This window comes from Streptomyces sp. NPDC002309 (assembly GCF_053593375.1).
This window is the reverse complement of sequence record NZ_JBSFCI010000046.1, coordinates 1-48,120: the sequence shown is the minus strand read 5'-3', so window position 1 is coordinate 48,120 and position 48,120 is coordinate 1. Positions and strand designations below refer to the sequence as shown.

General features: G+C 75.0%; 43 protein-coding genes and 1 pseudogene. 12 read left to right on the top strand and 32 right to left on the bottom strand.

The features are described from left to right. Positions 1–12 precede the first annotated feature (12 nt). The gene (locus ACWCPM_RS29700) at positions 13–153 is read left to right on the top strand and encodes an FG-GAP repeat domain-containing protein (RefSeq protein WP_450979344.1); all 141 of its coding nucleotides are present in this window, start codon (positions 13–15) and stop codon (positions 151–153) included. A gap of 236 nt (positions 154–389) precedes the next feature. Here the strand turns inward: ACWCPM_RS29700 and ACWCPM_RS29695 are convergent, their stop codons facing one another. Next, the gene (locus ACWCPM_RS29695) at positions 390–683 is read right to left on the bottom strand and encodes a hypothetical protein (protein WP_450979341.1); all 294 of its coding nucleotides are present in this window, start codon (positions 681–683) and stop codon (positions 390–392) included. Between the two features lie 73 nt (positions 684–756). Beyond that, positions 757–1,260 carry a hypothetical protein gene (locus tag ACWCPM_RS29690; RefSeq protein WP_450979340.1) on the bottom strand — a complete coding sequence of 168 codons (504 nt, stop codon included), beginning with the start codon at positions 1,258–1,260 and terminating at the stop codon, positions 757–759. A gap of 596 nt (positions 1,261–1,856) precedes the next feature. Here ACWCPM_RS29690 and ACWCPM_RS29685 point away from each other — a divergent pair. After that, positions 1,857–3,422, top strand: coding sequence for an adenosine deaminase family protein (locus tag ACWCPM_RS29685; protein ID WP_450979339.1), 1,566 nt, complete (start codon positions 1,857–1,859; stop codon positions 3,420–3,422). Here ACWCPM_RS29685 and ACWCPM_RS29680 read toward each other — a convergent pair. The 4 genes from ACWCPM_RS29680 to ACWCPM_RS29665 all read right to left on the bottom strand — a co-directional run bounded on the left by ACWCPM_RS29680 (position 3,419) and on the right by ACWCPM_RS29665 (position 8,710). Beyond that, positions 3,419–4,132, bottom strand: coding sequence for an ANTAR domain-containing protein (locus ACWCPM_RS29680; protein WP_450979343.1), 714 nt, complete (start codon positions 4,130–4,132; stop codon positions 3,419–3,421). The genes ACWCPM_RS29685 and ACWCPM_RS29680 overlap by 4 nt on opposite strands. A 521-nt stretch (positions 4,133–4,653) precedes the next feature. Then, complete coding sequence (locus ACWCPM_RS29675; protein WP_450979338.1) at positions 4,654–5,691, bottom strand: rod shape-determining protein; 1,038 nt, start codon at positions 5,689–5,691, stop codon at positions 4,654–4,656. Between the two features lie 249 nt (positions 5,692–5,940). Then, positions 5,941–7,269, bottom strand: a complete 1,329-nt coding sequence (locus tag ACWCPM_RS29670) for a carboxyl transferase domain-containing protein (RefSeq protein WP_450979337.1) — start codon at positions 7,267–7,269, stop codon at positions 5,941–5,943. Beyond that, positions 7,262–8,710 carry an acyl-CoA synthetase gene (locus tag ACWCPM_RS29665; RefSeq protein ID WP_450979336.1) on the bottom strand — a complete coding sequence of 483 codons (1,449 nt, stop codon included), beginning with the start codon at positions 8,708–8,710 and terminating at the stop codon, positions 7,262–7,264. Before ACWCPM_RS29665 ends, ACWCPM_RS29670 begins: the two co-directional genes overlap by 8 nt. Positions 8,711–9,024: 314 nt before the next feature. On the opposite strand from ACWCPM_RS29665, the gene ACWCPM_RS29660 reads away from it, so the two are divergent. Continuing rightward, a complete protein-coding gene (locus tag ACWCPM_RS29660; protein WP_450979335.1) occupies positions 9,025–9,897 on the top strand; it encodes an ATP-grasp domain-containing protein in 873 nt (290 codons plus the stop codon). Between the two features lie 51 nt (positions 9,898–9,948). On the opposite strand, the gene ACWCPM_RS29655 is transcribed toward ACWCPM_RS29660, so the two are convergent. The 9 genes from ACWCPM_RS29655 to ACWCPM_RS29615 form a co-directional block, all read right to left on the bottom strand. Next, entirely contained in the window at positions 9,949–10,563 is a 615-nt protein-coding gene (locus tag ACWCPM_RS29655; RefSeq protein WP_450979334.1) for a hypothetical protein, read from the bottom strand. Beyond that, the gene (locus tag ACWCPM_RS29650; protein ID WP_450979333.1) at positions 10,526–11,350 is read right to left on the bottom strand and encodes an FkbM family methyltransferase; all 825 of its coding nucleotides are present in this window, start codon (positions 11,348–11,350) and stop codon (positions 10,526–10,528) included. Before ACWCPM_RS29650 ends, ACWCPM_RS29655 begins: the two co-directional genes overlap by 38 nt. 56 nt (positions 11,351–11,406) lie before the next feature. Further along, complete coding sequence (locus tag ACWCPM_RS29645) at positions 11,407–11,646, bottom strand: Trm112 family protein (protein WP_450979332.1); 240 nt, start codon at positions 11,644–11,646, stop codon at positions 11,407–11,409. Further along, positions 11,643–12,548 carry a hypothetical protein gene (locus ACWCPM_RS29640; RefSeq protein WP_450979342.1) on the bottom strand — a complete coding sequence of 302 codons (906 nt, stop codon included), beginning with the start codon at positions 12,546–12,548 and terminating at the stop codon, positions 11,643–11,645. Before ACWCPM_RS29640 ends, ACWCPM_RS29645 begins: the two co-directional genes overlap by 4 nt. A gap of 15 nt (positions 12,549–12,563) precedes the next feature. After that, entirely contained in the window at positions 12,564–13,292 is a 729-nt protein-coding gene (locus ACWCPM_RS29635) for a class I SAM-dependent methyltransferase (RefSeq protein WP_450979331.1), read from the bottom strand. Continuing rightward, entirely contained in the window at positions 13,289–14,620 is a 1,332-nt protein-coding gene (locus ACWCPM_RS29630) for a condensation protein (protein ID WP_450979330.1), read from the bottom strand. Before ACWCPM_RS29630 ends, ACWCPM_RS29635 begins: the two co-directional genes overlap by 4 nt. Continuing rightward, positions 14,617–18,900, bottom strand: a complete 4,284-nt coding sequence (locus ACWCPM_RS29625; protein ID WP_450979329.1) for an alpha-(1->3)-arabinofuranosyltransferase domain-containing protein — start codon at positions 18,898–18,900, stop codon at positions 14,617–14,619. The genes ACWCPM_RS29630 and ACWCPM_RS29625 overlap by 4 nt, the downstream gene beginning before the upstream one ends. Then, complete coding sequence (locus ACWCPM_RS29620) at positions 18,897–19,607, bottom strand: class I SAM-dependent methyltransferase (RefSeq protein WP_450979328.1); 711 nt, start codon at positions 19,605–19,607, stop codon at positions 18,897–18,899. The genes ACWCPM_RS29625 and ACWCPM_RS29620 overlap by 4 nt, the downstream gene beginning before the upstream one ends. A 143-nt stretch (positions 19,608–19,750) precedes the next feature. Next, complete coding sequence (locus tag ACWCPM_RS29615) at positions 19,751–20,890, bottom strand: glycosyltransferase family 4 protein (protein WP_450979327.1); 1,140 nt, start codon at positions 20,888–20,890, stop codon at positions 19,751–19,753. 355 nt (positions 20,891–21,245) lie between these two features. Between ACWCPM_RS29615 and ACWCPM_RS29610 the strand changes: the two genes are divergently transcribed. The 4 genes from ACWCPM_RS29610 to ACWCPM_RS29595 all read left to right on the top strand — a co-directional run bounded on the left by ACWCPM_RS29610 (position 21,246) and on the right by ACWCPM_RS29595 (position 24,522). Further along, positions 21,246–21,398: a hypothetical protein gene (locus tag ACWCPM_RS29610; protein WP_450979326.1), complete on the top strand. Its 153-nt coding sequence runs from the start codon at positions 21,246–21,248 to the stop codon at positions 21,396–21,398. Positions 21,399–21,401: 3 nt separating this feature from the next. Next, complete coding sequence (locus tag ACWCPM_RS29605; RefSeq protein ID WP_450979325.1) at positions 21,402–22,730, top strand: PucR family transcriptional regulator; 1,329 nt, start codon at positions 21,402–21,404, stop codon at positions 22,728–22,730. 176 nt (positions 22,731–22,906) lie between these two features. Continuing rightward, complete coding sequence (locus tag ACWCPM_RS29600) at positions 22,907–23,680, top strand: IclR family transcriptional regulator (protein WP_450979324.1); 774 nt, start codon at positions 22,907–22,909, stop codon at positions 23,678–23,680. Further along, positions 23,677–24,522, top strand: coding sequence for an SMP-30/gluconolactonase/LRE family protein (locus tag ACWCPM_RS29595; protein WP_450979323.1), 846 nt, complete (start codon positions 23,677–23,679; stop codon positions 24,520–24,522). Before ACWCPM_RS29600 ends, ACWCPM_RS29595 begins: the two co-directional genes overlap by 4 nt. A gap of 178 nt (positions 24,523–24,700) precedes the next feature. On the opposite strand, the gene ACWCPM_RS29590 is transcribed toward ACWCPM_RS29595, so the two are convergent. From ACWCPM_RS29590 to ACWCPM_RS29580, 3 genes are read right to left on the bottom strand one after another with little or no spacing between them, the layout of a single operon-like run. Further along, positions 24,701–26,107, bottom strand: a complete 1,407-nt coding sequence (locus ACWCPM_RS29590; RefSeq protein ID WP_450979322.1) for an NAD(P)/FAD-dependent oxidoreductase — start codon at positions 26,105–26,107, stop codon at positions 24,701–24,703. Beyond that, on the bottom strand, positions 26,100–27,371 hold the full coding sequence (locus tag ACWCPM_RS29585) for an MAB_1171c family putative transporter (protein ID WP_450979321.1): 1,272 nt from the start codon (positions 27,369–27,371) through the stop codon (positions 26,100–26,102). Before ACWCPM_RS29585 ends, ACWCPM_RS29590 begins: the two co-directional genes overlap by 8 nt. Continuing rightward, positions 27,368–27,943, bottom strand: coding sequence for a toxin-antitoxin system, toxin component family protein (locus tag ACWCPM_RS29580; protein WP_450979320.1), 576 nt, complete (start codon positions 27,941–27,943; stop codon positions 27,368–27,370). The genes ACWCPM_RS29585 and ACWCPM_RS29580 overlap by 4 nt, the downstream gene beginning before the upstream one ends. 154 nt (positions 27,944–28,097) lie before the next feature. Here ACWCPM_RS29580 and ACWCPM_RS29575 point away from each other — a divergent pair, with 154 nt between their 5' ends. Continuing rightward, positions 28,098–28,559: an RrF2 family transcriptional regulator gene (locus tag ACWCPM_RS29575; protein ID WP_450979319.1), complete on the top strand. Its 462-nt coding sequence runs from the start codon at positions 28,098–28,100 to the stop codon at positions 28,557–28,559. Between the two features lie 42 nt (positions 28,560–28,601). Here the strand turns inward: ACWCPM_RS29575 and ACWCPM_RS29570 are convergent, their stop codons facing one another. From ACWCPM_RS29570 to ACWCPM_RS29540, 7 genes are all read right to left on the bottom strand, one after another. Further along, on the bottom strand, positions 28,602–29,612 hold the full coding sequence (locus ACWCPM_RS29570; protein ID WP_450979318.1) for a MerR family transcriptional regulator: 1,011 nt from the start codon (positions 29,610–29,612) through the stop codon (positions 28,602–28,604). Between the two features lie 28 nt (positions 29,613–29,640). Further along, the gene (locus tag ACWCPM_RS29565) at positions 29,641–30,651 is read right to left on the bottom strand and encodes a DUF5914 domain-containing protein (RefSeq protein ID WP_450979317.1); all 1,011 of its coding nucleotides are present in this window, start codon (positions 30,649–30,651) and stop codon (positions 29,641–29,643) included. Further along, complete coding sequence (locus ACWCPM_RS29560; protein ID WP_450979316.1) at positions 30,648–31,649, bottom strand: phytoene/squalene synthase family protein; 1,002 nt, start codon at positions 31,647–31,649, stop codon at positions 30,648–30,650. The genes ACWCPM_RS29565 and ACWCPM_RS29560 overlap by 4 nt, the downstream gene beginning before the upstream one ends. Continuing rightward, positions 31,646–33,196, bottom strand: a complete 1,551-nt coding sequence (locus ACWCPM_RS29555; protein WP_450979315.1) for a phytoene desaturase — start codon at positions 33,194–33,196, stop codon at positions 31,646–31,648. Before ACWCPM_RS29555 ends, ACWCPM_RS29560 begins: the two co-directional genes overlap by 4 nt. Further along, complete coding sequence (locus ACWCPM_RS29550; protein WP_450979314.1) at positions 33,193–34,506, bottom strand: polyprenyl synthetase family protein; 1,314 nt, start codon at positions 34,504–34,506, stop codon at positions 33,193–33,195. Before ACWCPM_RS29550 ends, ACWCPM_RS29555 begins: the two co-directional genes overlap by 4 nt. Before the next feature lie 144 nt (positions 34,507–34,650). Beyond that, entirely contained in the window at positions 34,651–36,024 is a 1,374-nt protein-coding gene (locus tag ACWCPM_RS29545; RefSeq protein ID WP_450979313.1) for a cryptochrome/photolyase family protein, read from the bottom strand. A gap of 55 nt (positions 36,025–36,079) precedes the next feature. After that, positions 36,080–37,636: an SDR family oxidoreductase gene (locus tag ACWCPM_RS29540; RefSeq protein WP_450979312.1), complete on the bottom strand. Its 1,557-nt coding sequence runs from the start codon at positions 37,634–37,636 to the stop codon at positions 36,080–36,082. Positions 37,637–37,723: 87 nt separating this feature from the next. Here ACWCPM_RS29540 and ACWCPM_RS29535 point away from each other — a divergent pair, with 87 nt between their 5' ends. Continuing rightward, complete coding sequence (locus ACWCPM_RS29535; protein ID WP_450979311.1) at positions 37,724–38,239, top strand: MarR family winged helix-turn-helix transcriptional regulator; 516 nt, start codon at positions 37,724–37,726, stop codon at positions 38,237–38,239. Positions 38,240–38,382: 143 nt separating this feature from the next. After that, positions 38,383–40,452: an MMPL family transporter gene (locus ACWCPM_RS29530; RefSeq protein WP_450979310.1), complete on the top strand. Its 2,070-nt coding sequence runs from the start codon at positions 38,383–38,385 to the stop codon at positions 40,450–40,452. A 104-nt stretch (positions 40,453–40,556) separates the two neighbouring features. Here the strand turns inward: ACWCPM_RS29530 and ACWCPM_RS29525 are convergent, their stop codons facing one another. The 4 genes from ACWCPM_RS29525 to ACWCPM_RS29510 all read right to left on the bottom strand — a co-directional run bounded on the left by ACWCPM_RS29525 (position 40,557) and on the right by ACWCPM_RS29510 (position 44,826). Then, complete coding sequence (locus tag ACWCPM_RS29525) at positions 40,557–42,131, bottom strand: FAD-dependent oxidoreductase (RefSeq protein ID WP_450979309.1); 1,575 nt, start codon at positions 42,129–42,131, stop codon at positions 40,557–40,559. Beyond that, positions 42,128–42,865: a class I SAM-dependent methyltransferase gene (locus ACWCPM_RS29520; protein WP_450979308.1), complete on the bottom strand. Its 738-nt coding sequence runs from the start codon at positions 42,863–42,865 to the stop codon at positions 42,128–42,130. Before ACWCPM_RS29520 ends, ACWCPM_RS29525 begins: the two co-directional genes overlap by 4 nt. 58 nt (positions 42,866–42,923) lie before the next feature. Beyond that, positions 42,924–44,147 (bottom strand): lycopene cyclase family protein, encoded by a 1,224-nt coding sequence (locus ACWCPM_RS29515; protein ID WP_450979307.1) that lies wholly within the window; start codon positions 44,145–44,147, stop codon positions 42,924–42,926. Positions 44,148–44,256: 109 nt separating this feature from the next. Continuing rightward, entirely contained in the window at positions 44,257–44,826 is a 570-nt protein-coding gene (locus ACWCPM_RS29510; RefSeq protein ID WP_450979306.1) for a sigma-70 family RNA polymerase sigma factor, read from the bottom strand. Between the two features lie 148 nt (positions 44,827–44,974). Between ACWCPM_RS29510 and ACWCPM_RS29505 the strand changes: the two genes are divergently transcribed. Further along, positions 44,975–45,400 carry an ankyrin repeat domain-containing protein gene (locus ACWCPM_RS29505; RefSeq protein ID WP_450979305.1) on the top strand — a complete coding sequence of 142 codons (426 nt, stop codon included), beginning with the start codon at positions 44,975–44,977 and terminating at the stop codon, positions 45,398–45,400. 201 nt (positions 45,401–45,601) lie between these two features. Here the strand turns inward: ACWCPM_RS29505 and ACWCPM_RS29500 are convergent, their stop codons facing one another. From ACWCPM_RS29500 to ACWCPM_RS29490, 3 genes and pseudogenes are all read right to left on the bottom strand, one after another. Then, positions 45,602–46,048: a hypothetical protein gene (locus ACWCPM_RS29500; RefSeq protein WP_450979304.1), complete on the bottom strand. Its 447-nt coding sequence runs from the start codon at positions 46,046–46,048 to the stop codon at positions 45,602–45,604. Positions 46,049–46,305: 257 nt separating this feature from the next. Continuing rightward, complete coding sequence (locus ACWCPM_RS29495) at positions 46,306–46,542, bottom strand: DUF397 domain-containing protein (protein WP_450979303.1); 237 nt, start codon at positions 46,540–46,542, stop codon at positions 46,306–46,308. Next, positions 46,539–47,380 (bottom strand): annotated as a pseudogene (locus ACWCPM_RS29490) (helix-turn-helix domain-containing protein). Before ACWCPM_RS29490 ends, ACWCPM_RS29495 begins: the two are co-directional and overlap by 4 nt. A gap of 128 nt (positions 47,381–47,508) precedes the next feature. On the opposite strand from ACWCPM_RS29490, the gene ACWCPM_RS29485 reads away from it, so the two are divergent. Continuing rightward, positions 47,509–47,979 (top strand): ATP-binding protein, encoded by a 471-nt coding sequence (locus ACWCPM_RS29485; RefSeq protein WP_450979302.1) that lies wholly within the window; start codon positions 47,509–47,511, stop codon positions 47,977–47,979. The last annotated feature ends 141 nt before the right edge of the window (positions 47,980–48,120 follow it).

The following is a 48,120-nucleotide window of genomic DNA, read 5'->3' as shown; positions in this document are numbered from 1 at the left end:
GGCGTCGGTGACATCACCGGGGACGGGAAGGCGGACATCGTCTCCCGTGACACCTCCGGAAACGTGTGGCGCAACAACGGCAACGGAAAGGGATCTTTCGGCGGCCGTACGAAGATCGCCACCGGCTGGCGGGGTTACAAGGGCATGTTCTGAGTCGGCCTCCGCCGCTGCCCGCTGCCCGCTGCCCGCTGCCCGCGGGCCCGGACGACATGGTGCGTCCGGGCCCGTTCCATGCCGAACGCCCCCGAACACCCCGTACCGGCCACAGAAGACCACGCTGCGGGGCGGCCGGAGCCGGCCGCCCCCAGTATCTGCCGGAGGAGGTGTTCGACCGGTTCCAGCAGTGCTGGGGCAGACGAGCCGACTACTGCGAGCGGCGTCCGGTCGCGTCAGGCTTCGGTCGTTGCCTCGTCGACCACGGTGAAGCCCAGTTGGCGAAGCAGCGAGACCGCGTGGCCCTCGCCTCCGGAGAACTCACCGGACTCCAGTTCGTCCTGTCCGGCCAGATAGCCGTGGGCGACGCCCACGATCGCCTTGGAGTCGTAGAACCTGCCGTCGTGCTGCAGGAGATAGCGACGAGCGCGCCCGAAGCCGTGCTTCTCGAGGAAGGCGTCGCGTCCCCGTCTGTCGCATTCCTCGATGGCCTGTATGACGGCTGAAGCGGTGATGTCCGTGAGTGCCATGAGGCGAACCATAGGTCACACCAGTGGCCACGCAGGCGGCCGTTGGCGGAATGCGGGGAGGTTGCTGAACTGCTCAGCGGGACCGTAGTGACGCCCCATGGCCGTCACTCTGGCGAAGCACCGTCACCGCTGCGGTGGGTGCCGGCCACGCTTGGACGAGGTACCACTCGGTCACCTCATCGGGAGCAAGGTCGACTGCGATGTCACGGCCAAGGGCGTGAACACGCAGTCGGTAGTCGCCGGGGCCGGTGAAGGACAGGACGGGGAGTTCTTCGTCCAGGTCGTCCATCAGGCCGCGGACCATGAGATCGCCCGACGCGGAGCGCGCCGAGATCTCCACGACCTCCTGCCAGTCTCCGCCGTCCGGCGCGGGTTCGGTCTCGTGGAGCGTGACACCGACTTTCACGTCGCCGGTGTGGATGCCGGTCAGGACGATGATGACGCCGTCCATGACCTGCACGAGTCCATTGTGTTTGTAGCTCAGTTCGGGGCCGGTCGGGTTGTCCTCGTCGCTGATGTGGAACTGGTGGTACTGGACCGGGACCGGCCTGCCGCTCCGTTCGACCTCATCGCTCATCTCGCGTTCCTCCGCCCGGTGGTGTGTCCTTACCGGGACCCTGGCAGAAAGTCCCGGTGTTCACGCCGGGGACGAATGGATCTCAAGAGCGTACTGACGTGCACCTTGGAGCGGTTGTGGTCGACAAGGCCGGAAACGTCGTGTCCGTCGGCCGCGACTGAGCCCGTTCCCCGAGAGGCGAATCACGCACATCGAGTACGACCGCGAGAACGACACCGCGTACGTCCCTCGTCGCGCACATCGCGGAGGGAGCCGCGGTCCGGCAGATCCCCGTCGACGGGGTCGGCGCGGAGGCCGAGGGGTTCCTCGACGTGGACGCGTCCGGGCGGCTGCTGGGCATCGAGGTCATCGGCGCCAGCGGGGCCCTGCCCGCCGAACTGCTGGAGCGGCCCTCCTCCACGCGCTGACGGGCCCGGCCGACGGTTCTCCGTCCGCCGGCTGCCCGCACCGGGGTCCGGCGGACGCGGGGCCACGAGGGCACCGATGACGCTTCAGCCGACCCGGCCCCCGTCGTCGCCTCGCCCACGAGGGTGGTCGTTTTGCTCGGGCCGACCGGGCCACGGGTCTCCGGGCGTTCGCCTGACGATGATGCGGGCGTGACCGTTGCGAACGTGCGCGCTCTGGCCCTGGCGCTGCTGACGTCCTCCGCCCTGCTCACGCCCGTGCCCGCCCGGGCGGCGTCCCCGCCGCGGCCGGTGACCGCGGCGGAGCGGGGTACGGACGCGTATCTCGACGCCGTCCGGGACGAACCCCGGCTCCTGGCCGACTTCTTCCGCCGGCTTCCCAAGGGCGCGGACCTGCACAACCACCTCTCCGGCGCGGCCTCCACGGAGCATCTGATCGAGCTGGCCGCCGAGGACGGGCTGTGCGTCGATACCGCGACGACCACCGCCGTCGCCCCGCCCTGCGGCCCCGGGACGCGGCCCGCCGTCGACGCCCGTACCGACCGTGCCTTCCACGAGGCGATCCTGCGCGCGTGGTCCCTGCACGACTTCCCGCCCGGCGGGAACGCCCACGACCACTTCTTCGCCACCTTCGGCAAGTTCGCGGCGGTGAGCGAGCCGCACCGCGGCCGGCTGCTCGCCGAGGTCGCGGACGACGCGGCGGCGCAGCACCAGTTCTACCTGGAGACCATGGTCACGCCGGTTCCCGCCGCCGCCGAGCGGCTCGCCGACGAGGTCGGCTGGGACGCCGACCTCGCGCGGCTGCACCGCAGGCTCACCGACGGAGGCAGGCTGGACGGGCTGGTGGCTGAGGCACGCGAGGAGGCGGACGCCGCGGACGCCGAGTTCCGTACCGCCGCCCGCTGCGGCAGCACCCGTGCGCGGCCCGCCTGCGCGCTGCCCGTCCGCTTCATCTCCCATGTGGGGCGCAACGGTTCACCGGAGCGCGTGTTCACCCAGATCGCCCTCGGCATGCGGCTTGCCGAACGCGACGCGCGGTTCCTCGGGGTCAACCTCGTCCAGCCCGAGGACGGGGAGGTCGCCCTGCGCGACTACCGCCTCCACATGCGCATGCTGAGACACCTGCGCGGCGTCCACCCCGGCGCGCGCCTCCCCCTGCACGCCGGCGAGCTGGTGCCGGGTCCGGTCAAGCCCCAGGAGCTGGCGTTCCACGTCCGGGAGGCCGTGCACGTCGCCGGTGCCGAGCGGATCGGCCACGGGGTCGATCTGGTCCACGAACACGACTGGCGGCGCACGGTGCGCACCATGGCCGCCCGCGAGATCGCCGTCGAGGTGCCGTTCACCAGCAACGCCCAGATCCTCGGCGTGACAGGCGCGGAGCATCCGTTCGACGTCTACCGGCGCCACGGCGTGCCCGTCGTGCTCGCCACCGACGACCCCGGGGTCAGCCGGACCGACATCAGCGCCGAGTACCGCCACGCCGCCGAGACCCACGGGCTGTCGTACCCGGAACTCAAGGACCTGGCGCGGGCCTCCCTGGAGTACGCCTTCCTGCCGGGCGGCAGTCTGTGGAGCGGCAGTCCCGCGCGGGACGGGTACCGGCAGGTGACCGCCTGCCGGGGCGAACGGCCCGGGGGCCCCGCACCCGGGGCCGGTTGCCGTCGGCTGCTGGACACCAGCTTCAGAGCGGCGCTCCAGTGGCGGCAGGAGGTTGCCTTCCGGCGGTTCGAGCGGGCGTTCGGTGGGGGTGGCGCCTAGGGCATGGGCCGGTGGGGACCGCTCCGTCGCGCCAGCGCCCGGCGCAGCGCCTCGCGTACCTCGCCGGGCGGGGGCGGGGCGTTGCTCGCGGCGCCGGAGGTGAGGGCCGCGGCCACCGTGTGGAGTTTGGTGTTGGACAGCTGGGAGGCCTCCCGCAGGATGTGCCACGCCTCGTCGGAGGTGCAGGAGTGGGTGGCCATGAGGATGCCGCGGGCCTGGTCGATCACGGGACGCGAGGCGATGGCACGGCGCAGGTGCTCGATCTCCTCGCGAAGTTCGTGGAGCTGCTGCGCGCGCTCCAGCGACACGGGGAAGGGCGGCGGCGCGGCGGGCGTGGGCGGGCCCGGGGGGTTCGGGTCCACGGGGCGCAGGGGGTCGGAGGTGTCCAAGCCGATCAGCTCCAGGACGCGGCGTGGCTGGCCGTGCCAGTTGACGGCGGAGACCGGGATCAGGTGCCGGTCCCCGTGGTCGCGCAGGGTGTCCAGGAACTGCCGCCCCGCCGTGTCCATGAAGATCACGCCGGCCATGTCCAGCACCACCCGGCCGGTGCGCGCGGGCAGTCCGGCCAGCGCCTCGGCCAGGATGCCGTCGCACCCGTGGACGATCTCACCCCGCGCGCGGAGCACGGCCCGGCCGGTGCCGTCCGCGCGCCCCTCGATGGTGAGGGGCTGCGACCGCTTCGCGGGCGAGTGTGGTGCCACTGGGGTCATGTCACCGCCTCCGTGGTCCCCGGAGCCGTGGACGGCCTCGACGTCCTGGTACGAGGTCACTTCCGCCCCCCCCGCTCCTCACGTTCCCGATGTCTTCCGGTGTTTCCCGATGTCGTGTGGCCCCTCCCGCCGCCCCGGTGCTGACCGTGCGCCTTCCCGGGCGGCGGCTCCCTACACCCCCGGGCCGTCCGGGGGGTGTGGATCCATCCGGCCACCGACAGCGGTGCGCACGGCGGCGGTTCGGGAGTGCCGCGGCTGTGCGCCGGGGACGGCACGGAGTGTGCGGGGTGTGCGACGAGGGACGGCTGACGGACCGGACCCGCCGACGGGGTGCCGCCCGGCCACCCGGGACCGGCGCGGGGGCGGGGTGCCGCCCGGCCACCCGGGACCGGGCGCGGGGGCTGCTGCTGGTGAACATGGTCGCCGAACGCGTGCCGGTGCACACCGGCGGGGGCGGGACGACGGTGCGCCGCTGGTTCGCGCGGCGCCGGCGGGTCCGTCCGCCGGGCCCGCGAGCCGGCTCAGTTGCCCAGCGGGTCCAGCTCCAGCGGTTCGATCCGGCCCTCCAGCATGGTCCCGAGGCCCTGGACCGCGCACACGTCGGGCCGCTCGGCGATGTGCACCGGCATGCCGGTGGCCTGCCGCAGCATCTGGTCGAAGCCGGGGAGCAGGGCGCTGCCGCCGACCATCATGATCCCCCGGTCGGCGAGGTCGGCCACCAGGTCCGGCGGGCAGTCCCGCAGCACCTTGCCGATGCCGTCCAGCACGGCGGTCAGCGGCGTCTGGATGGCGTCCCGCACGGCGGCGGTGTCGATGCGCACGCTGCGGGCGAGGCCGGTGGCGACGTCGCGTCCGTGGATCTCCGTGGAGGCCGGGCCCTGCGGGGTGAGGCCGTTGCCGGAGAGCGCGATCTGCAGGGGCCGTACCGACTGGCTCGGCAGCACCAGTTCGTGCTCGTGCCGCAGGTGCTGCACGATCGCGTGGTCCACCGCCTCGCCGCCGACCGGGATGCGCACGGCGGTGACGATCGAGCCGAGGGAGAGCACCGCGACCTGGGTGGCGGCGGCCCCGCACACCAGGACCATCGTCGCCTCGGGCTGCTCGACCGGGAGGCCGCAGCCGACGGCGGCGGCGATCAGCGTGTCGACCAGCTCGACGCGCCGGGCCCCGAGGCCCACGAGGGTCTCGATGGTCGCGCGCTGGGCGAGCGGATCGGCGTCGTGCGGGGTGCAGGCGGCCGCCCGCAGCCGGGGCTTGCGGCGCAGGTGCCGGCGCATCTTGTCGCCGAGCAGATGACGGAGCATTCGCTGGGCCATCTCGATGTCGACCACCGTGCCGCCGGAGACCGGCCGTACGACCCGGATGTAGTCCGGTGTACGGCCCGTCATCTGCTCGGCCAGTTCGCCGACCGCGATCAGCGCCCCGTTGCGGGTGTTGACGGCGGCGGCCGACGGCTGGTCCACGACGAGACCGGCGCCCCTGACGTACACCCGCGTCCGTGCCGCCCCCAGGTCGACGGCGAAGTGGCAGCGCCGCAGCTGTTCCAGACTGGCGGTCATGGCGGTCCTCCCGGGCGTACGAGCCGAGGTGCCGCCGGTCGGCGGGCCCTCTTCTGCATCGTGCGGGGGGTCGGACGGGCGCCGCCTTCTGGAGGGGGCCGGGCGGGGTGCCGCCGTACGGGTGGACCTGCGGGGCGGCGCGCCCGACAGGCTTGACGCGGGCGGCACCGCCGCCCTCGGGAAGGGGAGGCGGCGCCGTCGCCGTGCCCTGACCGTCGGACCGGCCGGACCGTGGGGCAGGCCGGACCGTCAGTCCTGCTCGCTCGTCCGTGCCATGCCCAGATCCACCAGGTCCTGCGGTCTGAGGCGGAGTTGACCGGCCGTCGACTCCACCTCTTCCGGCGGCCGCTTCAGGATCGCGGCGGCGGGCTCGGGAGCTATGACGGAGAAATAGCTGTCGGGAGTGGCCCAGGTGCTGCCCGGGGCGGCCAGGGCGAGCGCGCCGCCCGAGCCGCCCTCACCTATCACCAGGGTCGTGACCGGCGTACGGGCGGCGGCCACCGCGTCGAACACGTCGGCGATCGCCGCTCCCGCGCCCTGCCGCTCCGCTTCCGCGTCGTTCGCGGCGCCCGGGGTGTCCACCAGGGTCAGCACCGGGATGCCGAGCCGGTCCGCGAGCCGGATCAGCCGGGCCGCGGTGCGGTAACCGGCGGGGCGGGTCGCCGTCCCGGTCTGGGCGGCGTAGGCGACCGTGCGGCCCTCGTGGACGCCGAAGCCGCACAGCATCCCCTCGTCGGTGCCGCCGCAGCGGTCGCCGCTGATCGCGACCCGGTCGGTGAAGTAGGCGTCGAGGTAGCTCCGCGCGCGCGGGCGCTTCGGCGAGCGGGCGCGCAGGACCGCCTCCCACCCGGACGCGGGCAGAGCGGTCTCGCCCAGGGGGAGGGGCGGCGGCGCCGGTGCGGTGGACGAGGAGGTCAGCAACCGGAGCCAGCGTCCGAGCGTCGGCCGCAGCTCCCCCGGGTCCACGACGGCGTCGGCGGCGCCCGCCGCCACCTGGGCCTCGGCCGTGTACGCCGTCGGGTCCGCGTCGGCCGGGCGGACCCGGGAGCCCGCGAAGCCGACCTGGGCGCCGGGCAGCGCGAGGATCACGTCGGCGCCCGCGCCCAGGGTGGCCCAGCCGCCGCCCGTGGTGGGGTCGCGCAGGACGGCGAGCTGTGGCAGCCCGGCCTCACGGGTGAGCACCGACTGGCGGGCCACGCGCTGGAGTTGGGAGAGCGCGACCATGCCCTCCTGCATACGGCTGCCGCCGGTGGCGATCAGCGCGACGACCGGCAGCCGGTGGGCGCGGGCATGGGTGTGCGCCGCCTCCAGCCTGTCGCCGGTGCGTTCGCCGAGCGAGCCGCCGAGGAAGCCGAACTCGAAGGCGATCAGCACCGCCGGGGTGCCCTCGACGCGGGCGGTGCCGCAGACGACGGACTCCTCCTCTCCGGTGCGCTCGACCGCGCGGGCGCGAGAGGCGTCGTAACCCCGCCAGGTCAGGGGGCCGTCGGGTCCGGACGGCCGGACCGGGCAGGGGAGTTCGGTGAAGTCGCCGGTGACGAGGGCCAGGGCCGCCCGGGCGGAGGGGCGCTCAGTCATGGGTGCCCAGGGACCGCTTCATGATCTTCCCCATGTCGTTGCGCGGAAGCGCGTCGAGGTGGTGGACGACCCGTGGCCGCTTGTGCGGGGCGAGCCGGCGGGCGACATGATCGGCCAGTTCCTCGACGCCGGGCGGGGATTCGGGGTCGGCCGGGACGACCCAGGCGACGATCCGCTCCCCGAGGTCGGCATCGGGCTCCCCGGTGACGGCGGCCTCCCGCACCCCCGGGTGCTCCAGGAGCGCGTTTTCGATCTCACCGGCCCCGATCTTGTAACCGCCGCTCTTGATCAGGTCGGTGGCCTTGCGGCCGACGATGCGCACATAGCCGTCGGGGTCGCGCACCGCCATGTCGCCGGTGCGGAACCAGCCGTCGGCGGTGAAGGCGGCGGCGGTGGCGTCGGGACGGTTGAGGTACTCGGTGAACACGTTCGGGCCGCGCACCTGGATCTCGCCCACGCTCTCGCCGTCGTACGCGCCGAGGGGTGTCCCGTCGTCCTCCACCAGCCGCAGCTCCACGCCCCGCAGCGGGACGCCGACGGTGCCCGCGCGGGCCTCGCCGTCCGCGCGGACGGCCGTGTTCATCAGCGTCTCGGTCATGCCGTACCGCTCGACGACCCGGCGGCCGGTGGCGGCGGCGATCCGCTCGTGGTCGTGCACGGGCAGCGCGGCCGAGCCGGAGACCAGCAGGCGCGCCCCGGCCAGTGCCTTGACCAGCCCGGGGTCGGTGGGGAGCGCCTCGGCGATGCGGTGGTACATCGTCGGGACGCCGAAGAGCATGGTCGCGCCGGCACCCAGCTCCCGGGCGACGCCCTCGGGGCTGAACCGGCCGAGGTGGCGGACGGAGCCGCCGCGCCGGAGCGGGCCGAGGACTCCGAGGACCAGTCCGTGCACATGGAACAGCGGCAGCCCGTGCACCAGCACGTCGTCGCCGGTCCACCGCCAGGCGTCGGCGAGCGCGTCGAGGGTCGAGGTGATCGCGCGGCGCGGGATCACGGCGCCCTTCGGCGGGCCGGTGGTGCCGGAGGTGTAGACGACCAGGGCGGGCGCGGTGTCGTCCGCGTCGTCCGCCGGGGCGGTGCCGGACGCCTCGACGTCGACGTCGACGCGCGGCAGGCCCGCGAGCGCGGCGGGGAGTTCGACGCCGGGCGCGGTGAGCACGGCGTCCGGGGCGCTGTCGGCCAGGATGTGCCCGAGTTCCTTCTCACCGGACCTCGGGTTCAGCGGCACCGCGGCCACCTGGGCGGCCAGGGCGCCGACGGTGGCGACGGCGGTCTCCAGGTCAGGGGTCGCCCAGACCGCCACGCGGCCGGCGGTGCCGATCCGTTCGGCGACGGCACCGGACGCGGCGGCCAGTCGCGCGTACGTCAGGGAGCGGTCGCCGAAGGTCAGGGCGGGCTGCTCGGCCGGTCCTCGGTCGAGGGCCGGGAAGAGTGGGGACACGCGGCGTACTCCTTGGTCGTCGGTCGTCGGTCGTCGGTCGTCGGTCGTGTCGGAGGTTATGCGTCGGTCATGGTCGGCGCGGGTTCGGCGCGGGTCGGCCGTCGCGGTGGTGCGGCCGGTCGTCCCGCTCACCGGCCGCACCACCGCGGGGACCGCGACCACCACGATTTTTCCGTACACCATCGGCTGCCGGAGGAAACCTCACGACCGGTGTCCGCAGCCGCGGTCGGGGCCGGTGGTTGTTAGCCTGCGGGCGACCGGCTGCGGAAACGTGTCCGCCGGCCGCGTCCGTACGTACGAGGAGGGAGCGCGCCGTGGTGCGGATAGCCCTGGCCACCTGTCGTCCGGGTCCCGAGGTCGCCGCCGACCCGGACCTGCCGGTGCTGGTGGCGGCGTTGCGGGAGGCGGGGGCCGACGCGCTCGCCGTGGAGTGGGACCGGGACGGGGTCGAGTGGGGCGGGTTCGACCTCGTGCTGATCCGTTCGACCTGGGACTACAGCTGGCGGTCCGAGGAGTTCCTGGAGTGGGTGACGGCCTGCGGGAAGGTCACACGGCTGGCCAATCCGGCGGACGTGGTGCGCTGGAACGCGGACAAGCGGTACCTCGGGGAACTGGCGGCGGCCGGCGTGCCGGTGGTGCCGACCCGGTATGTCGCACCGGGGGAGTCGGCCGAGCTGCCGGGCGACCGCGAGTTCGTCGTCAAGCCGACCTCGGGGGCGGGGGCGCGGTTCGCCGCCCGCTACACCCCCGACCAGCGCGAGACCGCCGTACGGCACCTCGCGCGCCTGCACGCCGAGGGCTTCACCGCGATGGTGCAGCCCTATGTCGAGGGAATCGACGTCAGCGGGGAGCGGGCGCTGCAGTTCTTCGGGGGGCGTCTGCTGCACGCCAGCCGGAAGGGCGCCGTGCTGGCCCCCGGAACGGCGTACGACGAGCGGAAGGTCGCCCATCCGGGGCTGACGGTCTGGGAGCCCACGCGGGACGAACTCGCCGTCGCGGAGCGGGCGTTGAGTGCCGTGCCCGACGCCTCCGGGCTGCTGTACGCCCGTGTCGACCTGGTCGACGGGGAGGGCGGGGAGCCGCGGGTGATGGAACTGGAGCTGGTCGAGCCGAACCTGTTCCTGACGCTGCACGGCGCGTCCGTGCCGCGGGTCGTCGAGGCGGTGCTGGCGGCGGCCGGTCGGTGACCGGCTGACCCGGGGCGTGCCGGAGGAACGGCCGGCACGCCCGGAACGGGGTCACAGGACCCGGCGCCCGCCGATCATCGTGCGCTGGAGCAGGCCCCAGGTGAACTCCGCCGTCACCTCGTGGCGGCGGCCGTCGGTGTCGTCGGCGGTGAAGGAGAGGCCCCAGCGGGTGGGGGCCGTGCCCTCCAGGGGGCGGGCGGGCGCGAAGGCGCGGGCCGCGTCGTCGACCGTGCAGGACCACGGGTAGAGGTCCTCGACCGTGTGCAGCTCGGCGGGCTTGGCGTCGGGGGCGCGGACCAGCCATTCGTTCCAGACCGCGCCGCCCGGCGCGAGCAGCACCTCGAAGCGCAGCTCGGGCCAGAGCAGGACCGGCCACTGCCAGGCCTCGCATTCCAGGTCGCCGACGCGGCGGGTGGTCGTCCACTCGGGTGCGCCGAGGATCGACCGGTGCCTGCTCTGGGCGGCGCGGACGCGCGGTGAGCGGAGCAGAGTCTGCCAGCGCCGGTTCGCGTCCTGCATTCGGGTGACGGAGACGCCCAGTTCTCGGCGGGCGTCCTCGACCAGGTCGGCGTTGTGGTCGGCCATGCGGCGCAGCAGGACCACTTGGAAGTCGACGAGGGTGAAGGAGCTAGTGGGGTTCTCTGCGGAGGACGGCATGCGGACCATCGTCGCCCATGCGGCCCCTTCCCGGGCGCCGACCGTCCGGAAGGAACAGTACGGAGTTGACATATCTGATCCGGCCGTGTAGAGGGAGGACGCGCCGTACCAGCCCGTGCGAGGCGACGTGCGAAGTGGCTGCCTGGTGTGCCTCCAGGGGGAAGCCGGCGAGGGGGACCCACCGGTCCCCGGGGAGCACCCAGCCGTCATATCCGAGCAACCGCACATACGTCAGGACGGGCGAGATCGGCTGGATGCGGGTCTCCAGTTCGACGAACAGGGCCGGGCGGTCGCGGGTCAGCAGTCCTGTCGCGCCGCGCAGGACCGCCAGTTCGCTGCCGTCCACGTCGATCTTGACGAAGCCGACGTCCGTGAGGTTCAGATCGTCCAGCGCGACGCAGCGGACGTCGACGGCGTGGGCGTGGATGTCCCGCCGGACGAGGGAGGACACGCCCCGTCTGCCGGTGTCGTCGGCCGGCAGCCACAGCCGGGCCGAGCCGGGGCGGTCCGACGCGGCGGCCTCGACCACCCGGACGTTGGGCGGGGCGGTCGCCGTGAGCAGTCGGGCCAGGTGGGGGACCGGTTCGACCGTCACCACCCGGCGGGCGTGGCGTGACAGGCGGCGGGTCCAGGGGCCGTACCAGCCGCCGACGTCCACCGCCGTGCCGCAGCCCGGCGGGCACAGATCGGTGAGCCTGGCCAGCTCGGGTTCGAAGCGCGGGTAGACCGCGCGGGCGGCCGCCGCGACGAGGCGGGCCGGCAGGACGGGGGCGAGGCGGGCGGCGAGCGTGGTCATGGGCGTCCGTTCCGGTCGTCGGGGCCCGGGGCGGCGAGCGGCCCCCGGGCCTTCCGTCAGGGGGCCATGCGCTGGAGGAGTTGTTCGTGCTCGTGGTCGGAGACCTGTTCGCCGGAGGACGGCAGCAGTTGCGGGATGCCGTCGACGACCGGATAGCGGCGGCGCAGGCGCGGGTTGTAGAGGGCGAGGGCCGACGCCAGGGAACCGTCCGGCGGCAGCAGGTGCAGCGGGCCCTTGTCGAGCGGGCACGCGAGGATCTTCAGCAACTGCTCGTCGGAGCCGGTGGAGGGGCTCATGGCGGGGTCAACTCCTTGGCTGGCCGGGGGTTTTGGGGAACCTGGTCGTGCTTGGGCATGGCCAGCAGCACGGTGACCGCGAGGGCCGTGCCCGCCAGTCGCAGGCCGAGCCGCAGCGGGTCGTCCGGCAGTGTCTCGCCGAACGACAGCGTGCCGAGCACCGCCGTGTAGAGGCAGGTCACCGTCGTGCACACCGGCACGATCAGCGAGGCCCGGCAGCGTTGCAGCGCCGCCTGCGACATGACCAGGCCGAACGCGCCGGTGAACACCAGCAGATACGGATAGGGGGAGCCCAGGACGGCGAGCAGCGCGCCGCCGACGTCCCCGCCCGCCCAGTACCCGGAGACGCCCTTGATGGCGAGCGAGCTGACCCCGTAGAGCAGCCCCACCGCCACCCCGTACGCGACGCCCGCCGTCGGCATCCGGTGCCGGCGCAGTGCGCGGCGCTCGGCGGCGCGGTAGAGCCAGACCCCGCAGGCGAGCGACGGCACGCACAGCAGCCACACGAGCGGGTGGGGCGCGGCGGTGCTGACGGTGTCCGTGGACTCGTCCAGGGAGAGGACGACCATCAGCAGCGCCGCGAGGATCGCGGCCAGCGCGTACCGCTCCCGCCCGGTGGTCCGCTCGCCCAGCAGCCGGGCGGACAGCAGGACGAGCAGGACGAGGCCGGAGACGAAGATGCCCTGCGCGGCGGCGATCGGCAGGGTGCGGTAGACGACGAGCTGCGCGGCGAAACCGGCCCCGAGGGCGAGCGAGCTGCCGATCCACAGCGGGCTGCCGAGCACCAGGCGCAGCAGCCGGCCGGGGCGGCGGACGGTGACCTCGGGCAAGGCGGCCAGCGCCCGCTTCTCCAGGACGAACCCGCTGCTGTACAGGACGTTCGCCAGCAGGGCCGCGGCCACTCCCCACCACACGGCCTACGTCCTTCGGGCGTGCAGCAGCAGGATCGAGGCCATGGCCGGCCGGGCGCAGGCGAGACGGTCCAGCGCCCGCAGCGGACGCGGCACTCCGTGGAAGGGGGCCCCTTCGAGCCGGACCACCTCGAAGCCGGCGGCCGTGACGAACTCCCGCAGCGCGCGGGCCGTGTACAGCCGCAGATGGCCGACCACCTCCCGGCCCGGCCGGCCGTGGATCGCGCGCAGGCTCACCTCGGAGAAGACGGGCTGCACGCCGGCGAGCAGCAGGGCGCGGTTGTACCAGGCGGCGAGGTTGGGAGTGGAGAGCATCAGATGGCCGCCGGGACGCAGCACGCGGCGCAGCTCGTCCAGGGCGGAGTCCGGGTCGACGAGGTGCTCGATCACCTCGCTGAACAGCACGGCGTCGGCGGCGGCGGTACGGAACGGCAGCCCGCCGTCGGCGAGTTCGCCGCGGACGGCGTACGACAGGCGGGGGCGGGCCCGGGTCAGGGCGTCCTGGGACCAGTCGACGCCGACGATGCGGTGCCCGCTGAGCAGGGGCGCGGCGGTCGCGGCGGCGCTGCCGTCGCCGCAGCCGATGTCCAGGACGAGGCCCGGCGCGGGGCTCCCGCGCAGGGCGGTGGCGAGCATGCGGGCCTGGCGGAGGCTGCGGGCGGTGCCGGAGGCGACCGGCACGGCGGGGTTCTCGTAGAAGTCGCGCAGTCCGCCCGGCGGTGCGGTGGCCGTCATCGGGGCACCTCCGTCGCGTGCAGGTGCCGTGCGAACAGATCCCGCAGCCGCGCGCCGTCGCCGGGACCGAGGAGGGCGTGCGACCAGCGCACGGCGAGATGGAGCCGGCCGGCGGTGGAGGCGGTGGTGAACGTCAGGCCGCGGGGCATCCGGGCCGGCGCGGAGAACCAGACGGCGTGCGCGCGGCCGGCCTCGTCGCCGAAGTCCAGGGAGTACGGGATGCGGCCGATGTTGCTGAGCAGCGTCGTGGAGGTCCAGGGGGCGGCGGCCCGGCGCAGCGAGCGGGTGAGACCGGCGCGCCAGGGCACGGGCAGGACGGGCGCGGCCAGCAGGGCGGCCCCGTGGCCCAGTGGGGGGCGGGGCAGCGACTTCAGGGCGCGGGTGCGGCCGGCCGTGCGGTCGAGCAGGGCGGGCATGCCGGTCGAGGCCCCCTCCAACTCGTCGGGCGAAAAGGTGACTTCGACGAGTCGGGTGCCGTTGCCGATGGGCATCGAGGCGTCGCGGGGGCGGTCGTCGACCGGCATGGTGATGCGCAGCGGGCGGGTGGGGGCCGCACCGCCGGGGTGAAGCCGGGAGCGGGGGAGGGCGTCGCGCTCGCGGTTCCAGTGGGCGACGGTCAGGGCGGTGGCGACCATGAGCTGGTCGTTGACCGTGTAGGGGGAGCCCTTGGGGCGGTGCGGCAGGGGGAGTTCGGTGACGAGCACGCCGTTGCCGGGGGCGGGGCCCGGCGTGCCGGGGGCCACGCGGGCCGGTGGCGACCAGTTCGAGGGTGCGGCCTCGGCGGGCGGTCCGGCGGTGGCCGCGCGGACGGGCGGGGCCGCCGGGGAGTTGTCCCGGCCGCCGTACAGCTCCGCGGCGGTGGCCAGGACGCGCAGACAGGCCGGGCCGTCGAGGGCGGTGTGGTTGACGGTGAGGATCAGGGCCGTGCCGTCGTCCGGCAGGCCCGCGACGACCTCCAGACGGATCGGCGGGGACAGCGAGAGCGCAGGCGCCTCGGTCAGGGCCCGCGTCCTCGCGGCCCCCAGCGCGTCCGGCCCCGGGCGCGGAAAGCTCACCACCTCCACGTCCGGGTCCGTCGTCAGCTCCCACTCGTAGCGGCGGCGCCACCACGGTCCCGGAGCCTCGCGCATCAGGACGCGCGGATGGCGGCGCAGGGCCCCGGCGAAGGCCCGGCGCAGGCGGGCCGGGTCCAGCGGGCCGGGCAGGCGGACCTCGATGTGGACCGTCTCCGGTTCCTGGTCCTGCTGGCAGTGGCGGGCCACCTCGTCCACGACCGGGAACGGGATCCGGTGCGCCGGGCGGGGCGTCACGGCGTCCAGCGCGGTCATCGGCCGCCGTCTTTCCCCTGGGGTTCCGGGCTGCCGGGGCCGCGTGCCGAGACGGGCGGTCCGGCCTCGGCGCGCGGGAAGGGGTCCCGCTCCGGCCCGCCGCGCCGCGGCAGCGGCGGGGCCGTCCCCGGGGCCACCGGCGGCAGCACCACCGTCGTACCCGGATCGCCGCCCCGCTCCCGCACCCCCGCCAGCGCCGCGAACAGGCCGATCAGCGCGAGCAGTTGGGCGACGGCGGAGAAGGCGCCGGTGCCCTGCCCGGGCGGCTCGCCCGCACCGGTCGCCGCCACCACGCCCGCCGCCGCGAGCGCGCCGAACGCGAGCGGTACCAGCAGCGCGTGCCGCCGGTACGCCAGCACCGCCAGCGCCGGCACGAGCAGCGCGAACCACCCGGCGATCACCACGCCCACCAGCGTCAGCGCCACCGTGCCGAGCCACAGTCCCGGCGCCGGGGGCACCGGCTGCGGCGCGTCCGGGTTGGGTGCCCGGCGGCGCCACACCACCAGGCCGACGAGCGCCGCCAGGCCGACCCCGCTGCCGATCAGCCCGGCCTCGTAGGTGGTCGCCGGCTCGTACGACAGCCTGATCGTGCCGCCCTCCCCGGCGGGGACGCGCCAGCCCTGCTGCCAGCCGTCCAGCCGGACCGGCGTGAGTTCCTCGCCGTCGAGCGTGGCCCGCCAGCCGTCGTTGAAGTTCTCGTACGTCGTCAGGTACGACGCGGCGCCCGGACCGGCGCTCACCTCGCGACGGTCACCGAGCCAGTCCCGTGCCAGCAGCTCACGGCCGGTGGACACCGGGTCGGTCACCGAGCCGCGCGTCAGTGTCACCTCGGTGAGGACCAGCGGGCCGGCGTCGCCCGCCTCGACGCGGTGCGCGCCCTGCGACAGTTCCAGGCCGCCCTCGGGGCAGAGGGTCACCTCCACCGGCCGGCGCTCCGTCAGGTCCCGCACCGTGCCCTTGACGCCGGTCCCGTACAGCTCGCCGTCGACCGCGAGCAGCGGTCCCCGGCCGCACGGCAGGGAGAACTCCCGGTCGGGGCTGGGCTGCGGGGTGCGGTAGGCGTCGAGGGCGGGGAGGTACGCCTCGGTCAGGCCGACGGGAAGTTGCAGGTCCTCGTCGACGACCGGGTGGTGGAGGGTGAGCGGGGCCGTTTCGGTGACCGTGATGTCCAGGCGGTCGGTCGTGATCGCCGGGAAGCGCACCCAGCCGTTCCTGTCGACGCCGGCGCTCGCCGCGCCGTCGGGGGAGCTGAGGCGCACCTCGGTGGGGCGGCTGGACAGCCCGCCGGCCGCGGCCAGCACCAGCTCGCTCACCGGCTGCTTGCCCTCCCAGCGCAGATGGACCGTGGGCCGGTCGCCGGCGATCCACGCCGTGGTCAGGTCGCCGTCGGTGAGATTGCGCGCGGCGAGGCCCGCGCCCAGCCGGGCCGTGGAGTCGGCGGTCGCGGTGATGCGTTGCTGCTGGTCGGGCGCGATCTCGTAGAGCAGCCGGTCCAGTTCCTCGCCGGGCACCGGCACGGCGCTCGCCGCGACCTCGTACGTGCCGGTCCCGGTCGTCTCGAAGCGGCGGTGCAGGCCCGCCTCGGTGCCCGTCCGGGAGAGGCCGGTGGGGTCGGCCGCGCGGTGCAGGGAGACGATCTCGGAGTCCGCCGCCGAGACGTCCGACGGCAGCCTCAGCAGGCGCGTCACCTGCACGTCCGGCAGCCGGATCTCGGCGAAGCCCGCCCCGGTCAGCCCGGTCCTGCGGGCCACCGAGTCGACGATCGTCAGCTTCATCCAGCCGGTCGCGCCCGCCGGGGCCTTCACCCGCTGCGGCATGCCGTTCGGCTGGAGGAAGCTGGTCACCGATCCGCGTTCCGTCTCCACCCGCACCCGGGTGGCGGCGGCCCGCACGCTCTCCTGCGGCAGCGGCGCCACCTCGAACGACGACGGCATGTCGTACTCGCCCTCGCCGCCGCCCGGGCCCGCGAACCCGATCCGCAGCCACTGCCCGTCCGGTGACTCGGCCGACCCCTCCGTCCATGCGGTGGCCGGGTCGCCGTCGAAGGCGTTCACGGGGTCGAACTGCGGCAGATGGAAGAACCAGCCGCCGTACGAGGACGCCGTCACCGAACGCGCCCCGCGCAGCTCGGCCACCGTCTGGTGGCGCACACCGGTCACCGGCAGGATCTGGTGCGGTGGCTCACCGGCGTCCTGGTGGGCTTCGGGCGCGTTGCGCTCGTCCCGGGTGTACGTGTACGAGGTGTTGGCGTTGACCAGCCCGAACCGGGTGTCGGCGCGGCGCAGTCCGTCGCCGGTCACCTGGAGCGGCGGCCGGCCGAGCCCGGGGTGGTGGTCGCCGGACAGCACGGTCGCCCGGCCGCGCAGCCGGGCGGCGAGAGGCAGCAGCGACTCGGGGCCGCCGGAGACGACGGCCGTGTCGGCGATCGGGTACAGGGCGGCCTGCCCGGGCCGGGTGACGTCCTCGCCGCCCGGCCGGTAGATCTCCACCGCCCGCTGGCGCGGGTACAGGCCCTCGACCTGGAGCGGGGTGCCGTCCGCGATCCGGCCGCCGGTCATGACCGGGCCGAGCCCGGTCACCCGCAGGTAGCCGGACTGCTCCAGGGTGCGCTTGACCGTCGTGGTCGGGACGGCGCCGATCTGGTCGGGGTCGAGGTCGTTGCGGACCACGACGTAGTGGATCCCCGCCCGGCTCAGGAAGTCGGCGAGGCCCGGGACCTCGGCGCCGGTCAGCAGGGCCTGCTCCACCGCGTCCATCGCACGGCGGTTGCCCGGCGTGCCGAAGGGCACGTAGTCCCGCTGGGCCCAGCGGGACGCGGCGAGCACGTCGAGGGGCTGGTCGATGGTGGAGCCCCAGGTGTGGATGCCGTGCGCGGTGGCCGGGACGACCAGGGCGCGGGAGTCCGGGGAGTACTTCTCCAGCCAGTCGGCGGTGGCCTGCCAGTACTTGGGGATCTCCTGGAAGGAACCCGCGTTGAGGAGGGAGCCGTTGACGTACGGCAGGGCGAGCCCCGGCAGCACCAGCACCGCCGCGACCAGCGGGGCGAACCGGCGGCCCCGCACCGGCCGGGCGCCGCGCGGCTCGGCGGCCACGGCCACCAGGTGGGCGAGCCCGAGGACCAGGGCGAGGGCCAGGCCCGTCTGGAACTTGTAGATGTTCCGGAACGGGGCGAGCCAGCCGTCCAGCCAGGACTGCACGGTCTCGTGGAAGGGCGCCCCGAACGCGCCGCCGTACCCGGCGAGCAGGACCAGACCGGTCACCAGCACGGTCAGCACCAGCCACCGCCGCTCCGGCATGTCCCGCCGGGCCAGCCCGGCCAGCCCCAGCCCGGCGGCGAGCGCCGAGCAGACCACCACGAGCGCCGAGGACACCACGGTCCAGCCGGCCGGCAGCCACGCCTCGCCGAAGTGCAGATACGCCACCCAGTTGCCGGCGCCGCGCAGCGCCTCGGTGGCCGCCATGGTGTCGGTCGTGGTGCGCGCGCTCTCGATGTAGGGGAGGAAGTTCTCGCCGTAGGCGCCCAGCAGCAGCAGGGGGATCCACCACCAGGCGGTCGCCACGAGCACGCCCGGCACCCACCAGGCGATCAGCTTGCGCCGCCGGGGCCCGGCCGGGCGGGAGAGCAGATACAGGCCCACCGGGAGCAGCGACGCCAGCGTCGAGGCCGCGTTCACCCCGCCCATGAACGGGACGATCAGCGCCGACCGCAGCGCGGCCACGCGGGCGCTGTACCGCTCACCGGTCAGCGGCAGCAGCACCCACGGCAGGAAGGCACCGGGCAGCGCGGCGGCCGACGTCGAGCCGACGACGATCGTGAACAGCGGCCACAGCGCGTACACGACCGCGCCGAGCAGCCGGGAGGCGCCGTTGCCGACGCCGAGCCGCTCGGCCAGCCGCAACGCGCCCCAGAAGGCGACGGACACGACCAGCGACATCCACAGCCGCTCGGCCACCCACACCGGCAGGTCGACCGAACGGCACAGCCAGTGGAAGGGGAGCATCGGCCACAGATAGCCCGCGTACTGGTCCTGGACGCCGCCGAAGCCGCCCCGGTCGTGCCACAACTGGCCGAGGTCGGCCAGGAACTGCCCGGGGTCGACCGTCACCCCCAGCTTGGTGTCGAAGGTCTGCCGGCCCGGCCGCACCGCCAGGAACAGCACGAGGACCACGGCCCAGAACCCCAGCAGCCAGCGCCGCGACCGCGGGCCCTCCGGGGGGCCCGCGGTCGTCGCGGTGGTGGGGACGGCTGCCGGGGGAGGGGCCTGGACCGTGGTCGTCATGGGGGACACCGCCGGAGGATGAGGAGAAGGTTCCAGGTGGCCACCTCGCGGATGCCGGGCGCCTTGACGACGGCCTCCGTGAGGAAGGGCCAGTAGCGGGAGCGCGCCGTGACGAGCGTGACGTCGTCGCGGGCGCGGACCTGCCGCAGGGTGGTGCCGATGTGCACGGCGAAGAGGTTCTCGCCGAGGGTGTGCTTGGCGGGCCTGCCGGTACGGCGCCGGTAGCGGGCGCGGGCCCGTTCCGCGCCGAGGTAGTGCCAGGGCGCCCACTCGTGGCCGCCCCACGGGGAGAGCCAGTTGGTGAACGACACGTAGATCAGGCCGCCGGGCCGGGTCACGCGCGCCAGCTCGCTGAGGAAGGTCTGGGGATCGGCCACGTGCTCCAGGACGTTCGAGGAGAACGTCACGTCGGCGGCCCCGTCGGACAGCGGCAGCAGATAGCCGTCCGCGACCACCGTGCCGTCGGGCGGCTTCTCGCCGAGTTCGCGCACGTCGGGTTCGAAGAGGAAGGCGTGCGCGCCCCGCCGCCGGAACTCCTCGGTGAAGTGCCCGCTGCCGCCGCCGACGTCCACGACCACCCGGCCGGCCACCGGACCGCCGTACGCCTCGACCTGGTCGGCGGCGTCCCGGGCGAGCAGCGAGTAGCAGGTGTCGGGGTCGTCCTGCTCGTGCAAAAAGGCGCGGAAGAGGGCGAGGGAACGCCGCAAGGAGGGGTCCTTGAAACCCGTGCGAGGGGACGCGGCGAGGGGGCGCGGGGCTGCCGTCGACGCGCCGCTGCCGTCGCGTGGGCGCGACAGGCCACGGACGGACGGCACGCGCGGGACGGCCCCGTCGCCACGGCGCCTGGGTGTCACAGCCCCCTCACCGCCTCGGCGGCGACCGCGCGGAACTGCGACACCGTACGGTCCCACCGGTACCGCGAGGCGTGCTCCCGCGCCGCCCTGCCCATCAGTTCCCGGCGATGCCCCGACAGGGCCAGCGCGCACCAGGCCGCCGCGAAGGAGGACTCGCCGGCGGCCAGCACGCCGGTCTCGCCGTGGACCACGGAGTCCCGCAGGCCGGGTACGTCGAAGCCGACCGCCGGGGTCCCGCGGACCGCCGCCTCCGTCACCACCAGGCCCCATCCCTCCACCGCGGAGGGATGCAGCAGCAGCCAGGCCGCGCACAGCAGCCGGTGCTTCTCCGCCTCGGAGACATGTCCGGTGAACTCGACACCCGGTCCGGCCAGCGCGGCGAGCCGCTCCCGCTCGGGGCCGTCGCCGACGATCACCAGACGGCCGCCGGTGACCGGACGGACCCGCTCCCACAGCCGCAGCAGCAGATCGACGCGCTTGTACTCGACGAGCCGGCCGACCGCCACGAACAGGGGCTCGGCGGAGCGTTCGGCGCGCGGGCCGGGCTCCTCGACGCCGTTGTGGACGACCCGGATGCGCTCGCGTGCCACACCGAGCGCGCGCAGCGCCTGCGCGGTGGAGGGGGAGACGGCGACCATGAGGCCGCGGGACCGCGCGCCGGTCAGCGCCCAGTGCTCGAGTCGCCGGCCGATCCGGGCGGCGGGCGCGAGCGGGCCGCCGAAGCGCATCCGCCACAGGTCGGAGTGGACGTGGTTGACCAGGCGGAGGGTGGGGCCGCGGTGCCACAGCGGGGCGAGGTAGGGCATGCCGTTGCACACCTCGACCAGCAGGTCGCAGTCGCCCACCTGGCGGGCGAAGGCCGTGCGGGCGCGCAGATAGTGACCGTAGGGGCCGCCCGCCGAGACGACCCGGTAGTCACGGAAGGCCGCCGGGCCGCCGCACAGGAGCGTGACCTGGTGGCCCTGGCGGGTCAGTCCCTCGGCCAGCCGGTCGACGAGCAGCTCGGAGCCGCCCGCGGCCGGGTTGCCGAGGTCCCGGTGCGCGAGGAAGACGATGCGGCGCGGGGAGGGGGGGAGCGCCAGGTGCTGCTGCGGCCGGGGGAGCGCGGTGCGCAGCGGCGGTACGTGCTGGGGCATGGGTGCTCCAACTCGTCTCGGGGTGCGGTACTCGATGTGGGGGAGGGAAGGGGGTTGCCTGGGGGGAGGGAACGAGTGCCTGGGGGATGGGGAGGGGTTTCCTTGCGTGTCCTGGGCGGGACCTGTGGACGGGATGTGCGCGGGGTGGGATGGGACAGTTTTCGCCGAGGTGTTCGTCACGGCTACTCACGCACATGACAATTTCGGGGCTTGTTGTACCTGACGTCACGTCACATCGTGAGCGTCGGTCCGGTTCCGGGCCTTGACGGCGTCCCGGACCGCGCCGACACTGGGCCGACGGGCGGCGGCGGGCACCGGGGTGGGACGACCTCCGGAGCAGAGAGGCTGACCCCGCATGTCCAGACTGATCGCAGCCACCGTGACCGTCGTGGTCGCGGCCGCCCTCGCCGTGGGCGCCGCGTTCGGCGTCGTCGCATTGCTCGAGGCCCCTCCCGAGCAGCCCAACAGCCCTCTGGTCACCTACGGGCAAGCGGGCCAGGGGAGCTGACCGGTGACCGCCCACCCGGCAACCGTCACCCCGCCCGCAGCGCCCGGCGCGCCCCGTTCCGCCTGGCACGAGGTGCCCCGGCTCCAGGTGCGCAGGTTCGCGGCGATCGCCAAGTCCGAGGCGCCCGAGCTGGCCGAGGAGATCCTGCGCGAGATCCGCCGGGAGCACCCTCACCTGCCGCTCGTGCTGGACGAGAACGGCGAACCGATGGCGCTGGTCGGCATCCGGCGGGCCATCGAGGTGTTCGTGCAGCACCTGGAGCACGCCGACTACTCCACAAGCCGCCCCACCGTGCCGCCCGGTGTCTTCCAGGACTTCGGCCGCGGCGAGGGTCTCAACGGCCGCACCCTGGACTCGCTCCAGGCGATCTACCGGATGGGGGTGCGGCTGGCCTGGCGCCGTTTCGCCGACATCGGCCAGCGCGTGGAGATCCCGCCGCCCGCGATGTACGAACTGGTCGACGCGGGCTACGAGTACCTCGACGGACTGGTCGACCAGTCCGTGCGCGGCTACGCCGAGGCCGCCGCCCGCCAGGCCGGGGAACGGCTGCGCCTGCAGCGCCGCCTGATGGAGCTGCTGCTCGTCGAACGCCACCGCGGCGACCCGGCCGACGCCCTCGCCGAACGGGCCGCCCGCATCGGCTGGCACCTGCCCGACAAGGTCGCCGTCGGGGTGCTGCTGCGCCCGGCGCGGGAGGCGGTCGCGCCCGCCGTCGGGCAGGGCGTGCTGCTCGACCTGGAGTGCGAGCAGCCCCGCATGGTCGTGCCCGAACCGGACGCCGCCGGCCGGCCCGAACTGCTGCAACGCGCGCTCACCGGCTGGGCGGGGGCGATCGGGCCGCCGGTGCCGCTGACCGACGCCGCGAAGTCGCTGCGCTGGGCCGAGGCCGCCGTAGGACTGATGGAACGGCGGCTGCTGCCCGCCGGGGAGGTGCTGTTCTGCACCGAGCACACCGAGGCGCTGGTGCTGCTCCAGCCCGAGGAACTCCTCGACGACCTGGCGCTGCGCTGCCTCGCCCCGCTCGCGCACTGCGGGCCCGCGCACGCGCGGCGGCTCGCGGAGACCCTGCTGGCCTGGCTGGAGACGCGGGGCGGGGCGCCCGAGGTGGCGGAGCGGCTCGGGGTGCATCCGCAGACCGTCCGGTACCGGTTGCGGCAGATCCGGGAACTGTGGGGCGACGAGATCGACGACCCCGACCGGCGCTTCGAACTCGAACTCGTGCTGCGTGCCCAGCGGTTGCGCGGCGAGATCGGCCGGGGCGCCCGGTCCCGCCGGGCGGCGCCGGACGGCGGGCGGTCCAGGTCGCGGCGCACCGGGCCACGTCCGGAGTAGCCGCGGCGGACCCCGGCCTGGCAGGGGGGTGTCGGCGCTCCCCTGCCAGGCCATTGCCCGGGGATCACTCCGTGAGTAGCCTGTGTTCGCGATTCCGACCGCAGGTTGAAATTTCGAACGCCGTCACCGGCGCCATTCGGACGCAAGTCCCACAACGCGAAGGAGGGGGGCCGGCCGTGGGACGCCTCGTACCCGCCGTGACCCGGGCTCTCGACATCCTGGAGCTCTTCCTCGACGGGGACGGCACGCTCTCCGCCCCCGACATCGTGCGCAGGCTCCAGCTGCCCCGCACCACCGTGCACGAGCTGATCACCACGCTCGCCGCCCGGTCGTACATCGTCCCGGTCCCCGGCAGGCCCGGCCGCTACCGGCTCGGCGTCCGGCCGTACCAGCTGGGCAGCCGCTACGCCGAGCAGCTCGACCTCGCCGCCGAGGGCCGGCAGGTCGCCCGGTCGGTCGCCGAGACCTGTGACGAGACGGTGCACGTGGCGATCCTGGAGGGCACGGACGTCATCTACATCGCCAAGGTCGACTCCACGCACGCCGTGCGCATGGTCTCCGCGGCCGGCCGTCGCCTGCCCGCCCACTGCACCTCCGTCGGCAAGATGCTGCTGGCCTCCCTGCCCGAGCCGGAGCTCACGGCCCGTGTCCCGGACGGCGCCGCGCTCACCGCGATGACGCGGAACAGCATCACCGACCCGGCGGCCCTGCGCGAGGCCCTCGCCGGGATCCGGCAGCGGGGCATCGCCGTGGAGATGCGGGAGTCCAACCCGGACGTCTCCTGCGTCGCCGCGCCGGTCCGCGACCGCACCGGCCAGGTGGTGGCCGCCCTCTCCATCTCGGTGCCGATGATCCGCTGGAGCGACGAGCGCCGCGCGGAACTGGAGGAACTCGCCGCGAAGGGCGCGGCGGAACTGTCGGAGCGGCTGGGCCACCGGAGCGCGGTATGACGGCCTACGAGGTGGCCGTACGGGCCGAGGCGGTGCTCGGCGAGGGCCCGACGTGGGACGCGCGGGACGGCCGGCTGATCTGGATCGACATCCTGGGCAGCCGGCTGCACACCTACGACCCCGCCACCGGCCGCCGCACGATCCGCACCACGCACCAGCACATCGGCGCGGCCAAGCCCCGCGCGGGCGGCGGACTGGTCCTCAACCTCCGTGACGGGGTAGGCCTGCTGGACCCGGACGGCACCTTCCGCCCGCTGCACGACGACCCGGTCCCCGGCCGCCGCGCCAACGACGCCGCCGTGGCCCCCGACGGCTCGCTGTGGGCCGGCACCATGCGCTACGACGAGGCACCGGGCGGCGGCACGCTGAGCCGGTTCGGGCCCGACGGCTCGGTGGAGGTCGTCCTCGACGACGTGACGGTGAGCAACGGCACCGGCTGGAGCCCCGACGGCCGCCTCATGTACTACGTCGACTCCCCGACCCGCCGGATCGACGTCTTCGACCACGCCGACGGCCGGGTGTCGGGGCGCCGCACCCTGGTGGAGATCGAGGAGGGCGCCGGATTCCCCGACGGCCTCACGGTCGACGCCGACGGCTGTGTGTGGGTGGCCCTGTGGGACGGAGCAGCGATACGCCGCTACACGCCGTCCGGCGACCTGGACCGCACCCTGCGCCTCCCCGTCCCCCGCCCCACGGCCTGCGCCTTCGGCGGCGCGCACCTGACGGACCTGTACGTCACCACGGCCCGCACCGGCCTGACGTCCCCGACCCCGCTGTCCGGTTCCCTGCTGGTCGTCCCCGACACGGGAACCGGCCTGCCGCTACCGGCGTTCGCGGGCTAGACCGGGCGGCCCGGGACACGGGCCGCCCCGCGCGGGTACCTGAACTCCTGGGTGGGAGCGGGCGCTTCTGTGAGGCTGTGGTCATGACCACCACACCAGAAGGGGAGCAGCGCTCCGCCGCCTACGCGAGGAACGCGACCGGCCAGGAGCCGGCCGTCCGACGCGGCACCGGTCGCGCCTAGTCCAGGCCCGCGGCCTTCCGTTCCTCACTGGTCAGCGGAGGGCCCGCGAGCGACGGCCTCAGCGGTCCCAGCGCCGCCGCCAGGAGGACGGACGGGGTCAGCAGCACCTCCGAGCGCCGCTCCAGCGAGGTCACGTCGGTCACCCGGCGGGCGATGCGGCCGTTGCCGGTGGCCGTGTACATGAGGCGGTCGACGTACGCGGCCACGAACCGGTCCCGGAGCGTGGGGCCGTCGGAGGTGGCGCCCGGGTAGAACACGTCCTGGCCGATGGCCAGGTCCCACGCGGAGCCGACCGGCCGGGCCAGCGCCTTCTGGACCCGCCGGGAGAGACCCGGCGCCGCCCAGCCGTGGCGCCGCGTCAGGTCGCGCAGGATCAGCGCGCTCTGCGCGGCGGCCGCGAGCCCGTGACCGTAGACCGGGTTGAAGGAGGCGAGCGCGTCGCCGAGGACGGTGAAGTTCTCCGGCCAGGCCGGCATCTGCTCATAGTAGTGGCGGCGGTTGACGGTGGCCCGGGTGAACGACACCTCGGACAGCGGCTCGGCCCGCTCCAGCAGATCGCCGACGAGCGGGTGGCGCAGGTCCTCGCGGGCGAAACGCTCGAAGTCCCCGGCGGTGGGCGAGGGTTCGCCGCCACGGGTGCCGGACAGGGTGACGATCCACCGGCCGTCCTCGATGGGCAGCAGGAAGCCCGCCCGGCCCGGCCCGCCGTCCCGCGGGTCGGACTGCACGTTGACGACCGGGAAGCCGCCTCGGGCGTCCTCGGGGGCGAGGTAGAGCCGGCTGGCGTACGCCAGACCGGGGTCGACCTTGCGGTGCGGTGCCGCGGGCAGGCCCAGGTCCGTCAGCCAGCGCGCCGACGCGGAGCCGCGCCCGGTGGCGTCGACGACGGTGCCCGCCCCGAGGACCCGCTCGTCACCGTCCTCGCGTCCCCGCACGCGGACCCCGGTGACGGCCGCCGCGGTGCCCTCCAGTCCCAGCGCCTCCGTGTCGTGCAGGACCTCGATCCGGGGGTCCGCGAGGACCTGCGCCCGGATCGTCGCGTCCAGCAGGTCCCGGCCGGCCAGGATCACGTGGTGGGACTCGGGCCAGCGGCGGAACCAGCCCCTGCGCGACAGCGCGACCATGTCCGTCGTGACGGGCAGCCGGCGCGCCCCGGCCTCGCGCAGCGCCTCGGTGACGCCCGGCACGAGATCCTCCACCGCCCGCGCGCCGCCCGACCACAGCATGTGGGCGTGGCGTGCCTGAGGCAGGCCCTTGCGGGGAGCCGGCCCCTCGGGCAGCACGTCACGCTCCACCACGACGACCCGGTCGGCGAACTCCGCCAGTGCGCGCGCCGCGAGCATGCCTGCGTGGGATCCGCCCAGGACGACGGCGGTTCTGGCGGGGAGGGACGGTTCAGTCATGCGCGGACACACTCTCTGCCGGGGCGGCGGCGCGGGCGCGGACCGCCTTGATCTCGTCGGAACTGCGAAGTGCCTGGGACACGGCGTGGATCTCCCGCAGGAGATAGGTGTTGTCCGGCTCGGAGGGCGCGGTGCCCCGGTCCTGGTCCTGGTCCCGTTCCTGGACCCGGTCCCGGGCCCGTTCCCGGGCGGCCACGGCGTCCTGGATCGTCACGGCGGCGGCGAGGGCCTGCGCCCGGCCGCGCTCGAAGCCGAATTCCAGGGCGGCCTCGTAGGCCCGGGTGCGCAGCTCCTCGTCGAGATGGCGGGAGAGCTGGAGCAGCGCGTCCCGGATGAACGTCTCACGGCGGATCAGGCGCAGTTCGGCGGGGGCGTGCGGGGCGAAGGGCTCGCGGGCGTCGGTGACAGGACGCACCAGCAGGCTCAGCGGGCGCAGTCGCCGGTGGCGGGCCCGGACACGCCAGTGCTCCTGGAGGTACTGGCCGGCGTGCGGGACGATGAAGCCGACCGCGACCAGGGTGGCGGAGACACAGGCGGCCACCGGCGCCACGTCAGTGCTCAGCCAGTCCAGGTCGTGGCCGGTCCAGCGGGCCACGATGGCGGTGAGCTTGGACGCGTCGAAGAACAGGTTGGTCGCGTAGCCGACACCCAGCAGGCGCAGCCCCCAGCGCAGCCAGGCGTCGAGGCCGTCGGTGCGGATCCAGTTCCAGATCAGCCGCGCCGTGATCGTGCAGGCCACGGTGTGCGCCGTCAGGTAGAGCATGATCTGCTCGCGCATGAACGGCGTGGTGGCGTAGTACGTGTCCAGGTCGCGCAGGCGTTCCACGGGCGCGTCGGCCAGCCAGAAGAGCACCCACAGGGAGACGATCACACCGGCGTAGACGGCGACGACCACACGGACCGCGCGGCGCGTGCGGTTGGCGCGGTCCGTCAGGCCGTTGCGCCAGGCGATGATCAGCAGCAGCCAGGACGCGCAGAGCGCGGTGAGCAGGGAGTACACCCAGGGCGCGGAGATGTTGGGCACCCCGGTCACCCGGTTCGTCCAGGCGATGGTCTTCGGGGCCGCGAACACGAACACGGCGCAGGCGAAGAGCAGCAGACCGCCGACGGCCCGCAGCAGCGGATCCCGCCACATCTTGATGATGCTGGGGAGTTTGATCGCCAGGGCCGCGGTCAGGACGAGGGTCGGCAGCCAGAAGGTGATGTGCACCTCGCCGAGGAGACCACCGGCGACGGTGGCGGTGAGGCCGTGGCCGTTCGTCAACGCTCAGCACCCCTTCGTCCGCGGTAGCCCATGGAACGCTGAACGGGACCGAGCGCTCCGGCCCCGCCGCCCTCGCCGCCGGCGAGCGGGCGGAACAGCGTGGCGAGGCGGTGGCCGAACTCGTCGGCCTCGGCCTCCTCCCGCCGGCGCGATCCGTTGCGGGCGGCGACGGCGAGCGCGGTGCCCTGCCGGCCGGAGCGGTCCGCGAGGGCGCGCGCCGCGGCCGTCCCGACGACGTGCCGATGGCCGTGTCCGGAGTGCATGTGCCACAACTCGTGGCCGAGAATCACCAGTTGCTGAACCGCCTCCGCGCGTTCCTCGACGATGACGAGGTCGAAGTCCTCGAACTCCACCCACAGACCGGTCACTTCGATCTCGTCGGGGAACCGCTCGAAGCGCAACTCGACCGGGCGTCCGCCGCGCAGCGCGCTCATCGCCTCGCACAGGGCCCGGCACAGTTCCCGCGTGCCGACGGGCGGACGGGGGCGGGTGCGCAGGGCGGTGGCGAGCTCGGCGACGAGCGCGCGCATGGCCGAGCCGCGCCGCCGGCGCCGTAGCACAGCGAGATCCATCGCACCCCCTCAGCACCGATCGGCGACCGGTTCGAGACTACGCGGCCGGATGTGTCCGCGTCATGCGGTCGCGCGACCGTAGTTCGATCGGAAACGATCATCGGGGATCCGGCCGGATTTCGGTCGTCCCACCGTCTCGGCCCACAATGGCCGTATGAGGATCTCTGCACGGGCGGACTACGCGGTACGGGCGGTACTCGAACTGGCCGTACGGCAGGCCGGCGAACCGGTGAAGGCGGAGGCCATCGCCGCCGCGCAGGAGATCCCGCACAAGTTCCTGGAGGGCATCCTCGGCGATCTGCGGCGCGGCGGGATCGTCGACAGCCGGCGCGGCGGGAGCGGCGGGTACCGGCTGGCGCGCGAGGCGTCCGCGATCACGGTCGCCGACATCATCCGGACCGTCGACGGCCCCATCGTGTCGGTGCGCGGCGAACGCCCCACCGGGCTGGCCTACCAGGGCTCGGCGGAGCCGCTGCTGCCGCTGTGGATCGCGCTGCGGGCGAACGTACGGAAGATCCTCGAAGGGGTCACCGTCGCGGACATCGCGGCGAACGCGCTGCCGGCGCCGGTACGCGAACTGGCCGCGGAACCGGCGTCCTGGGAGAACCCCACCTGAACCCCCCGGGGCCCGCGTCCCCAACCTCACGAGGCAATACACCTAGTACACGCCCGACACCAGTTCCAGCGCCTCGACCAGACCGCCCGGCCTGGGCATCCCCGACGGCGCGGGGCCGGCCCATCCGGTGCCGCCCAGCACGACCAGCGGACGGCGACGGGCGCCCCGGGCACCCCAGCGGGCGCCGGCGAGGTGCGCCGCCAGGGCCGTGCTCGCCGTGGAGCGGGACTGCGCCCACAGGACGACCACGGCGGGGCCGAGCCGGCGTACCGCCGCGGCGAGCGCCTCCGCCGGCACGGCCGCGCCGAACATCCGGGTGGGCAGGCCGCGCTCGCTCAGTGCCGCGGTGAGCGCTTCGAGGGCGAGCGTGTGCTGCTCCCCGGGGACGCAGGCCAGGACGACCGGACCGCGGGCCGTCGCGAGGGCGGGTTCCGGCGGCGGGGCGGGCGGGTCCATCCGCCGGGTGGACCGGCGAAGCGTGGTCGAGACGTGCCAGGACAGCAGGTGCTCGACCTCGACGTAACGGTCGCCCGACGTCTCCCACTTGCGGCCCACGGCGTGCAGCACCGGCATCATGACGTCGTGCCAGGCGCCGACGACGCCGTGCCGGCCGACGGCGGAGGTCAGCAGGTCGTCCACCGCCGGGGCGTCCAGCCGGACCGCGGCCCGGGCGAGGCCGCGGCACTCCTGACGCACGTCGCCCAGCGGGAGGGCACCGGCGGCGTGGGAGCGGCCGTCACCGTCCGCGCCGTCCAGGTGCGGCCCGTCGCCGTCGGGGCCGTCCCCCACCGTCGCGGACACGTCGGCGCCGGCGCGCGCGGCACGGGCCGCCTCCGCGGGCGGTACCCCCGCGGACGTCAGCCGGCACATCGCCTCCAGCACCGCCACGTCCTGCGCCGACCAGCGCCGGTGCCGCCCCTCGGTCCGCACGTCCGTGCCGACCCCGTACCGGCGGTCCCACGAGCGCAGGGTCGTCGGCGAGACGCCGAGCCGCCGGGCCAGGGCGCCGGTCGTCAGACCCACTGGGGAGTCCGGCTCCCTCTCCCGTGCCATGCGCGAACTCTACGGTGGTGACGCCGGGTCAGCCGGGGAAACGGCCGGATGAACGCAGAAGCCACCGGCGCTCGGCATAGGCCAGGTCGTCGCGCCACAGGCGCCCGGCGGCGGCGCGCACCAGGGGACGCAGCGCGGGCGCGAGGGCGCGGGCCACGGTGAAGCCGCGGCGGTCGGAGGCGGCCACGACCGCCTCGGTCACGGCGGTGCGCGGCCTGCCCCGGTCGTCCGGGCCGAGCGGCGTGGCATGGGTCTCGACGACCGATCCCTCGCCCTCGCCCTCGACGATGCGCATCACGACGGTGCGCGGCTCCGGTGCGGTGAACACCGCCCGCACCGGCACCACCAGCCGCCCGGCGACCTTGAACGACACGTCGACGGCGAAACCGTCGCCGTCGGCGCCCCCGCCGTCCGGGCCGGGGACGTCGAGGACGGTGAGGTCCACGAACGAGTACGGGTGGTACCAGGCGCCGTGCCACGGGTCGAGGCGGTTGGCGACCACGTCCTCGGGCTCGCACACGCCGATCCCCGTGTAGACGGCGTACAGGGCGCCGGACAGCGCGGGCCGCACGGGCACGACCGGGGCATCGCGCGGCGTCTCGCCGCCGACGTCGTCCAGCCGGACCCAGACCAGCACACCGTCGTCGTGGGCGGGCAGGGGCTCCCAGCCCGCCGTCGGCCCGCCGTCCAGCGCCAGGCCGTGCCAGTGGCAGACGAGGGTGCCGCAGCGCACCGGACTGTCGCCCAGCGGCGCCCCGAGGTGCGGGCAACTGCCCGGCCCGGCCACCGGCCGCCCGGCGCGGTCGCGCCACACGACCACCTCCCGCCCCGCCACGGTCCGGGCGAGCGGCCGGTCACGGAGGAGGCCGGCGGTGGATCCGACGACGTACCAGTTGCCGGACGGCCGCGCCTGCGCCCGCTTCAGCGCGCCGGCGATCACGGCGGGGCGCGCCTCACGCCAGGTGGGCCGCTGGCGGGTCCAGGCCACCGGGTTCCTGCGCAGCCGCAGCGGGAACCTGCCCCGGCGGCCGGCGGTCACCGGGCCTCCTCGGAACCCGTGGCGGCCGGAACCCGCGCGCCCGCGGGCGGCCTCGAAGCGGTGGCGCCCGCCGCCACCCGGGCCCGCAGCACGCGGACGAGTCCGTCGCCGGCCACGGTCAGCCGCCGCCGCAGCGGCACCACCGCACGCCGGTGGACGACCGCGTACCCGCTCTCGGCGATGGCGTCGAGGATGCCGCCGTAGAGGACGAACGCGGTGCGGACGCAGGGGCGGGACGCCGGTTCGAGCATGCCGATGCCCGGCGCGGCCTCGCGGTAGACGCCGCGGGTGAGGTCCTCGGCGGCCCGCAGCGCGTCCGTGATCCGCCGGTCCCGGCGGCCGGTGCGGCGGCTCCAGAGCAGCAGTTCGCGGTCGGCGCCGTGCGCGGCGAGCAGATCGGCGGGGAGGTAGACCCGACCGCGGTCGAGGTCCTCGCCGACGTCCCGGAGGAAGTTGGTGAGCTGGAAGGCGACGCCGAGGGCCGCCGCGTGCGGGGCGGCCTCGGCGCGCGGCACCACGGTGCCGAGCACCGGCAGCATCTGGAGCCCGATCACGGCGGCCGAGCCGTGCATGTAGCCGCGCAGGTCGGCGTAGGTGGCGTAGTCGGTGACGTCCAGGTCGCTGCGCATGGAGACCATGAAGTCCGTGAAGTGACCGTGGTCGATGGCGTGGCGGCGGGCGGTGTCCGCGAGGGCGTGGACGACCCGCTCGGTGCTGCGGCCCTCCCGGAGCCCGCGCTCCAGCCGGCCCCGCAGCAGCGCGAGCCGCCGCGCCCGGTCCTCGCGCGTGTCGTCGGTGCCGAGGGAGTCCACGATGTCGTCCGCCCAGCGGGCGAAGCCGTACAGGGCGTGCACGGCGGGCCGGCGCTCGACCGGCAGCAGCCGGGTGGCCAGGAAGTACGTCTTCCCGTGGCGGGCGTTGAGGGTGCGGCAGTGGGCGTAGGCCGCGCGCAGGTCCGGGTCGGCGATGCCCGCCGCGTCGAGTTCTCGGCCCGTCATGACGGGATCCCTTCGGTTGCCTGACGGTCGGTGCCCGGGCGGGGGCGGGCGCGGGGGGCCGGGGCCGGGCCGCCGGTGACGCGGGCCGCGGCGAGCTTGCCGGACAGCAGCACCGTGGGGACGCCCACGCCGGGGGTGGTGCCGCAGCCCGCGAGGACGGCGTTGTCCGTGCCGCGCACGAGGTTGCGGGGCCGGAAGGGGCCGGTCTGGCGGAAGGTGTGGGCCGCCGAGAACGGCGTGCCCGCCGCGTGTCCCTGCGCCTGCCAGTCGGCGGGCGTGACGACGCACTCCTCCTCGACGGCGGCGGCCAGACCGGTCAGCCCCCGGCGTTCGAGCTCGGTCAGGAGCCGGTCGCGATAACGGGGAGCCAGGTCCCGCCAGTCGGCCGCGCCCGGCCCGATGTCGGTGTTGGGGCACGGGGCGAGGACGTAGTGGAGATGGCGGCCGGGCGGGGCGAGATCCGGGTCCGTGGCGGTGGGGCGGGTGATCAGCAGGGACGGGTCCGACATCAGACTGCCGGTGCGGGTGAGTTCGTCGAAGGTGCCGTGCCACCGCGCCCCGAAGGACAGGGTGTGGTGGGCGAGCTGGGGCCAGGTGCGGTCGGTACCCGCGTGCAGGACGACGGCCGACGGCGCGTGGGTCAGCCGCACCGGGCGCCGGGGCGTCCGCCCCAGCAGCCGGTAGGCCACGGGCAGGTCGGGGGTGAGGACGACCGCGTCGCAGGGGATGCGGTCGTCGGCGGTCACCACCGCGGTCACCCGGCTGCCGCGCCGCTCCAGCCGGAGGACCTCCTGGCCGTGCCGGAACTCGGCGCCCGCCGCGGCCGCCGCGTCGGCCATGGCCTGCGGCAGGGCGTGCATCCCGCCGCGCGGGAAGTACACACCGGCGACGGTGTCCATGTAGGCGATCACCGCGTACGCGGCGAGCGCGCGCCGGGGCGGGACACCGGCGTACAGCGCCTGGAAGGAGAAGACCCGGCGCAGCCGTTCGTCGCGCAGATGACGGCCGATGGCGGGCTCCAGCCTGCCGAAGCCGCCCAGTGCGGCGAGGCGGGCCAGGTCCCGGGTGACCAGTGCGAAGGGCGAGTCGAAGTTGCGGTCGATGAAGCTCCGCATCTGGGCCCGGTAGACCCGCTCCAGCCAGAGGCGCAGCCGGCGGTACCCGGCCGCCTCGGCGGCGCCCGCGAAGCGTTCGACCTCGGCCTCCATCGCCGGGCCGTCCGTGTGCACGTCCAGCGCGCTGCCGTCGGCGAAGCACGCGCGGTAGGCGGGCCGCAGCGCGATCAGCTCGACCCGGTCGGCGAGGCGCTCCCCGACTGCGGCGAAGGCCTCGTCCGCCAGGTGAGGCATCGTCAGCACGGTGGGCCCGGTGTCGATGCGGTAGCCCGCGCGCGTCAGGCGCCCGGCGCGTCCGCCCGGCAGCGCGTCGCGCTCGACGACGGTCACCCGGCGCCCGGCGCCGAGCAGGTGCAGGGCGGCCGACAGGCCGGACAGACCGGCGCCCACGACGACGACGTGGTCGGTGCGCCCCGGCACGGTGCGGGTCATCGGACGGCCTTCTCGGTCCCGGCGACGGTCTCGGCGGCGGTGGCGGTGGCGGTCCCCGCGACGGTCTCGGCGCCGGTGGCGGTCGCGGTCGGGCGCGGCCCGGCGGCCGGGCCTGTCGTGGGCAGGCCCGCCACGCGGAGCAGCAGCCGCTCCAGCTCGGTGCCGCCCGCCGGGTCGAGCCAGGCACTCCTCAACTGCCCGACGGCGCACCGGGCCAGCCTCCCGATCCTGTCCTCCACGGCCCTCAGCGCCCCCGTGGCGACGAGGACCCGCCGCACCGGTTCGAGCGCGGACTCCGGCAGGTCGGCCCGGCCGTGCGCCCCGTCCAGCACCGCGAGGGCACCGAGGTCACCGGTGGCCTCGGCCCCCGCGCGGGCGACGGTGAAGAGATAGGTGGGCTTGCCGTTGCGCAGGTCGCCGCCCGGGGGCTTCCCGGTGCGGTCCGGGTCGGTGAACAGGTCGTCGATGTCGTCGCGCAACTGGAACGCGAGGCCGGCGCAGCGTCCGGCGGCGCACAGCACGGCGGTCGTGGCCGGGTCGGCGCCCGCGAGCGCGGCGCCCAGGGCCATCGGTCGTTCGACCGAGTACAGGGCGCTCTTGAGGGTGGCGGCCCGGACGGCCTGCGGCACGGAGTGCGAGCGGGTGGCCTGTCCCTGGACGTCCAGATACTGCCCGGCAACCATCTCGGTGCGCATGTCCCGCCACAGTTCGCGCACCCGGCCGGACGCGTGCTCGGGCAGCACGGTGTCGGCGACCAGATCGTCCGCCCAGGCGAGGGCCAGGTCCCCGGCGAGTAGGGCGGCGGCCTCGCCGAGCCGTTCGGCCCGGCCGTCCGGCGCGGACGGCCGGTACTGGGCGGCGACGGAGGTGTGCAGGGCGGGCCGTCCGCGACGGGTGCGCGCGCCGTCCATCAGGTCGTCATGGGCCAGCGCGCAGGTCTGGATCAGTTCCAGGGCGGCCCCGGTCCGCAGCGCCGCCCGCGCGGCGACGTCGTCGCGCCCGCCGCAGGCGCGCATCGTCCACCACACGATCCGGGAGCGCAGCCGCTTGCCGCCGTCGAGCGTGAAGCGGGCGACCCGGTCGGCGACGTCGCCCGCGAACAGCGGGTCCAGGGCGCGGGCGCGGGTGAGGTGCCCGGCCAGGACCTGCCCCAGCACCCGGCCGACGGCGGCGGGGACGTCACGGTCCACGGCGGCCGGCCCGGACCCGTCCGCCCCGCACGGCTCATGCGGTTCGCCCCGGCCCGCCGGGGTCCGGGCGCCGGGACCCGCCGTGTCGGCACGGTGGTCCATGGGATGGCTGGCACGCATGCCGGGGTCCTCTCCTCGTTGGCGCGGCACTGTGTCCATGCCGTTCGTTGGCGCGGCACTGTGTCCATGCCTTCCGCGCGGGCCGCCGTAACGGATGCGCCAATGGGGTACGTCGGCGCGCGGGCCCCGCTCGTCCCCCGCGTCTCAGCCGCGTTCGCGGGCCCGCTGGAAGCGGGCGAGCCCCTCGGAGAGGTCGATCAGCGGCTCCGGGTAGTCGAGCGCGGCGCGTTCGGGACCCTTCAGCTTCCAGGGCTCGTGCACGGCGGGGCCCTCGACACCCTCCAGTTCGGGCACCCAGCGCCGTACGTACGCACCGTCGGGGTCGTGGCGCCGGGCCTGGACGACGGGGTTGAGGACCCGGTTGGGCCGGGTGTCGGTGCCCGTCCCGGCCACCCACTGCCAGTTGAGCTGGTTGTTGGCGAGGTCCCCGTCGACCAGCAGGGACAGGAAGTGTTCGGCGCCGATCCGCCAGTCGACGTAGAGCGTCTTGGCCAGGAAAGACGCCGTCAGGAGCCGGCCGCGGTTGTGCATCCAGCCCTCGTGGCTCAGCTGGCGCATCGCGGCGTCGACGACGGGGTAGCCGGTACGGCCCTCGCGCCAGGCGTCGATGTCGTCGCGGGCCTCGTCGGCGTCGCGCCGGCGGTCGCCGCGGTCGCGGTAGTCGGCGCCGGCCGCGTCGGGCCGGGCGGCCAGGACCTGGCGGTGGAAGTCCCGCCAGGCGAGCTGCCGTACGAAGGCGTCGGCCCCGGCGCCGCCCGCCTTGCGGGCCCGGTGGACGGTCTCGACGGGGGAGAGGGTGCCGAAGTGCAGGTGCGGCGAGAGCCGGGAGGTGGCGTCGCCGGCCAGGTCGTCGTGGCGTTCCCCGTAGTCGCGGACGGCCCCGTGCAGCCAGGTCGCCAGCCGCTTGCGGCCCTCCGTCTCACCGCCGTGCGCCAGTCCCGGGGAGACCCCGGCGACCGCGCGGCGGGAGGGCAGCGGCTCGGAGCCGATCCCTTCGGGGACGCCGACCGAGCGCGGCGCGTCGAGCGGTCCGCGCAGCCTCTCGTCCGACCAGCGGCGGAAGTACGGCGTGAAGACCGCGAAGTGGTCCGAGCCGGCCGGGGTGACCGCGCCGGCCGCCACGGCGGTCGTGACCGTGTCGTGCACGTGCAGTCGCCGGCCGTCCGCCTCCAGCGCGGCCCGCAGGCGCTCCTCACGCCGGTGGGCGTAGGCGCTGACGTCGGACGCCATGTGCACCTCGTCGGCGTCGGCCTCGGCGGCGACCTTGCACACCTCGCGCACCACGTCGCCGGAGCGCACCACCAGTCGCCCGCCCCGGGACCGCAGACCGGCGTCCAGGTCGCCCAGGCAGTCGGCGAGGAACGCCAGCCGGTTCGGCACGGCGAACCCGGCGTCCGCGACGCCCCGGTCGTACACGAACAGGGGCACCACCTGACGGGACCCGTCGAGGGCGGCGCGCAGCGGCGGGTGGTCGTGCAGCCGCAGGTCCGCGGTGAACAGGACGACGGACACGTTCATGGGCGTGCTCCTGGGATGAGGGTTCGTGCCGCCGGGCAGGGGCCGTCGGCGTGCGTCACCGGGGCCCACCGCCCCGGGCGGGTGCCGTTCGTGGGGCCGGTTCGCCCGGCGCGGCCGGGGCGTTCGCCGCCGCGCGGGCGATGTTGCGGGCCATGCCGCCGAAGACGGCCGCGTGGAAGGGCGAGACGCTCCACCAGTACAGGTGCCCCAGCAGCCCGTGCGGGTGGAAGAGCGCGCGCTGGCGGTAGCGGGCCCGGCCGGGGCCGAGCGGCTCGGCGTACAGCTCCAGCCAGGCCAGTCCCGGAAGGCGCATCTCCGCCCGCAGCCGCAGCAGGTGCCCCGGCTCGACGTCCTCGACGCGCCAGAAGTCGACGGCGTCCCCCACCCGCAGCCGGTTCGCGTCGCGGCGCCCGCGGCGCAGCCCCGCCCCGCCGACCAGCCGGTCCATCCACCCCCGCACCGACCAGGCCACCGGCAGCGAGTACCAGCCGTTCTCCCCGCCGACGCCCTCGATGACCCGCCACAGGGCCTCGCGCGAGGCCCTCACGGACACCGCCCGATGGTCCGCGTACAGGCTGCCGCCCGCCCAGTCGGGGTCCGTGGGCAGCGGGTCGCTGGGCGCGCCGGGCAGCGCCGAGGACGACCAGCGCGTGGTGACCCGGGCGTCCCGGACACGCTGGAGGGCGAGCCGTACCGCCCGGTCGAAGCCGATCGGCCCGCCGGGCGGGTCGGGTACGTACCCGGCGATGTCGTGCTCGCGGCAGACGACCTCGTGGCGCAGGGACTCGGTCAGCGGGCGCGCGATGGACGGCGGCACGGGAGTCACCAGTCCGACCCAGAGGCTGGACAGCCGCGGGGTGAGCACCGGCACCGGGAAGATGAGCCGGCGGGGCAGGGCCGCGACGGCCGCGTAGCGCAGCATCATGTCGCGGTACGTCAGGATCTCCGGGCCGCCGATGTCGAAGGCGCGGTTCACCGAGGCCGGCATGGAGGCGCTGCCCACCAGCAGCCGCAGCACGTCCCGCACCGCGATCGGCTGGAGCCGGGTGCGCACCCAGCTGGGGGTGACCATCACGGGCAGCCGCTCGGTGAGGTAGCGCAGCATCTCGAAGGAGGCCGAGCCCGAGCCGATGATGACGGCGGCCCGCAGCACCGTCGTCGGCACGCCCGAGGCGAGCAGGATGCGCCCGACCTCGTCACGGGAGCGCAGATGCGGCGACAGTTCGCCGTCGGGGACGCCCGCCGGGGTCAGACCGCCCAGATAGACGACGCGGCGCACCCCGGCGGCCCGGGCCTGCTCCGCGAACACCCGTGCGCCCCGCCGGTCGGTCTCCTCGAAATCACGGCCCGTGCCCAGCGAGTGGACGAGGTAGTAGGCGACGTCGATCCCGCGCAGGGCCTCGGCGGCCGACGCGGCGTCGGTGACGTCGCCGCGCGCCACCTCGACCTCGTCGGCCCAGGTGTGGTCGCGCAGTTTGTCCGGCGACCGGGTCAGACAGCGCACCCGGTGCCCGGCGTCCAGCAGTTCCGGGACGAGTCGCCCACCGATGTAGCCCGTGGCACCGGTGACCAGGCAGTGTGGCCCCGGTCGGGTGGCGGCGTCCTCGTCCATGGTCGTTCCTCCGTGTCGGCCCATTCCGGATACCTTCCCCGCGGGCGGCCCGCTCGGATGCGGTGAGGCTTCGCCTAGGCTGATCAGGTGGCCGGAGCAGACGTGCAGCACAGCGGGGCGGACGGGACCGACGAGGTGTCCGGGCGCCGGGGCCCTGGCGACGGCCGGGACGCCGACCTGCTCGCGCTCGCGAGGAGCCTGCGCAGGTTGCACGGCGAGATCGGCCAGGTGGTCCACCGCTTCGCGGGGGAGCGGGGGCTGCACGCCACGGACGTCCAGGCACTGGCCGCGATCCTGGACGCCGAGGAGCCGATGACCCCGGGCCGGCTGCGCGCGAGCCTCGGACTGACCTCCGGCGCGGTGACGGCGTGCGTGGACCGGCTGGAGCGCGCCGGGCACATCCGCCGGGTCCGGGAGAGCGCCGATCGCCGCGTCGTGCATCTCCACTACGTGGAGGACGCCCGGGAGGCCGCCCGCACGCACTTCCGTCCCCTGGCGGACGCGACCCTCTCGGCCATGGAGCACTTCACCGACGGGGAACTGGCCGTCGTGAACCGCTTCCTCGCCGTCCTCAACGACGAACTGGCCGTCGTCCGCGACTGAGCGGACCGGGGCGCGTCCGAGGGGCCCCGTACCGGGAAGGAAGGACGTCCCCTACGATCACGGCGGGGAAAAATAACTCAATGATTGAGATTCTTTTTCGTTGAGTTACTTTTCCGGACCGTCACCCTCGACGCTGGAGAACCATGTCCGTCACACCCCGACGAGCACGCCGGCTCGTCCCCGTCCTCCTGCTGATCGCCTGGCTCGGCATCGGCGGCGCGCTCGGCCCCTTCGCCGGAAGGCTCGGCGAGGTCGCCACCAACGACCAGGCGGCCTTCCTGCCGCGCAGCGCCGAGTCCACCGAGGTCGTCGAGGAGCAGCGCGCCTTCCGGCAGGCGGAGACGCTGCCCGCGATCGTCGTGTGGACCACCGACGGCGAGGCGGCCGGCGCCCGGCAGGCGGCCGGCCGGGCCCTCGCCTCGCTCGCCGGCACGCCCGGTGTGACGGGGACGCCCTCGCCGGCGCTGGTCTCGCCCGACGGCGCCGCGCTCCAGGGCGTCGTACAGATCCGCCCCGACCTCGGCGAGGAACTGCCCGCCGCACTGGACCGGGTCAGGCGGGCCGCCGAGCGGGTGCCGGGGACCACGGTGGCCCTGGCCGGGCCCGCCGCCACGCAGGCGGACCTCTCCGGCGCCTTCGCGGGGATCGACGGGTTGCTGCTCCTGGTCGCGCTGATCACCGTCCTGGTCATCCTCCTGCTGGTCTACCGCAGCGTGCTCCTGCCCTTCGTGGTGATACTCGGCTCGGTCTTCTCCCTCGGCCTCGCCTGCGCCGTCGTGTACGCGCTCGCCGACGCCGGCGTCGTGCGCGTCGACGGCCAGGTCCAGGGCATCCTCTCCATCCTGGTGATCGGCGCGGCCACCGACTACGCCCTGCTGATCACCGCCCGCTTCCGGGAGGAACTCGCCCTGGGCGAGGACCGCTTCGCCGCCGTGCGGGCCGCGCTGCGGCAGTCCTGGGGCGCCGTCGTCGCCAGCGCCGCGACCGTGGCGCTCGGCCTGCTCGCCCTGCTCCTCAGCGATCTGACGAACAATCGGGCACTCGGACCGGTGGGGGCCATCGGCATCGCGTGCGCCGCCCTCAGCGCGCTCACCTTCCTGCCCGCCGCGCTCGTCCTGCTGGGCCGTGCCGCGTACTGGCCGGCCAAGCCCCGCCGCGGCGGGGCGGAGGGCGCCGCGACGGGCCTGTGGCGCCGGATCGCCGACCTCGTGGACCGCGCGCCGCGCAGGGTCTGGGCGATCGCGCTGGCCGCGCTCCTCGCCTGCGCCGCCCTGGCGCCGACCCTCACCTCCCAGGGCGTCCCGCTGGACGAGATCTTCGTGGACGACGCCCCGTCCGTCGCCGCCCAGCGCACCCTCGGCGAGCACTTCCCCGGAGGGGCCGGCAACCCCACGGTGGTCGTCGCCGACGCCGCACGGCTGGACCGGGTGCTCGCCGCGGCCCGGACCACCGAGGGGGTCGCGCAGGCGGCGCCCGTGACACGCTCCGGACGGCCGGGGGGCGATCCGTTCGTGGTCGACGGCCGGGCCCGCGTCGACGTCACCCTGAAGGCCGCCGCCGACACCGACGACGCCAAGGACACCGTCGCGCGCCTGCGCACCGCGCTGCGGGCCGTGCCGGACGCGGACGCGCTGGTGGGCGGCTACACGGCCCAGCAGTACGACACGCTGCGCACGGCCGAACGGGACCGCGCCCTCATCGTGCCCGTCGTCCTCGCGGTGATCTTCGTGATCCTCGTCGGACTGCTGAGGTCCCTGCTCGCCCCCGCCCTGCTGGTGGCGACCGTGGGGCTCAACTTCCTCGCCACCCTGGGGGTCTCGTCCCTGGTGTTCACGCACGTCTTCGGCTTCACCGGCACGGACGCCTCCGTGCCGCTGTACGGCTTCGTGTTCCTCGTGGCCCTGGGCGTGGACTACAACATCTTCCTCATGTCCCGGGTACGGGAGGAGTCGCTGCGGCACGGCGTACGCGAGGGCATCCTGCGCGGGCTCGTCACCACGGGCGGCGTCATCACCTCCGCCGGCGTCGTGCTCGCGGCGACCTTCGCCGCGCTCGGTGTCATCCCGCTGGCCTTCCTCGCGCAGATCGCCTTCATCGTGGCCTTCGGAGTCCTGCTGGACACCCTGGTGGTCCGGTCCCTGCTGGTGCCCGCCCTGGTACGGGACATCGGGGCACCGGTGTGGTGGCCGGGCCGGCTCGCCCGCGAGCCGTAGGTCCACCGCCGGCGGACGGCCGCCCGCCGGGGAGCACCCGGCCGGCGGGCGTCGCGGAGCGGCCTTCCCGGGACGGCGACCGCGGTCCCGGGAAGGCCGCCCGCTCAGCGGTCCGTCAGCAGCGCGGCCAAGGAGCGCAGGAGCGCCGACCGGCCGCGGTCCGGCACTGTCCGCAGCGGCTCCGCCCGGACCCCCCACCGGCGCAACAGCACGTTGGCGGCCAGGAATCCGCTGGTCGCGGCGCGTTCCATCAGGGCGACCGGAAGACCGGTGGCCACCATGTCGCCGGCCACGACGACCGCCGGGTCCGCCGTCCGCACCCGCGGGCGGCGCCCGTAGCCGCCGACCGCGAACAGCGGGCAGTCCTCCCGCCATTCGTCACGGGAGTCGGCCACCCCCGCGTCGCGGGTCTCCGGATACACCCGGTGCAACTGGCTCACCAGCCGCTCCCGCACGTCCTTGCGGTCGGCGCCCGGCGGGACGGCGTAGGCGTGGAGCTCGACCACGGAGCCCCCGGTGCGCAGCGCCCAGCGGTGCGCCTCGCCCTCCCAGCGGTCGAGGACGCTGATGTTGTCCAGTTCCGCGTAGCCGCTGGTGCCCAGGAAGGCAGGACGGTCCGGGTGCACCGGCCGGTCCAGCCAGAGCCGGGACACCAGGAACGGCGGGGCGGTGCGCAGCCCGGCGACGCCGGTGCGCCAGGCCCGGTCGACCAGGTCGGGCGAGGCCGCCGCGACCTGCCGCAGACCCGCCACGTCCGTCGCCAGCACCACGGCGTCGTAGGACCGCGTCCGGCCGGCGACGGTGACCCGCACCGTGCCGTCCCGGCCGGGGGCCACCGCCTCCACCGGGCTGGACAGCAGGACCGTCGCCCCGCGTTCCTGGAGGTAGTCCCCGAGGGGCTCCCACAGTGCCTGCGGGAACGGCTCGCGCGGCACGTCGAACAACAGGCCCTCGCTGGAGCCGAGGAAGTAGATGTGGAACATCAGCGCCAGCTCCGCCGCCGACAGCTGCCCCGGGTCCGCGAAGAAGCTGCGCGAGAACACCTCGAACGCGAGATGCCGGGCGGCCGCCGGGAAGCCGATCCGCGTCAGGAAGTCCTGCGCGCTGACGTCGTCCAGCCGCTCGTAGACCCGCGGTACGCGGACGTCCAGCAGCGGGAGCGCGGAGCGCGCGTCCATCGTCGTCAGGTCCCGCCAGCCGAACGTCGGGCTCAGCGCCACGAACCCGAGGGCGTTCAGCGGGGGAGTGCGCGGAACGCGGGCGAAGCTGTCGAGCAGCCCCGAGCTGTGGCGCAGCGGGTAGTCGGGCAGCGGGGTCAGCCCGTGCAGGCCCGGATCGGTCCGCCGCAGCAGTGCGCGCAGGTTGTAGTACTGCCGGAAGAACGCGTGGAAGCCGCGGGTCATGGTGGCCGTCGACCCGTCGGCGAGCCGGACCTGCCACCCCGCCAGCCGCCCGCCGAGGTCGGACTCGCGCTCCAGCAGCGTCACCCGCACCCCGCGCTCCGTCAGGACGGTGGCCGCCGCGAGCCCCGCGATGCCGCCGCCCACGACGGCGACGGACGGCCCGACGCCCTCCAGGCGCGGCACGCCCCCGCGGTCCGTCAGTACGCGTGCCCTGCGGTCACGTCCACGGCCGCCGCCCGCGAAGGAGCTGTCGCCCACGGAGCCCGTCCTCCTCATGCCCGTCCCTCTCGTGCCCCACCCGCGGCGGGGACCCGCGCCACGAACGTGTGGGTGATCCCGGTCTGCCAGCCCGTCAGCGGCAGCGTCCGCACATCCGCGAACCCCGCCCGCCCCAGGCGCGCCGCGAAGGCGTCCGCCGTGTCGAACGAGACGACGCTGCGCCACAGATGCGCGTACAGCGCGTCGTCCCCGGTGCGCCGCGCCACCGGCAGCACCAGGCCCCTGCACACGGCGGTCCACACCGCGCGGTGCGCCGCCCGCCCGCTGAGGCTGTACTCGTGCACCGCGAGCCGCCCGCCCGGCACGAGCAGATCCCGTACGCCCGCGAGGACCCCGTCCGGGTCGGCGACGTTGCGCAGCAGGTACGCCGCGAACACCGCGTCGAACGGACCGGTGACCCCGGCCGCGGCCAGCCCCTCGGCGGGGGCGTGCACGAACTCGACCCGGGCCGGCCAGCGTTTGCCCCGCGCCTTCGCGAGCATGCCCGGCGAGGCGTCCACCGCGGTGATCCGCGCGCGCGGCGCGGCGGCCAGCAGGGCGGCCGTGGAGGCGCCGGTGCCGCAGCCGAGATCGAGCACGCGCAGGCCGTCGCCGCCGTCGGGCAGCGCCAGTCGGCGGGCGGACCGGCGCAGTTGGCCGTGGTATCCGGGGTTGGCGGCGACCATCCAGTCGTAGGACGGTGCCGCGTGGTCGAACGCGGCCGAGAGTTCGGCGTCGCGCAGGAGTGACATGGGGTGCTCCTCGGTACGGCGGTGGAGAGCGGGTCGCGGTCCGGCGGTGGAGGCCCGTTCACGGCCGGGCCGGGCGCCCGGCGGGAGCGGACCGCGGCGCGGCCGGACGCCGGGGGAGGAAGGGCAGTTCCAGGGCGGTGCGCAGCATCGGCCGCGCCGGGGTGCGCAGCCCGACCGCGAGGTCCTCCAGCACAGTGGTGCGGCCGTCCAGGAAGCGCAGCAGACGCGAGGCCGGCACCTTCCCGAACAGCCCGGTGAACAGGGCGGCCCCGTCGACCCGTCCGGTGTCCAGGGCACGCAGCAGCACGGCGTCCATCGCGCGCGACCGCGCCCCGTGCGGCGCCGGGGCGAGCGGCGTACGGCCCTCGGCCAGCGCCGCCGCGATCGCCCGCGACTGGCGCTGGGCGCCGGCGAAGGAGTAGCCGGTCGCCGGGCGGGTCGTTCCGCCCGCCACGCCGATCGGGAAGACGGACCCGCCGCGACGGCGCGGGAACCGGGCGTCGGTCATCGCGATGACGCCCTCCTCGACCGCCGTGACCTCGAAGTCGCCGGCGCCGAGCACCTCGGTGACGTAGTGGCCGAGCGCACGGTCGTAGGCGTCGCCGTCGAGGACCGCGCCGGAGAACTCCGTGTACTCGACCAGGGCCTCGCGTGGCCCGAGCGGCAGGACGTAGCCGAAGGAGAGCCCGTGCCGCGGCTGAGGGGTGCGGAAGTCCATCAGGTCGGCGACGGCCGGGTCGAAGGCCGGGCGGGAGGCGCGGACGAACCAGCCGCGGAAGTGCTGGAGCAGGGTCGTGCGGGCCGGTCCCGGCCGTCCGGGCGGGCGGGAGTCGAACACCCAGCGGGCCCGCAGCCGCACGGGTCCGCCACCGGCGTCCCGGCCGCGCACCTCGGCGCCGCCGGGAACGTCCCGCACGTCCTCGACCACCGCCTCGTGCCGGAGGCATCCGGCGCGGGCCAGCTCCGCGTCCGCCCATCGCTCGAAGTCCGGAGACCGGATCATCTTGTAGCGCAGCGGGGCGGGATCGCGCACCACGGCCGCGCCGTCCGGGCCGGTGACGCGCAGGCGGCCCCAGTCGGCGCGGACGGCTGCGTCGTACTCGCCGCCGTCCGCTTCCCAGTAGCACCAGGTCCGGGGCGCGGGGCGCAACGCGCCGGGCGGGGCCTCGACCAGAGCGACCGTCAGGGGACGGCGGACCCGCATCGGGGGCGCGGTCAGCCGCAGCGCCAGCGACAGCCCCGCGGCGCCGCCACCGACGACGACTACGTCTGCGTCCCGCACCAAGGCTCCCTCGCGGCCGTGCCGGCCCCGGGACGCTGCCCGGGTCGCGTACTCATGATGCTGGCGCTTCCGCGCCGGACCCGCCCCTGGATGCATCGCCGGCCGGAGTTCACGCGTTCGCCGCGCCCACTTCCTCGCCCAGGCAGCGGGCGAGGCGGTGCAGCCCCCGGCGGGCGTGGCTCTTGACCGTGCCGAGGGGCCAGCCGGTGACGTCCGCGATCTGGGCCTGGGAGAGGTCGTCGTAGAAGGCCAGGCGCAGCACATGGCGCTGCGGCGAGGAGAGTTTCGCCAGTTCGGTCGCCACCAGCACCCGGTCGATGGCCGCGTCCGGTCCGGCCGCCGCCCGCGCGGCCCGGCCGGCCAGCATCGACCCGGCGACCTCGGCGAGTTCCGCCCGCCGGTACCGGGCGGCGAGCGCGTCGGCCACCTTGCGCCGCGTGATGCCCACCAGCCACGCGGACAGCGCGCCCCGCTCCGGGGCGAAGCCGGCCCGGCCGCGCCACGCCGCCAGGAACACCGCCTGGGTGACGTCCTCCGCCTCGCCCCGGTCCGCGAGCGAACGGCCGGCCAGCGCGTGGACGAGCGGCCCGAACCGCCGGTACATCGCGGCCAGGCACTCCTCGTCCCCGTCGGCGAACCGCGCCGCCAGGTCCTCGTCGCCGATCCGCTGTGCGTACATGCTGCGTGGCCCCCTCAGCCGGGCGGTGCTCCTCGATCCGCCACCCACCGTGCGGCCCGCCGCCGGGGGGCTTCAACTCGCAGCGACTCTGCATCGCTTCACCCAGGGACAGCCGGGAGGGGGATCGACGCGGCTACCCTCGGCCGCGATGAACAGACGGCGACGGAAGAAGCTGACGGCACGCCTCATGAGTGCCGCGATGTCCGGCGAACACAGCGAAGTCGGGGCGCTGTTGCGCGCGGGGGCCGATCCGGACACCCCGGGCACCGACGGCACCACCCCGCTCTACGCGGCCTCCGTGCAGGGCGCCACCGACGCGGTGCGCACCCTGCTGCGGGCCGGGGCCGATCCCGACGCGGAGAGCGCGGGCGTGGGCGCGGAGGGCACGCCGCTGTGCGCGGCCGCGTGCTGGGGCCACACCGGTGTCGTCCGCGAACTCCTGGCCCACGGCGCGGATCCCGACCTCCGCGAGGACGACGGCACGGGCCTCACGCCACTGGACTGGGCCCTGCGCGGCCCTTGGCCCGAGACCGCCGAGGCGCTCCGCGCCGGGGGAGCGAAGGTCACTTCGTGATGTGACCGAGCGAGTCCCCACACGGCCGGGGGACGGTCGGCCGTCAGCCCACCTGTCCCATGCCCGCCGCGTCCGGCCAGGTCGTCGCGCCGGGCCAGCCCGCCGGCGCGGCCGGGGCGAGGCCGCCCGGCGGGACCGGGGCGCCCGGGCCCGTGGTGCCCCGGACCTGGGCCGCCGTGAGTCCGCCGCGCGCGGGGCTTGCTACTGGAGCTTCATACCCTTCGGCGAGGTCAGGCCCTTGCCGGGGTCGGCACGGAAGGTCGCCGTCCAGACGGTGGGCGGGCAGGACGTGCCGTTGGGGTGCTGCTCGGTCAGCCTGGCCCGGGTGCCGTCCGTGACCACCGGATCGCCGGTCTTCGCGGACGTCACGGTGAGCTTCACCGGCACGGTGGACGCGCCGATGTCGTCGGGCAGGCGGACCGAGACCGAGCCGAACGGGTCGTCGGGGTCGCCTGACGCCCGCTCCTTGCAGGTGTCGTCCACGCACAGCTTGACCGTTGCCGCATCTTGGCCGCCGAAGTCGGACGGCCGCCACACGACGGAGACCGCCGAGTCCGCGTCGGCCTGGGCACACGGCCTGGCCTGACCGATGAACGAGCATCCGGTCAAGGCCACCGCGAGGAGCGGTGTGAGCACGATTCGGCGCATGTCAGTTCCTCGCAACCGTTCCGGGGAAGGCGCTGTGGGCCAGTCCGATGTCGGTGAAATACAGCCGGCACGGGTCGAGAAGACCGCCGCTGCTGTCGCTTGGCCACGACCATGTTCTTGGCGACGGATCCGTCGTCGTCGTACTTGTCCGTGAACTCCTCGCCATGACGCGGATCCCTGCCTCCGCGAGGACGGCGGCACGGGCCTCACGCCACTGGACTGGGCCTTCCGGGGCCGCCACACCGGGACCGCGGCCGTCACTTCGTGAGGTGGCCGAGGAAGCTGTCCCACACGGCGGGGGAGACGGTCAGTTGGGGGCCCTGCCGGTCCTTGGAGTCGCGGACGTGGACGGCGGCGGGGCAGGCGGCGACCTCGACGCAGTCGCCGGAACCGCCGCTGCTGTAGCTGGACTTGCGCCAGGCGTACGCGACCTCGACGCAGTCGCCGCCGCTGCTGTAGCTGCTCTTGAACCAGGCCAGTTCGGAGGTGCTCATAGGTCTCCTCGCATCAGATGCAGAAGGCTCGTCGAGTCCTTGAGAGTGAGAGCCTGTGAGCGCATCCTGGCATAGCGCCCCTGAAGGGCGCTCACCTCCTTCGAGTCAGAGATGAGGAGCCGCCCCGCTGCCCCTCGCAATAGGCGAACCACTTGTTCTCCGGCGTTTCCAGCACCTGCATGGGACCGTCCAGCCCCGCATGGTCCGCCTGTTCCGTCGGCATGATCTGCACCTCGACGTTCCGCAACTCGGCTACCTCCAGCAGGTGGTCCAGGAGGTGCCGGGTGACCTCCGTCCCGCCGGTCCGGCGGCGGAAGAGGTGCTCCTCCAGAATGAAGCTGAACGCGGTGTTCGGCCGTTCCCGCAGCAGCCGCTGCCGTTCGGCCCGCGCCGCCCACTGCGCCTCGATCTGCTCGTCGCCCAGAGGGGGCAACTGGTTGGTGAACAGCGTCCGCGCATACGCCTCCGTCTGCAACAGTCCCGGAATCAACCGGCACTCGTACGTGGACAGCGTGACGGCCACGCCCTCCAGTCGCGCCCACTGCCGGAACCACGCCGCCAGCCCCGGCTGCCGGGCCACGCACGGTGCCGCCCTCCGCAGCGCCCCCGTGTTCCCCAGGACGTCCTCCGAGCGTTCCGCGAATCCCGGATCCGGCATGCGCCGGCCCAGCTCGATGGACGCCACGGTGTGTTTGGACAACCCCACCCGGGCGCCGAAATCCTCCCGGCTCAAGCCCGCGTGCTCCCGTAACGCCTGGACGACCGCCCCGAACGTCCGCAGGCTGTCCGACGCCTCGGGCTCGCCGCCCGGCCCGGCACCGCTCGCACCATGCCCCATGGCACACCTCCCGGCCACCAGGGTCACGGTCGGTGATGAGTACTGTCCAGTTCGTGACCGCGTACGCTCGCACGGCGTACGCGCCGCCGACCTGGTGAACCGGGCTGCGTGACCGCCAGATTGGGCGCATGACCGCACCCTCCGCGCCGCAGAATCCGGTGACCGTACGTGTGTTCACCCAGCGGCTGAACCCCACGCCCCGAGGCGCCCGGCTCGCCCGGCACTTCGCGCTGAACCAGCTCCTCGCCTGGGAAGTCCCGCACGGAGCCGATCTCCTCGACTCCGTGGCGTCGATCGTCGCCGAGCTGGCCGCCAACGCCGTGACCCATGGCAGGGTGCCGGGGCGGGACTTCGAACTGCGGCTCTCGCTCGTCCCCGGCAGTGTCCGGATCGAGGTCACGGACACGGGTACCGCGCCCAGGCGGCCCTGCCCCGGTGAGGTGAGGCCGGCGGACCCTGACGCCGAGTCCGGGCGGGGCCTGGTGCTCGTCGAGGCGCTGGCCGACCGATGGGAGGTGCTGGAGCGGGGTCCGGCGCCCGGAAAGACCGTCCGGGCCGAGGTCGACGTACCGGCTTGGTTCCGGCTGTTCAGGGCCTGACGATCACGGGTCGCGTATGACCGTCAGCCCACCTGCCCCATGCCCGCCGCGTCCGGCCAGGTCGTCGTGCCGGGCCAGCCCGTCGGCGCGGCCGGGGCGAGGCCGCCCGGCGGGACCGGGGCGCCCGGGCCCGTGGTGCCC

Excerpts from the sequence above, each read along its gene's own strand:
- ACWCPM_RS29695 (WP_450979341.1), bottom strand. The coding sequence starts at position 683 with ATGGCACTCACGGACATCACCGCTTCAGCCGTCATACAGGCCATCGAG.
- ACWCPM_RS29690 (WP_450979340.1), bottom strand. The coding sequence starts at position 1,260 with ATGAGCGATGAGGTCGAACGGAGCGGCAGGCCGGTCCCGGTCCAGTAC.
- ACWCPM_RS29680 (WP_450979343.1), bottom strand. The coding sequence starts at position 4,132 with ATGACCCCAGTGGCACCACACTCGCCCGCGAAGCGGTCGCAGCCCCTC.
- ACWCPM_RS29675 (WP_450979338.1), bottom strand. The coding sequence starts at position 5,691 with ATGACCGCCAGTCTGGAACAGCTGCGGCGCTGCCACTTCGCCGTCGAC.
- ACWCPM_RS29670 (WP_450979337.1), bottom strand. The coding sequence starts at position 7,269 with ATGACTGAGCGCCCCTCCGCCCGGGCGGCCCTGGCCCTCGTCACCGGC.
- ACWCPM_RS29655 (WP_450979334.1), bottom strand. The coding sequence starts at position 10,563 with ATGGTCCGCATGCCGTCCTCCGCAGAGAACCCCACTAGCTCCTTCACC.
- ACWCPM_RS29650 (WP_450979333.1), bottom strand. The coding sequence starts at position 11,350 with ATGACCACGCTCGCCGCCCGCCTCGCCCCCGTCCTGCCGGCCCGCCTC.
- ACWCPM_RS29645 (WP_450979332.1), bottom strand. The coding sequence starts at position 11,646 with ATGAGCCCCTCCACCGGCTCCGACGAGCAGTTGCTGAAGATCCTCGCG.
- ACWCPM_RS29635 (WP_450979331.1), bottom strand. The coding sequence starts at position 13,292 with ATGACGGCCACCGCACCGCCGGGCGGACTGCGCGACTTCTACGAGAAC.
- ACWCPM_RS29630 (WP_450979330.1), bottom strand. The coding sequence starts at position 14,620 with ATGACCGCGCTGGACGCCGTGACGCCCCGCCCGGCGCACCGGATCCCG.
- ACWCPM_RS29625 (WP_450979329.1), bottom strand. The coding sequence starts at position 18,900 with ATGACGACCACGGTCCAGGCCCCTCCCCCGGCAGCCGTCCCCACCACC.
- ACWCPM_RS29615 (WP_450979327.1), bottom strand. The coding sequence starts at position 20,890 with ATGCCCCAGCACGTACCGCCGCTGCGCACCGCGCTCCCCCGGCCGCAG.
- ACWCPM_RS29610 (WP_450979326.1), top strand. The coding sequence starts at position 21,246 with ATGTCCAGACTGATCGCAGCCACCGTGACCGTCGTGGTCGCGGCCGCC.
- ACWCPM_RS29595 (WP_450979323.1), top strand. The coding sequence starts at position 23,677 with ATGACGGCCTACGAGGTGGCCGTACGGGCCGAGGCGGTGCTCGGCGAG.
- ACWCPM_RS29590 (WP_450979322.1), bottom strand. The coding sequence starts at position 26,107 with ATGACTGAACCGTCCCTCCCCGCCAGAACCGCCGTCGTCCTGGGCGGA.
- ACWCPM_RS29580 (WP_450979320.1), bottom strand. The coding sequence starts at position 27,943 with ATGGATCTCGCTGTGCTACGGCGCCGGCGGCGCGGCTCGGCCATGCGC.
- ACWCPM_RS29575 (WP_450979319.1), top strand. The coding sequence starts at position 28,098 with ATGAGGATCTCTGCACGGGCGGACTACGCGGTACGGGCGGTACTCGAA.
- ACWCPM_RS29570 (WP_450979318.1), bottom strand. The coding sequence starts at position 29,612 with ATGGCACGGGAGAGGGAGCCGGACTCCCCAGTGGGTCTGACGACCGGC.
- ACWCPM_RS29560 (WP_450979316.1), bottom strand. The coding sequence starts at position 31,649 with ATGACGGGCCGAGAACTCGACGCGGCGGGCATCGCCGACCCGGACCTG.
- ACWCPM_RS29555 (WP_450979315.1), bottom strand. The coding sequence starts at position 33,196 with ATGACCCGCACCGTGCCGGGGCGCACCGACCACGTCGTCGTCGTGGGC.
- ACWCPM_RS29550 (WP_450979314.1), bottom strand. The coding sequence starts at position 34,506 with ATGCGTGCCAGCCATCCCATGGACCACCGTGCCGACACGGCGGGTCCC.
- ACWCPM_RS29545 (WP_450979313.1), bottom strand. The coding sequence starts at position 36,024 with ATGAACGTGTCCGTCGTCCTGTTCACCGCGGACCTGCGGCTGCACGAC.
- ACWCPM_RS29540 (WP_450979312.1), bottom strand. The coding sequence starts at position 37,636 with ATGGACGAGGACGCCGCCACCCGACCGGGGCCACACTGCCTGGTCACC.
- ACWCPM_RS29530 (WP_450979310.1), top strand. The coding sequence starts at position 38,383 with ATGTCCGTCACACCCCGACGAGCACGCCGGCTCGTCCCCGTCCTCCTG.
- ACWCPM_RS29525 (WP_450979309.1), bottom strand. The coding sequence starts at position 42,131 with ATGAGGAGGACGGGCTCCGTGGGCGACAGCTCCTTCGCGGGCGGCGGC.
- ACWCPM_RS29520 (WP_450979308.1), bottom strand. The coding sequence starts at position 42,865 with ATGTCACTCCTGCGCGACGCCGAACTCTCGGCCGCGTTCGACCACGCG.
- ACWCPM_RS29510 (WP_450979306.1), bottom strand. The coding sequence starts at position 44,826 with ATGTACGCACAGCGGATCGGCGACGAGGACCTGGCGGCGCGGTTCGCC.
- ACWCPM_RS29505 (WP_450979305.1), top strand. The coding sequence starts at position 44,975 with ATGAACAGACGGCGACGGAAGAAGCTGACGGCACGCCTCATGAGTGCC.
- ACWCPM_RS29500 (WP_450979304.1), bottom strand. The coding sequence starts at position 46,048 with ATGCGCCGAATCGTGCTCACACCGCTCCTCGCGGTGGCCTTGACCGGA.
- ACWCPM_RS29495 (WP_450979303.1), bottom strand. The coding sequence starts at position 46,542 with ATGAGCACCTCCGAACTGGCCTGGTTCAAGAGCAGCTACAGCAGCGGC.
- ACWCPM_RS29485 (WP_450979302.1), top strand. The coding sequence starts at position 47,509 with ATGACCGCACCCTCCGCGCCGCAGAATCCGGTGACCGTACGTGTGTTC.